Origin of the sequence: Pseudomonas sp. FJ2-5-13, from assembly GCF_029201605.1 — a bacterium.
Taxonomy (GTDB): domain Bacteria; phylum Pseudomonadota; class Gammaproteobacteria; order Pseudomonadales; family Pseudomonadaceae; genus Aquipseudomonas; species Aquipseudomonas lactis.
The window spans coordinates 4,195,364-4,252,013 of record NZ_CP104045.1 but is presented as its reverse complement, the minus strand read 5'-3'; the positions used below and the strand labels follow the sequence as shown (position 1 = coordinate 4,252,013).

Here is a 56,650-nt window from a genome sequence, read left to right as displayed (position 1 = left end):
GCCTGCAACACCGTGAGGTTAGGGTCATGAATCGCTATGTTTGTGTGTTGGCATTGAGTGGGATCGCCGTGCTTGCGGGCTGTGTCGCGCCCTCGCCAAAGCCCAATGACCCGTACTATGCGCCGGTGTTGCCACGCACGCCGCTGCCGGCGGCGGCCAACAATGGCTCGATCTACCAGGCCGGGTTCGAGCAGAACCTGTACAGCGACCGCAAGGCGTTCCGGGTCGGTGACATCATCACCATCACCCTGAACGAGAAGACCCAGGCCAGCAAGAACGCCAACTCGCAGATCGGCAAGAACAGCAAGACCAGCATCGGCCTGACCTCGCTGTTCGGCGGTGGCCTGAACACCAATAACCCGCTGGGCAGCGGTGACCTGAGCCTGGACGCCGGCTACAGCGGCGACCGTGCCACCAACGGCAAGAGCGCAGCAGGGCAGGGCAACAGCCTGACCGGTTCGATCACCGTGACCGTCGCCGACGTATTGCCCAACGGCATCATTGCCGTGCGCGGTGAAAAGTGGATGACCCTCAACACCGGCGACGAGCTGGTGCGCATCGCCGGCATGGTCCGCGCCGATGACATCTCCACCGACAACACCGTGCCGTCGACGCGCATTGCCGATGCACGCATTACCTACTCGGGCACCGGTTCGTTTGCCGATGCGAGCCAGCCGGGCTGGTTCGACCGCTTCTTCCTCAGCCCGCTGTTCCCTTTCTAGGTGGCCATTTTGAAGTTCAAACAGCTGATGGCGATGGCGCTTTTGCTGGCCTTGAGTGCTGTGGCCCAGGCCGAGCGCCTGAAGGACATCGCCAGTATTTCCGGCGTGCGCTCCAACCAGTTGATCGGCTATGGCCTGGTGGTGGGGCTCAACGGCACGGGTGACCAGACCACCCAGACGCCGTTCACCCTGCAAACCTTCAACAACATGCTCTCGCAGTTCGGCATCAAGGTGCCGCCAGGCTCGGGCAACGTGCAGTTGAAGAACGTCGCAGCAGTGTCGATCAGCGCCGATCTGCCCGCGTTCGCCAAGCCGGGGCAGGTGGTGGACATCACCGTGTCGTCCATGGGTAACTCCAAGAGCCTGCGCGGCGGCACCTTGCTGATGACGCCGCTCAAAGGTATCGACGGCAACGTCTACGCCATCGCCCAAGGCAACCTGGTGGTCGGCGGTTTTGACGCCGAAGGCCGCGACGGCTCGAAGATCACCGTCAACGTGCCGTCGGCCGGGCGTATCCCCGGTGGCGCCACGGTTGAACGCACCGTGCCGAGTGGTTTCAATCAGGGCAACAGCCTGACCCTGAACCTCAACCGCTCCGACTTCACCACCGCCAAGCGCGTGGTCGACAAGATCAATGACATGCTCGGCCCTGGCGTGGCCCAGGCCATCGATGGCGGCTCGATTCGTGTCACTGCTCCGCTGGACCCAAGCCAGCGGGTTGACTACCTGTCGATCCTGGAAAACCTTGAAGTGGACCCCGGCCAGGCCGTGGCCAAAGTCATCATCAACTCGCGCACCGGCACCATCGTGATCGGCCAGAACGTCAAGGTCTCGCCGGCGGCGGTGACCCACGGCAGCCTGACGGTGACCATCACCGAAGACCCGATCGTCAGCCAGCCGGGGCCGTTGTCCGGTGGCCAGACTGCCGTGGTCCCGCGTTCGCGCGTCAATGCCCAGCAAGAAGCCAAACCGATGTTCAAGTTCGGCCCCGGCACCACCCTGGACGAGATTGTCCGTGCGGTGAACCAGGTGGGCGCCGCGCCCGGCGACTTGATGGCGATCCTCGAAGCTTTGAAGCAGGCCGGCGCGTTGCAAGCCGACCTGATCGTGATCTGAGGCCATGGCCATGGATATGCGCAAGAGCGGCATCAGCAGCACGGCGGACTCGGGGTCTTACTCCGACCTGAACCGGCTTAACCAGCTCAAGGTGGGTGACGACAAAAACAGCGAAGGCAACCTGCGCAAAGTGGCGCAGGAATTCGAGTCGCTGTTTTTGAACGAGATGCTCAAGTCCATGCGTTCGGCCACCGAGGCCCTGGGCAAGGACAACCCGCTGAACACCCCGGCCGCCAAGCAGTACCAGGAAATGTACGACCAGCAACTGGCGGTGTCGATGTCCCGCGAAGGCGGCGGTATCGGCCTGGCCGATGTGCTGATGCGCCAGATGCAGAAGAACAAACCGGTGGAGGCCCAGGCCGCCACCTTGCAAGGCCCGGCGGCGGATGCGCCGGTGAAGAAAGTCGATGTGCCGACCGAGATTGCCGCCGGTACCCAGGCTGAAGGCCCGTTGGGCCGCTCCAATGGCCAGCGGCCTTTGTGGGCATATCGCGTGGCTGTGCCTGAGGGGGCCAGTACCCATGCCAACGACATGGAGCTGATGAACCAGCGCCGTATCGCCTTGCCCAGCAAGTTGGCCGACCGCCTGCTGGCGGGCATCGTGCCGAACGCTCCGGTTGAAGCCAAAGCCGCGCCCCTGCGTAACAGCGCTGCCGACGACACGGTCATCAACAGCAGTGCGCGTAGCTTTGCCGTGCCGAGCGGGCGCATGCAAGTGTATGGCCGCGCCATTGCCCAGCCACCGCTGGCACCAGCGAAGAAAGCCTTCAGCTCCCAGGATGAGTTTGTCGCCACCATGCTGCCGATGGCCAAGGCCGCCGCCGCACGTATCGGTATCGACCCCAAGTACCTGGTGGCCCAGGCCGCACTGGAAACCGGCTGGGGCAAATCGGTGATGCGCGCCGAGGACGGCAGCAGCAGCCACAACCTGTTCGGCATCAAGGCCGGCCAGAGCTGGCAGGGCGGTCAGGCCCGGGCGATCACCAGCGAGTTTCGCGATGGTGCGATGGTCAAGGAAACGGCGCAGTTCCGTTCCTACAGCTCCTACCAGGACAGCTTCCACGACCTCGTGACCCTGCTGCAAAGCCATGATCGCTATAAAGAAGTTGTGAAATCAGCCGACAACCCGGAACAGTTTGTACGCGAGTTGCAAAAAGCCGGTTATGCAACCGACCCGGATTACGCCAGCAAGATTTCGCAGATCGCAAAAAACATGAACAGTTACCAGAACTACGCTGCCGCTGGCGCAACCACACATTTATAAGGTCTGAACCATGAGTTTGCTCAGTATCGGGATGTCAGGGCTCAATGCCGCTCAAGGATCGTTGTCGGTCTTGAGTAATAACATCGCCAACGTGAATACCCCGGGGTACTCGCGTCAGCAGACCACGCAAAATACCAACGCGTCGAACCCGTTCGGCGGCGTGTACATCGGCAGCGGCACCACCCTGGCCGATGTGCGCCGGGTGTACAACGAGTACCTGGACACCGCTTACCAGAACAGCACGGCGCTCAATAACGATGCCAAGGCATACCTGGACCAGGTCGGTGCCGTCGACAAAGTGCTGTCGGACAAAACCACCGGTCTGTCCTCGGTGCTCAGTTCGTTCTTCGCCACCCTGCAAACCGCCGCGTCCAACCCCAGCGACCTGTCGGCCCGCCAACTGCTGGTGACCAACGCCCAGACCCTGAGCAGCCGTTTCAACGCGATCTCCACGCAGTTGACTCAGCAGAAAGAGACGATCAACAACCAACTGAGCAGCATGAGTGACCAGGTCAACCAATTGACCGCCTCGATTGCCTCCCTCAACCAGCAGATCTCCCAGGCCCAAGGCAGCTCCAACAGCGCCCCGGCCAACCTGCTGGACTCGCGTAACGAGGCAGTACGCTCGCTCAATGAGTTGATTGGTGTCACGGCCACCGAGAAAAACGGCCAGTTCAGTGTGACCACCGGCAGCGGCCAGTCCCTGGTGGAGGGCGGGATCTCCAACAAGATTTCCGCCGCGCCAAGCAAAACCGATAACAGCCAGTACACCATCCAGCTGGACATGAACGGCACCACCCTGGACCTGGGCTCGGTGATCAGCGGCGGCAGCATCGGCGGCCTGTTGCGCTATCGCAGCGATGCCTTGATGCCGGCCATCAATGAACTGGGCCGTATCGCCATCGCCACGGCAGACACGCTCAACAACCAACTGGGCCAGGGCCTGGACCTCAACGGTGACTTTGGTGTTTCGCTGTTCAAAGACATCAACAGCGCCGCCGCCATTGCCTCGCGCAGCCAGGGTGCCTGGGGCAACAGCGCCGGCGCGGGCAACCTGAACGTGACGATCAAGGACAGCAGTCAGTTGTCCACGTTTGACTACACCGTGACCTTCAACGACAAGACCGATCCTAACAAGATCACGGTGTTGCGTTCGGACGGCAAGGCCATGGGCACCTTTGACATGAGCGCTACACCGCCGCCGACCCTGGATGGTTTCACCCTGGCGCTGGACGGCAAGGGCACCATGGCGTTTGGCGACAGCTTCAAGGTCAGCCCCACCGCCACGGGCGCCAGCGGTATTGGTGTGGCGCTCACCGATGCGAACAAACTGGCGTTCGCCGGCGCGTTGGCAGGTACCAGCAGCACGACCAACAGCGGCACGGGTACCTTCACCCAGCCGGCCTTGACGGTGCCTCTGGATATCCATGGCGGCACCGACACCGCGCAGCTGCGCGCCGGTATTGAAAACTCGATGCCGGTGAAGATGGTGTTCGGCAAGCCCGCCGCCGACGGTACGCAGTCCTATACCATCAACGATTCCAAGGGCAATCCGATTGGCACTGGCTCGATCATTCCGGGGCAGGGCAACAAGATCACCGTGGACGTGCCGATGCGCGACGCCAGCGGTGCCGCCATTCCCGGCAAGAGCTTCAAGTTCGACACCACCGTCAACGGCTCGCCGGCAGACGGCGACAGCACCACCTTTGCCTTCAACAGTGGCGGCAAGTCCGACGGCCGCAACGCCCAGGAACTGCTGAACCTGCAAACCAAGGCCACCGTCGGCATGGGCGATGGCAACGCGGGCACCAGCCTGGTGGGCGCCAACAGCAAGCTGGTCTCGACCGTAGGTGCCAAGGCCAGCCAGGCCGGGGTCGACACCGCCGCCACCGGCGCGTTGCTCAGCGCCAACAAGGAAGCACGCAACTCGGTATCCGGGGTCAACCTGGATGATGAAGCGGGCGACATGATCAAGTTCCAGCAGTACTACACCGCGTCGTCGCAGATCATCAAGGCTGCGCAGGAAACCTTCACCACACTGATGAATGCTCTTTAAGGGAGGCTGGGACGATGCGTATTTCTACACAGCAGTATTTTGAGACCAGCTCTGCCAAGTACCAGAGCAACTATTCCAGCGTGGTCAAGGCCCAGGACCAGGCCAGCTCCGGCGTGCGCGTGCAAACCGCCGCGGATGATCCGGTGGCGGCGGCGCGGTTGTTGATGCTGCAGCAGCAGAAAGACATGCTGGCGCAGTTCAATGGCAACATCGACACCCTGAAAAACTCGCTGACCACCCAGGACGGCGTGCTGGAAAATATCAATATCGCGATTCAACGAGCCAGTGAGTTGGCGCTCAAGGCGGGTAACGTCGGCATCAGCGACGCTGACCGCAAGTCGACGGCCGCCGAGATTGGCGCCATTGAAGACCAGGTTTTGGGCCTGCTCAATACCAAGGACGCCAGCGGCAATTACTTGTTCTCCGGCAGCAAGACCGACACGCCGCCCTACGCCCGCAACAATGACGGCACCTACAGCTACCAGGGCGATGACACGCCGCTGAGCTTGAAGATCGCAGAGAACCTGTCGGTTGCCATGGGCAATACCGCCAAGAGCATGCTTGAAAGCTCGGCGAATACGGGCCGTACGCAAACCGCGCCAATCCTCGTGCCGCCAGCGGTCGACGATGGCAAGGTCACCGTCTCTGCCGGGCTGATCGCGGCCAACAGCAGCTATAACAGCAGTTTTTCCGATGGTCAGCCGTATAAGCTGACCTTCACCAGCAGCACCCAATACGTCGTCACGGACAATGCCGGCAAGGACATCACCTCGGAGATTCCGGGCAACGGCACTTTCGATGCCACCAAGGAAGGCGGTTCGACTATCAGCCTGCGCGGGGTCAAGTTCGACATCGGCTTGAACCTGGGCAAAGACGCACTGGGCAAAGACATACTGCCTGGCGCGCCGTCGGACGCCATCGTCAAGGACCGCGAGTTCAGCCTGTCGGTCAAACCAGACACCTTCAGCGTTTCGCGCACCCCGAGCAACCCGTCCACCGCGCAACTGAGCGGCGGTACGGTGAGCGATCCGGCGGCTTACGCCAGCACCTTTCCCAATTCGGGCGTGATCGTGAAGTTCGGTGCCGCTGGCGCCTATGACCTGTATGCGCAGCCGTATACCGCAGACAGTAAATCCATCGCCAGTGGCACCCTGGCGGCCGGCGCAACCACCATCACGGCGGCAGGGGTGACCTTTGATGTCACCACCGCACCGGCGCCGGCCGCCGGCGACCAGTTTGCGATCAGTGCCACCAGCAACAAGAACGAGAACGTCCTCGATACCCTGAGCCATCTGCGCAAAATTCTGGAGACGCCATCAGACGGCAACCCGGCGGCGCAGAAGGAACTCAAGGATGTGGTGGCCAAGTCGATTGGCAACTTGACCAATGCCTACGGGCAGATCGACCAGGCGCGTGGCTCCCTGGGCGCGCGTCTCAATGGCCTGGACATTCAGTCCAAGGAAAACGTCAGCCTGGACCTGGCCAATACCACCACCATGAATGCCCTGGGCAATGTCGACTTCGCCGAAGCCGCCGTCAACCTGAGCTTGCAGCAAACCATGTTGCAGGCTTCCCAACTGGCCTTCGTGAAAATCTCGCAGTTGAGCCTGTTCAACAAGATGTAAACGGCGTTCAGTCAAGCGGCCCGCTCTGGAAACAGGGCGGGCCGTTGTCGTTTCTGGGGCTTAATTGTTGAAACGTTTTGCATAAACCACGCAAAATTGAGTGACCTGTGAGTCATAAAGCGCATCTTCACTGTATCGTGTGAAAAGGATAAGTCGTCACAGGGCCTTCATCGGGCGGCTTTCAGCGAGATTTTCATGGGGTTATCCCCTTTATTGTCAGCACTCCCGGCGTAGCCCGAGGGGTGTTCTCCAGCTATTTAGTATTGGGAAGCCACAATGATTGGCATAAAAAGCATCGCCAGTTACGTGCCGGCAGACGGGATCGATAACTACGCCCAGGGTGCCAAATTCGCCAAGGATGAAGAGTTCATCATCGGCAAGATCGGTTCGGCGTTCCTGCCGCGCAAGGAAGCTGCACAGGAAACGTCCGACCTGTGCGTCGAAGCCGTCAACGCATTGTTCGCCAATAACCCGGATTTGAAGCGCGAGTCCATCGACGCGCTGATCGTCGTTACCCAGAACGGCGATGAAGAGGGCTTGCCCCACACCGCCGCCATCGTGCAGGACAAACTGGGCCTGCCGACTCACGTGGCCGCCTTCGATATCTCCCTGGGCTGCTCCGGCTACGTCTACGGCATTTACGCGATGAAAGGCTTCATGGAAGCCGCCGGCCTGAAAAACGGCCTGCTGATCACCGCCGACCCGTATTCCAAGATCGTCGACCCGGAAGACCGCAACACCACCATGCTATTCGGCGACGCCGCCACCGCCACCTGGATGGGCGAAGATGCACCGTGGTTGCTGGGCAAATCCAAGTTCGGCACCGACGGTTCCGGCGCGCCGCACTTGAAGGTCAGCGATGGTGTGTTCTTCATGAACGGCCGCCAGGTGTTCAACTTCGCCTTGCTAAAGGTGCCGGCGCACTTGCACGAGCTGCTCAATGAGTCGGACCTCAAGGCCGATGATATCGATGCGTTCTGCATCCACCAGGGCAGCGCGGCCATCGTCGACGCCGTGGCGCGCCGCTTTGAAGAAGCGCCGGTGGACAAGTTCATCAAGGACATGGTCGAGACCGGCAATACCGTGTCGTCGAGCATCCCGCTGCTGTTGGAAAAGCACGTGATGGACGCCACCTGGAAGCGCGTGGCAATCAGCGGCTTTGGTGTGGGCCTGTCGTGGGGTTCGGCGATTCTTTATCGCCCGTGATGCTTTAGCCGCTGCACAAAAAAACGCCGATGATCCCACAATCATCGGCGTTTTTTTTCGCCCCCCCTGTAGGAGCGAGCTTGCTCGCGAAGAACGTTAACGATAACGCGGGCATTCAGAATGCACGCGGCGTTCTCAGGTTCTTCGCGAGCAAGCTCGCTCCTACAAGGGCGAAGTTTTGACGCCAGTAACCCGTGATTACGGGCGTTTCACGTCTCTATAAGGCCTTGAAATACAAGGGCTGGCACAGGGCTACTAAAAAAAATCAAAAAAATCCTCAAGCAACCGGCTACCACGACGATAACTATTACGTAGGTTCTCTAGGCCACACCCGGCGGTCGCCAGGGCCGGAAGCCGCAGTATCCAAACCACGAGGATTTCGTCATGGCATTATCAGTAAACACCAACATCACCTCCCTGGGTGTCCAGAAGAACCTGAACAAAGCTTCCGACGCTCTGAGCCAGTCGATGAACCGTCTGTCCTCCGGCCTGAAAATCAACAGCGCCAAAGACGACGCTGCCGGCATGCAGATCGCCAACCGTCTGAACAACCAGGTCAAAGGCCTGAACGTTGCCATCGCCAACGCCAACAACGGCGTGTCGATTGCCCAGACCGCTGAAGGCGCGATGCAAGAATCCACCAACACCCTGCAGCGTCTGCGTGAACTCGCCCTGCAAGCGGCCAACGGTGATAAAAGCGACGCTGACCGTGTTTCCCTGCAGCAAGAATTCACCGCTAAAGTGGGCGAGCTGAACCGTATCGCCAGCACCACCACCTTCGGTGGTCGTAACCTGCTCGACGGCTCGTTCAACAACGTAGCGTTCCAGATCGGCGCCAACGCCAACGAGACTATCTCGTTCGGTATGACTGATATCAGCTCCACCGCGCTGAAGGGTAACTACAAAGAAGCTGCTGTAGATGGTGCCGCGATGAAAGGCCTGGCAGCCACTGCTACTGGTTCGGTGCTGGGGGACAAGGCTTCTAAAACTGGTACAGCAGCTACAGCAATTGTTGCAGGCGACGCATTCACCATCAATGGTGTGACTATCAACCTGACCGCTGCAGCTGCAGGCGCAGCTGGTGGTACCTCTGCAGTTGCAGATATCAACGCTAAGACCGCTGAAACTGGTGTTACTGCAAGTACGGATGCTGCCGGTGTTGTGACGCTGTCTTCCAAGAGCGATATCACTTTGGCGCTTGCTGGCGGTACTGCCACTGACGGTCTCGCCAAACTTGGCCTTGGTGCTCCTAGCACTACCGCAGCTGTAGCAACTACTGGCGCAAGCGCCATGGGTGCGGCAGGTGCAGTGTCTGTTAACGGCAATGCCGTTACTTGGACTAACACTGACACTCTGACCAGCGTATTGACCAAGCTGACTACCGCTGCCGGCGGTGCTGCTAACGGTGCTTCCGCTACTTTCGCTGACGGTCGTGTCAAGCTGACCTCGGGTGACGGCGCAGATATCAAGCTGGCCAACACCACCAGCGGTTCTCTGTCGCAGTTGGGCCTTTCGGCTGGTACTACCCAAGCCAAACTGACCGCTGATACTTCGATCGACGTGAACGGCGTTGAAGTCAAATTCAAGAAGGGCGACACCTCTGACGCCATTGTTGCTTCGATCAACAGCGCCAGCACCGGTGTTCAAGCCAGCAAAAATGCTGACGGTACCCTGAACCTGTTTGCTGACAAAGACATCACCATCAAGGACGGCAGCGCCGGTACTGGCCTGGCTGCATTGGGTCTGACCGCTGTAGCTGCGGCCGGCACTAAGTCCGCCGTCACCATGGAAACCAGCGTTTCCGACCTGAGCATCCTGACTGCCGCTTCTTCGCAGCAGGCCATCCAGGCTCTGGACGACGCCATGCAGCAGATCGACAGCCAGCGTTCGCAGCTGGGTGCCGTACAAAACCGCTTCGCCAGCACCGTGGCCAACCTGCAGAGCATTTCGCAGAACTCCTCCGCTGCCAAAGGCCGCGTAGAAGACGCTGACTTCGCTTCTGAAGCCGCTGAGCTGACCAAGCAACAAACCCTGCAACAGGCTTCCACTGCGATCCTGTCCCAGGCCAACCAACTGCCATCGTCTGTTCTGAAGCTGCTTCAGTAATAGCGCTAGCGGTTAAATAACGGGAGGGTGCGTTTAACAACGTGCCCTTCCGTTTTTTCAGTTTGGAGGTGGTGACATGGACATGAGCATCAAGCTGACCTCGTCTTACCCCGCAGGCACGGCCCCGGCCAACCTTGGCGCAGTGGTGACCCAGGCCAAGCCTGTGGCCAGCAATGAGCCGATCAAAAGTGAAGAGCCGCAGCGCGTTGCGCTGGAAAAGGCTGTGACCGATATGCGTGAGTTTGTGCAGGCTTCACAGCGCAACCTGGATTTTTCCATCGATGACTCTACCGGCAAGGTAGTGGTCAAGGTGATCGCCACTGACAGTGGTGAAGTGATTCGACAGATACCATCGGAGACCGCGCTGAAATTGGCGCAGAACCTGAGCGATGCCGGCAGCCTGTTGTTTGATAGCAAGGCTTGAGTTGGCACGAAACATGTTTCTGATTGCGGTCTAGGCGTATAAGCGCCAAAAAACGGCCGCTGCAGGACAAGGAGAATGGCAAATGGCTAGTTCAACGATTTCCGGCCCAGGTTCGGGCTACGACACCCAAGCAATCGTCAAGGCGCTGGTCGGTGCCGAGCAGGCGCCCAAGCAGGCTCAGATCACCAACGAGCAGAAGAAAGCCACCGTGCAGTTGTCTGCCGTGGGCTCGGTCAAGACGGCGTTGGAAGCCTACCAGGCGGCGATCACCAAGTTGAACAATGCCTCGGCCTTCAACGGGCTGGCGGCGACTTCTTCGGAAGAGAAAAACGCCAAGGTCACCCTGACTGACGGTGCATCCAGCGGCAAGTACCGCTTGGAAATTGCCAACCTGGCCACTGCTTCGAAAGTCACTACGGCAGTCAATGCCGAAGGCGCATCGGGCAAGGCCAACAGCACCGACGAAGACCAGACGCTGACCATCAACCAGTCGGGCAAAAGCTACGACGTGGTCATCCCCGGCGGCGCAACCCTGCAACAGGTGCGCGAGTCGATCAACACCCAGCTCTCGTCCCAAGGCATCAGTGCCAACGTACTGAGTGACTCCAATGGCGCGCGGCTGGTACTGACTTCGACCACCATGGGCGAGGGCACCGACATCACCCTCAGCGGTGATTCGCAGCTGGCTGTCGGCTACGACAAAGGCAAGGCGCCGACCAACGCCAAGTACTCCATTGATGGCATTGAAATGTCATCGAACAGCAACAAGATCACCTCGGCGATCAGTGGGGTGACCCTGGACCTGTTGGACACGGTAGACATCACCAAGCCGACCACCATCACCGTGGCCAGCAACACCGACACCCTGAAAACCTCGGTGCAGTCCTTCGTCAGCGCGTACAACACGCTGATGACGGCGATCAACACTCAAACCAAGGTCACCGCAACCGGTGATGCCTCCACCACCACCGCAGGTGCGTTGACCGGCGATGCGTCGATGCGTCAATTGGTGAACAGCCTGCGTTCCGAGTTGGTCAACGGCTCCGGCGCGGGCACCATGACCAGCCTGGCGCAGATGGGCATCACCACCGACCAGAAAACCGGCCTGCTGAGCCTGGATGACAAAACCTGGGACAAGGCCGTGGTCAAGGGCGCTGGCGACATTGCCAAGCTGTTCACCGGCGACACGGGCTTGATCACCCGCATGAACAAGGCGACCAACAGCTACGTCGGCACCACCGGCACCCTGGCGACCCGGGCCACCGATCTCAATAACAAGTTGACCGACTTGAACAAAGAGACCGACGACCTGACGCGGCGCATGGATGCCTTGCAGAAGTCCCTGACCGCCAAGTACACGGCGATGGACACCATGATCGCGCAGATCAACGCCAGCAGCTCCAGCATCCTGACCACCCTCAACTCGCTGAACAATCCTAAGTCGAACTGATGAGCGGTGCGCGCCAGAGCCCTGTCCAGGGGCTCTCGCGCAGGGTGCTGGATTAAAGTTTTTATCGCCGTGGTCGAAAAACTGGTTAAGCAAACCTATTCGATTGTCGCCAGTAACGAGGTAGCAACATGAACCCGATGAGAGCCCTTCGCCAGTATCAGAAGGTCAATGCCCACGCTCAGGTCTCCGAAGCCAGCCCGCACCGCCTGGTGCAGATGCTGATGGAAGGTGGTCTGGACCGCATGGCCCAGGCCAAGGGTGCGTTGAGCCGCGGGGACATCGCGCAAAAGGGCCTGATGCTGGGCAAGGCGATCGAAATCATTTCGGGCCTGCGCGATGGTCTGGAGCCGGAGAAAGCCGAAGATCCGGCCGCGATCCAGCGTCTGGATGCCTTGTATAACTACATGGGCAATCGCCTGGTCGAGGCCAACCGAGTCAATGACGTCGAGATGATCGACGAAGTCGCCCGTCTGCTGATCACCGTCAAGACCGGCTGGGATGCCATCGCTCCACAATAAGGCCGATTGCCTTGAGGTACACATCATGAGCCACGCACTGCAACGCATCGACGAAACCCGCGAAGCCCTGATCGGCGCGCTGGCTGAGCGCAACTGGGAAGCTGTCGGCGAGTTGGACCTGGGGTGCCGGGCGGTGATTGATGAGGTGCTCAGCGAGGCGCCGGTAGATGAGGATGCACTGCGCGAAAAGCTGGAAAGCCTGCTGGTGGTGTATCGGCAGTTGCTGGAGGTGACGACCGGCGAGCGCCAGGCGATTTTCGAAGAGATGTCGCAGATCAACCAAGCGAAAAATGCGTCAAAGGTTTACCATCTGTTCGGTTGAACGGGCGCAGTTAATCCGAACGGCGCGTCATATATTTGACTGTGCCAACATTTTTGACTTAACTAGTGCTGTTTTCAGATTTCAGACGTCTAGAAGGTAAGAAATCTTACAGACGTCTTGATTGCCCTCATTCCGGGGCAGGAAGTTTTACTAGGGAAGTTGCTATTGCATGTGGCGTGAAACCAAAATTCTGCTGATCGATGACGATAGCGTCCGCCGCCGCGATTTAGCGGTGATTTTAAATTTTCTCGGTGAAGAAAATTTACCCTGCGGCAGCCACGATTGGCAGCAGGCGGTCAGCTCGTTGTCGTCGAGCCGTGAAGTCATTTGCGTATTGATCGGGACGGTAAACGCTCCTGGCGCAGTTCTGGGCCTGTTAAAGACACTGTCTACCTGGGATGAGTTCCTTCCGGTGTTGCTAATGGGCGATATTTCTTCCGTGGACCTGCCGGAAGACCAGCGCCGCCGCGTGCTTTCCAATCTGGAAATGCCGCCCAGCTACAGCAAATTGCTCGATTCCCTGCACCGCGCCCAGGTCTATCGCGAGATGTACGACCAGGCCCGCGAGCGCGGCCGTCACCGTGAACCCAACTTGTTTCGCAGCCTCGTCGGCACCAGCCGTGCCATCCAGCACGTGCGCCAGATGATGCAGCAAGTGGCCGACACCGACGCCAGCGTGCTGATCCTCGGCGAGTCGGGCACCGGCAAGGAAGTGGTCGCGCGCAACCTGCACTATCACTCCAAGCGCCGCGACGGGCCCTTCGTGCCGGTCAACTGCGGGGCGATCCCGGCAGAGCTGCTGGAAAGCGAATTGTTCGGCCACGAGAAGGGCGCCTTTACCGGGGCGATCACCAGCCGTGCCGGGCGCTTTGAGCTGGCCAATGGCGGCACCCTGTTCCTCGACGAAATCGGCGACATGCCGCTGCCGATGCAGGTCAAGTTGCTGCGCGTGTTGCAGGAGCGCACCTTCGAGCGCGTGGGCAGCAACAAGACCCAGAGCGTGGACGTGCGCATCATTGCCGCCACCCACAAGAACCTCGAAAGCATGATCGAGGTCGGCAGCTTCCGCGAAGACCTGTACTACCGCCTCAACGTATTCCCTATCGAGATGGCCCCGCTGCGCGAGCGCGTCGAAGACATCCCGTTGCTGATGAACGAACTGATCTCGCGCATGGAGCACGAAAAGCGCGGCTCCATTCGCTTCAACTCCGCGGCGATCATGTCCCTGTGCCGCCACGGCTGGCCGGGCAACGTCCGCGAGCTGGCCAACCTGGTGGAGCGCATGGCGATCATGCACCCGTACGGGGTGATCGGCGTGGTCGAGTTGCCGAAGAAATTCCGCTACGTCGACGACGAAGACGAGCAGATGGACAGCCTGCGCAGCGACATGGAAGAGCGCGTGGCGATCAACGGGCATACCCCGGACTTCGGCGCCACCGCGACGTTGCCGCCCGAAGGCCTGGACCTCAAGGACTACCTCGGCAACCTGGAACAAGGGTTGATCCAGCAGGCCCTGGACGATGCCCATGGCATCGTGGCCCGCGCCGCCGAGCGCCTGCGCATCCGTCGTACCACCCTGGTGGAGAAGATGCGCAAGTACGGTATGAGCCGCAAAGAAGGTGATGAACAGGCGGATGATTGACGCCTGTTTTTCAACTACCTGATTTATAGCTAGATTTTTTTCGGCACGGGTATTGCTACAGCCCTCGCAACGTTCCGTTTAACTGACGGTCAGCCAAGCGAGAGAGCATGATGCCCCACGCCGCCCAACTATCTTCGGCCCCTGCTATCCAGGGGCTGGTTTCGCCTGTAGAACCGCCGACCCGCCAGGGCCTGGAGCACGCGTTCTCGCAGTTCAACCAGATGTCGAGCCAGCTGACCGACTCCTACAGCCTGCTTGAGGCCCGGGTTTCCGAGCTTAAAGGCGAACTGGCGGTGGTCAGCGCCCAGCGCATGCAAGAGCTAGCCGAGAAAGAACGCCTGGCCAACCGCCTGCAAAACCTGCTGGACCTGTTGCCCGGTGGCGTAATCGTCATCGACGACCAGGGCCGCGTGCGCGAAGCCAACCCGGCCGCCTGCGACCTGCTCGGCCTGCCGCTGGAAGGCGAGCTGTGGCGTGAAGTCATCACCCGCTGTTTTGCCCCCCGTGAAGACGACGGCCACGAAGTCTCCCTCAAGGACGGGCGCCGGCTGTCCATCGCCACCCGTTCCCTGGACGCTGAGCCTGGCCAGCTTGTGCTGCTCAATGACCTGACAGAAACCCGGCACCTGCAAGATCAGTTGGCCCGCCATGAACGGTTGTCGTCCCTGGGCCGGATGGTCGCTTCCTTGGCGCATCAGATTCGTACGCCATTGTCGGCGGCATTGATCTACGCCAGTCATTTGACTGACGAGCAATTACCCGCGGCCACCCACCAACGCTTTGCCGGACGCCTCAAGGAGCGCCTGCATGAGTTGGAACACCAAGTGCGCGACATGCTGGTGTTTGCCCGCGGCGAACTGCCGCTGACCGATCGCGTTACCCCTGCCGGCTTGATGCAGTCCCTGCAAGCGGCAGCGGCGACCCATGTGCAGGAGGCCAACCTGCGTTGGCAGTGCGACAGCCACCAGGGCGAATTGCTGTGCAACCGCGACACCCTGGTGGGCGCGCTGCTCAACCTGATCGAAAACGCCACCCAGGCCAGTGGCCCAGGTGCGCGATTGAAGGTGCACTTGTACACCCGCGAGCAAACCCTGCGCCTGTGCGTCAGCGACAGCGGCAGCGGTATCGCCCCGCAAGTGCTGCAACGCCTGGGCGAGCCGTTTTTTACCACCAAAACCAACGGCACTGGCCTGGGCCTGACCGTGGTCAAGGCAGTGGCCCGTGCCCATCAGGGACAATTGCAGCTGCGTTCCCGCCTGGGGCGTGGCACCTGTGCATTGATGACCTTGCCGCTGTTTTCCAGCGCGGCAAGCGCGGAGTAAGAGGATGATGGCTATCAAGGTTTTATTGGTGGAAGACGATCGCGCCCTGCGTGAAGCATTGGCAGACACGCTGCTGTTGGCGGGCCATGACTACCGTGCGGTCGGCTCTGCCGAGGAAGCCTTGGAGGCGGTCGAACAGGAAACCTTCAGCCTGGTGGTCAGCGACGTCAATATGCCCGGCATGGACGGCCACCAGTTGCTCGGCCTGCTGCGCGTGCGCCAGCCGCAACTGCCAGTGCTGCTGATGACCGCCCATGGCGCGGTGGAGCGGGCGGTGGATGCCATGCGTCAAGGCGCGGCGGATTACCTGGTCAAGCCGTTCGAGCCCAAGGCGTTGATCGAACTGGTCGCCCGGCATGCCCTGGGCGTGATGCCCGCCGCCGACGGCGATGGCCCGATTGCCTTTGAGCCGGCCAGCGCGCAATTGCTGGAACTGGCGGCGCGGGTGGCGCGCAGTGATTCCACCGTGCTGATTTCCGGCGAGTCCGGCACCGGTAAAGAAGTGCTGGCGCGGTATATCCACCAGCAATCGGGCCGTGCCAAGCAACCGTTCATTGCGATCAACTGCGCGGCGATCCCCGACAACATGCTCGAAGCCACCTTGTTTGGCCATGAAAAGGGCTCGTTCACCGGCGCCATCGCGGCCCAGGCCGGCAAGTTCGAACAGGCCGACGGTGGCACCATCCTGCTCGACGAAATCTCGGAAATGCCCCTGGGCCTGCAAGCCAAGTTGCTGCGCGTACTGCAGGAGCGGGAAGTGGAGCGCGTGGGCGCACGCAAGCCGATCCAGCTGGATATCCGCGTGGTCGCCACCACCAACCGCGACCTGGCGGGCGAAGTGGCGGCGGGGCGCTTCCGTGAAGACCTGTTCTACCGGCTGTCGGTGTTCCCGCTGGCCTGGCGCCCACTGCGCGAGCGCCCGGCGGATATCATCCCCTTGGCCGAGCGCCTGCTGAACAACCACGTCAAAAAAATGAAGCATGCCCAGGCGCGTTTATCACCCGAGGCCCAGGCGTGCCTGGTCAGTTATCCATGGCCGGGCAACGTGCGCGAGCTGGACAATGCGATCCAGCGTGCGTTGATTTTGCAGCAGGGCGGTTTGATCCAGCCGCAAGACTTTTGCCTGGCCATGGGCAATGGCGCTGCGCCGTTGCCGAGCCTGGCCCCGGCTCCCGTGGTCGCCGAGGCAGAATCGGCCGGCGCCCTGGGCGATGACCTGCGCCGCCGTGAATTCCAGATGATCATCGACACCCTGCGCGCCGAACGCGGCCGCCGCAAAGAAGCGGCCGAGCGCCTGGGCATCAGCCCGCGCACCTTGCGCTACAAGCTGGCGCAGATGCGCGATGCCGGGATGGACGTGGAAGCCTATCTTTTCGCCACCTGACCTCGCGCCAATCCCGTCTGTAGGAGCGAGCTTGCTCGCGAAGAACCCATAGGCGCCGCGGGCATCCTGGAAGCACGCGTTATCGTTGACGTTTTTCGCGAGCAAGCTCGCTCCTACAAAAAAACGTGCGGGAAGAAGGGCGCAAAAAACTTGCGGTAACAAGTTCGACAAGCTTTGTCGCCTTTTCTTACGAGTTGCTCCAGAGCTGGCACCCTTGTTGCTACCACCCCTAGTAACCGCTGCGTAGTGTCAAAAAATTGCAGGTCGTCGGAGAGAGAAGGTCATGAGCCAGGGTATTGAGTTCAATCGGTTGATGTTGGATATGCGCGCCATGCAAATGGATGCCATGGCTCAACCGAAATCCGTCGCGCCAGCGCCGGAATTGGGCCAAAGCAATTTTGCCGACATGCTCGGTCAGGCAATCAATAAAGTCAGCGATACCCAGCAGGCGTCCAGCCAGTTGGCGACGGCCTTCGAGATCGGTAAAAGCGGCGTGGACCTCACCGATGTGATGGTCGCCTCGCAGAAGGCCAGCGTGTCCTTCCAAGCCTTGACCCAAGTGCGTAACAAGCTGGTTCAGGCGTATCAAGACATCATGCAGATGCCGGTTTAAGGACGAGATTTAAGTCATGGCTGAAGCACTCTCCGACAACCTCCCCGCCAAGGCCGACGGCAAGCCGCCGTTGTTTGGCCTGTCGTTCCTGGAAAACCTCTCGGAAATGACCATGCTGCGTCAGGTGGGCCTGATGGTGGGCCTGGCAGCCAGCGTGGCGATTGGTTTTGCCGTGGTGCTGTGGTCGCAGCAACCCGATTACCGCCCCCTGTACGGCAGCCTGTCGGGCATGGATTCCAAGCAAATCATGGAAACCCTCGCCGCCGCCGACATCGCCTACACCGTGGAGCCCAACTCCGGCGCCTTGCTGGTCAAGGCCGATGACGTGGCCCGCGCACGGATGAAACTGGCCGCCGCTGGCGTGGCGCCGTCCGACAGCAATATCGGTTTTGAAATCCTCGACAAAGACCAGGGCCTGGGCACCAGCCAGTTCATGGAAGCCACCCGTTATCGTCGTGGTCTGGAAGGCGAACTGGCGCGCACCATTTCCAGCCTGAATAACGTCAAGGCTGCCCGTGTGCACCTGGCGATTCCGAAAAGCTCGGTGTTCGTGCGTGACGAGCGCAAGCCCAGCGCCTCGGTGTTGGTTGAACTGTTTTCTGGCCGGTCCCTGGAGCCTGGCCAGGTACTGGCGATCGTTAACCTGGTGGCCACCAGTGTTCCCGAATTGAGCAAGTCGCAAATCACCGTGGTGGACCAGAAGGGCAACCTGCTGTCCGACATGGCCGAAAACTCTGCGCTGACCCAGGCCGGCAAGCAATTTGACTACAGCCGCCGCATGGAAAGCATGCTCACCCAGCGCGTGCATAACATCCTGCAACCGGTACTGGGCAACGACCGCTACAAGGCTGAAGTGTCGGCCGACGTGGATTTCAGCGCCGTCGAATCCACTTCCGAGCAGTTCAACCCCGACCAACCGGCCCTGCGCAGCGAGCAGTCCACCAGCGAACAACGCACTGCCAGCAATGGCCCCCAAGGTGTGCCGGGCGCCCTGAGCAACCAGCCACCTGCGCCGGCCTCGGCACCGCAGACCACCGGTGGCGCCGCCGCTACCGCTGGCGCGATCCAGCCTGGCCAGCCGCTGCTGGACGCCAACGGCCAGCAGATCATGGACCCGGCCACCGGCCAGCCAATGCTTGCGCCGTACCCTGCGGACAAGCGTAACCAGTCCACCAAGAACTTCGAGCTCGACCGTTCCATCAGCCACACCAAGCAGCAACAGGGCAAGATCAATCGTCTGTCGGTGTCGGTGGTGGTCGATGACCAGGTCAAGGTCAACCCAGCGGACGGCGCGGTGACCCGTGCGCCGTGGACAGCTGACGAACTGGCGCGCTTCACCCGCCTGGTGCAAGACGCCGTTGGCTTCGATGCCAGCCGTGGCGACAGTGTCAGCGTGATTAACATGCCGTTCTCCGCCGAGCGCGGTGAGGTCATCGCTGACCCGGCGTTCTACACCCAGCCGTGGTTCTGGGACATCGTCAAGCAAGTGCTCGGGGTGTTGTTCATCCTGGTGCTGGTGTTCGGCGTATTGCGCCCGGTGCTCAACAACATCACCGGCGGCAGCAAGAAGCAACTGGCGCTGGCCGGTGGCGACGTCGAGTTGGGTGGCATGGGCGGCCTGGACGGCGAACTGGCCAACGACCGCGTCAGCCTCGGCGGCCCGCAAAGCATCCTGTTGCCAAGCCCGAGCGAAGGCTATGACGCTCAGTTGAACGCAATCAAGAGTCTGGTGGCAGAAGACCCGGGCCGTGTGGCTCAGGTCGTGAAAGAGTGGATTAACGCAGATGAATGATCGAGCCGCTGTGGCCAAGCTGTCCCGGGTCGACAAAGCCGCCGTGCTGCTGCTGTCCCTGGGTGAAACCGACGCTGCCCAAGTGCTGCGCCACATGGGCCCTAAAGAGGTCCAGCGAGTGGGCGTGGCCATGGCGCAGATGCGCAATGTGCACCGCGAGCAAGTCGAGCAGGTGATGAGCGAGTTCGTCGAGATCGTCGGCGACCAGACCAGCCTGGGCGTCGGCTCCGACAGCTACATTCGCAAGATGCTCACCTCGGCCCTGGGCGAAGACAAGGCCAACGGCCTGATCGACCGCATCCTGCTGGGTGGCAACACCAGCGGCCTGGACAGCCTCAAATGGATGGAACCGCGCGCGGTGGCAGACGTGATCCGCTACGAGCACCCGCAGATCCAGGCGATCGTGGTGGCCTATCTAGACCCGGACCAGGCCGGCGAAGTGCTCGGCCACTTCGACCATAAAGTGCGCCTGGACATCATCCTGCGGGTGTCGTCGCTCAACACCGTGCAACCGGCGGCGCTCAAAGAACTCAACACCATTCTGGAGAAGCAGTTCTCCGGCAACTCCAACGCCTCGCGCACCACCCTGGGTGGCATCAAGCGCGCAGCCGACATCATGAACTTCCTCGACAGCTCGGTGGAAGGCCAGTTGATGGACTCGATCCGCGAGATCGACGACACCCTGTCCGGCCAGATCGAAGACCTGATGTTCGTGTTCAACAACCTGGCCGATGTCGACGACCGTGGCATCCAGGCGCTGCTGCGCGAAGTGTCCTCGGACGTGCTGGTGCTGGCCCTCAAGGGCTCGGACGAAAACGTCAAAGAGAAGATCTTCAAAAACATGTCCAAGCGTGCGTCCGAATTGCTTCGCGACGACCTGGAAGCCAAGGGCCCGGTGCGCGTCAGCGACGTGGAAACCGCGCAGAAGGAAATCCTCACCATTGCCCGCCGTATGGCCGAAGCCGGAGAAATCGTTCTCGGCGGGAAGGGCGGCGAAGAAATGATCTAAGGCGCCTTGCATGTCGAATAAAGATGAGGCGCCCAGCGATCTGATTCGCGCGCGGGATGTCGGCGGTTTCGACATCTGGTCGCTGCCCAGCTTCGACCCCCATGTGCCGGAGCCCGAGCCTGAACCGGTGGAGGAACCACCGGCGGAAATGGAAGAAGTGCCGCTGGATGAAGTCCAGCCACTGACCCTCGAAGAGTTGGAAACCATCCGCCAGGAGGCCTACAACGAAGGCTTTGCCGCGGGGGAAAAAGACGGCTTTCGCAGCACCACCCTCAAGGTTCGCCAGGAAGCCGAGGCGGCGCTGGCCACCAAGCTGGGTAGTCTGGAGCGCCTGATGGGCAACCTGTTCGACCCTATCGCCGAACAGGACTCACAGCTGGAAAAATCCATGGTCGGCCTGGTGCAGCACATCGCGCGCCAAGTGATCCAGCGCGAACTGGTGCTCGACTCCAGCCAGATCGAAGCGGTGATGCGTGAAGCCCTCAAGCTGCTGCCCCTGGGCGTCGGCAATGTGCGGCTGTACATCAACCCCCAGGATTTCGAACAGGTCAAAGCCCTGCGCGAGCGCCATGAAGAAACCTGGCGCATCGTCGAAGACGCTTCGTTGCAGCCCGGCGGTTGCCGCGTCGAGACCGAGCACAGCCGCATCGATGCGACGGTGGAAACCCGCATCAGCCAGATCATGGCCAAGTTGTTCGATCAACTGCATGAACAGGCCCTGCACCCCGCCGAGCCGGACCTGAGCGTTGACCTGGACGCCACCGATGCGCCTTGATCGCACCAGCTTCGCCAAGCGCCTGGGCAGCTACGCCGAGGCCACCGAATTGCCCGGCCAGCCGATCCTCGAAGGGCGCCTGTTGCGCATGGTCGGCCTGACCCTCGAAGCCGAGGGCCTGCGCGCCGCCATGGGCAGCCGCTGTCTGGTGATCAACGACAACAGCTACCACCCGGTGCAAGTCGAAGCCGAGGTGATGGGCTTTTCGGGCAGCAAGATTTTCCTGATGCCGGTCGGCAGCCTCGCCGGCATTGCCCCCGGCGCCCGCGTGGTGCCGCTGGCCGACACTGGCCGCCTGCCCATGGGCATGAGCATGCTGGGCCGCGTACTCGATGGCGCCGGCCGTGCGCTGGACGGCAAGGGCGGCATGAAGGCCGAAGACTGGGTGCCGATGGACGGCCCCACCATCAACCCCCTCAAGCGCAACCCCATCAGCGTGCCGCTCGACGTGGGTATTCGCAGCATCAACGGTTTATTGACGGTCGGTCGCGGCCAGCGCCTGGGCCTGTTCGCCGGTACCGGCGTGGGTAAGTCGGTGTTGCTGGGCATGATGACGCGCTTTACCGAGGCCGACATCATCGTGGTGGGGCTGATCGGCGAGCGGGGCCGTGAAGTGAAGGAGTTCATCGAGCACAGCCTCGGTGAAGAAGGGCTCAAGCGTTCCGTTGTCGTCGCTTCTCCGGCAGACGATGCACCGCTGATGCGCCTGCGCGCGGCGATGTACTGCACGCGCATCGCCGAATATTTTCGCGACAAGGGCAAGAACGTCCTGTTGCTGATGGACTCGCTCACGCGTTTCGCCCAGGCCCAGCGCGAGATCGCCCTGGCCATCGGCGAGCCGCCCGCGACCAAGGGTTACCCGCCATCGGTATTTGCCAAGCTGCCCAAGCTGGTGGAGCGTGCCGGTAATGCCGAAGCGGGCGGCGGCTCGATCACCGCGTTTTACACGGTGTTGTCCGAAGGCGACGACCAACAGGACCCGATTGCCGACTCGGCGCGGGGCGTGCTCGACGGCCACATCGTGCTGTCGCGGCGTTTGGCCGAAGAGGGGCATTACCCGGCCATCGATATCGAAGCGTCCATCAGCCGGGTGATGCCGGCGGTGGTCACGCCCGAGCATATGGCCCGTGCCCAGCAGTTCAAGCAGCTGTGGTCGCGCTACCAGCAAAGCCGTGACCTGATCAGCGTCGGCGCCTATGTGGCCGGTGGCGACCGCGACACCGACCTGGCCATCGCCTTGCAGCCGCAACTGGTGACCTACCTGCGCCAAGGCCTCAACGACAAGATCACCATGGGCGAGAGCCAGTCGCACTTGCAGTCCATCTTCGCCCCGGCGCCGGGCGGCTAAGCCATGGCCAACAGCCGCGCCGCCCGCCTGGCCCCGGTGGTGGACATGGCCGAAAAGGCCGAGAAAGCTGCCGTACAGCGCCTTGGCTACTTCCAGGGCCAGGTGCGTTTGGCCCAAAGCAAGCTCGGCGACCTGGAGCGTTTTCGGGGCGAGTACCAGCAACAGTGGATCGAGCGCGGCAGCCAGGGTGTGTCCGGCCAGTGGCTCATGGGATACCAGGGCTTTCTCAACCAGCTTGAAACCGCCGTAGGCCAACAACGCCAAAGCCTGGCCTGGCACGAGGCCAACCTCGACAAAGCCCGCGAAGCTTGGCAACAGGCGTTTGCCCGGGTCGAGGGGTTGCGCAAACTGGTGCAGCGCTACATCGACGAAGCGCGAGCCATCGAAGACAAGCGCGAGCAAAAACTGCTCGATGAACTCTCCCAACGCCTTCCCCGCCCAGAACAGTTCTAAGTGTGGGCGCTGGCTTGCCTGCGATGGGCATAGGTATCTACACGACTCTGTAGCGCTCAACCGTAACCACGATGCGAAGCGAGCCGCTCTTGATCTTGATCTGCTTTTGATCTTGATCTCAGGCGCCCCGTCAAACCACGCTGGCCGTAATTCGACAGTGATTTGGGGGGTAAACCGGCAGGGATGCCGGTTTAGCCGCCCCGCGCCATGGATGGCGCGTGGCGGCGGCCCCCCAAATCACTGGCGGATTACGGGCACACCGAGCCCAAGCGAGGTGCCGAGTGGTGGGGCAAGAGCCTTTTGCTTACTTTTGGGCTCTTTTCAAAAGTGAGCCGCCGTCAGGGCGGAACCCTAAGTGGCCGTTACCTAAATAACCGATATGTACCCGGTCCAACTGTGTTGACTGCCAGGCCGTCTTCGCAGGCAAGCCAGCTCCCACATTTGGACAGCGGCGCGTCAGGTAGATAGGCGTCGGCTATCCGGTCGTCCCGGGAGCAAGCTCCCTCGCCACAGGGTCAGCGTCGTACCGAAGTTGATTGCGGTGCATCAGTCACTTACAACCCGGCAGACCCACCGCTATCGCAGGCAAGCCACACAGTTGATCCACTGTGTTGCTCAGATGCTCTTCAGCTGCTACACCTTGTGTCTAGTGCAATGACAAGGAAGCAGTCACATGTCAGTCGAGTCAGAAGTATCCCTGGATGGGAAGAAGTTGACGATCGCAATCAAGGGCCGGTTCGATTTCGGCAGCCACCAGACCTTTCGGGAGGCCTACGAGCGTTTCTACAAGGTCCCCGAGATCTATATCGTCGATCTCAAGGAGGCCACCTACATGGACAGTTCAGCCCTCGGCATGCTGCTGTTGCTACGGGATCATGCCGGCGGTGATGACGCCGAGGTCCGCGTGACGAACAGCAACTCCGACGTGCGCAAGATCCTCGCCATCTCCAACTTCGACAAGCTGTTCGACATCAGTTGAGCGCCCTGGCCCCGGTCCTGGAGGCGCTGACCATCCTGATCGCCGAAGACAGCGCCGCCGACCGCCTGTTGCTGGCGAGCATCATCCGTCGCCAGGGCCATCAGGTGCTCACGGTGAGCAATGGCGCCGAAGCGATTGAGGTGTTTGCCCGCGAGCGCCCGCAACTGGTGTTGATGGACGCGCTGATGCCGGTGATGGACGGCTTTGAAGCCGCGCGGCAGATCAAGCAGTTGGCGGGGGAGGCGCTGGTGCCGATCATCTTCCTCACCTCGCTGCGCGAAAGCGAAGCCCTGGCCCAGTGCCTGGACGCCGGCGGCGATGACTTTTTGCCTAAGCCCTATAACCCTTTGATCCTGGCGGCGAAGATCAACGCCATGGACCGCCTGCGCCGCCTACAGGCCACGGTTTTGCAACAGCGTGACCTGATCGCCAAACACCACGAACACCTGATGCATGAACAGCGGGCGGCCAAGGCAGTGTTCGACAAGGTTGCCCATTCGGGTTGTATCAACGCCGCGCCCAACATCCGCTACCTGCAATCGCCTTATGCGTTGTTCAACGGTGACTTGTTGCTGGCGGCCTACACGCCGTCCGGCGATATGCACGTGCTGCTCGGGGATTTCACCGGCCATGGCCTGCCGGCCGCCATCGGTGCCATGCCCCTGGCCGAAGTGTTCTACGGCATGACCGCCAAGGGCTACGGCCTCACGCAGACCCTGCGGGAAATGAACGCCAAGCTCAAGCGCATCCTGCCCGTGGACATGTTCTGCTGCGCCACCTTGCTGTGCCTGAGCGCCCAGCGGCGGGCGGTGGAGGTGTGGAACGGCGGCATGCCCGAAGGCTATGTGCATGAAGTCGCCACCGGCAGGCGCACGCCGTTGATGTCGCGGCACCTGCCCTTGGGGGTGTTGTCGGCAGAGGCGTTCGATGACAGCACCGAAGTCTGGCCCATGGCGTTGGGCGACCGGGTGTTTTTGCTCTCCGACGGCGTGCTGGACACCGCTGACGCCAACGATCAACTGTTCGGCGCCGAGCGCTTGCAGCAGGTGTTCGCCGCCAACCGCGAGCCTGACCGCCTGTTCGAGGACATCGAGCAGGCGCTGGCGGCCTTTCGCGGCCAGGCGCGCGATGACGTCAGCATGGTCGAGATCACCTTGCAGGCGGGCCAACCCTTGCGGGCGGCCGAACCGATGTATGCCGACAGCGGCCAGTCGTGCCCACTGGATTGGTCGGTGAGTTTCGAATTTCGCGCCCAGACCCTCAGAACCTACAACCCGTTGCCGTACCTGCTGCAACTGCTATTGGAGATCCACGGCCTGCGTGAGCAGAGCGGGGCGCTTTACAGCGTGATGGCCGAGTTGTATTCCAACGCGCTGGAGCATGGCGTGCTGGGCCTGGACTCACGGCTCAAGCGCGATGCCCAGGGGTTTGCGCAGTATTATCATCAGCGCCATGAGCGGCTGGCGCAGTTGGACAGCGGTTACGTGCGCGTGCATGTGCAGGTGGTACCCACCGACAAGGGCGGTAAACTGACCTTGCGTCTGGAAGACAGCGGGCAGGGTTTTGATGTGGAGCAGGAGCTGGCACGCCCCGTGGATATCGACCGTCTGTCTGGTCGGGGCTTGAGCCTGGTGCGTCAACTGAGCAGCGCTGTAGGCTGGTCCGATGGCGGGCGCAGTGTCTGCGTGGAGTTTTGTTGGGAGGCTCTGGCATAATCCGCCGATTCTTGATCAAGGAGCGAGCAAGTGGCTGAGATTCATTTGGACCCCGACGTGTTGTCAGACTTGCAGGAAGTGATGGAGAGCGAGTACCCGACGTTGCTCGACACCTTTATCGAAGACTCGCAAGAGCGCGTCGCAGCACTGCGCAAGGCTGGGGGCGACGCCAAAACGTTGGGACGGATTGCCCACAGTTTCAAAGGCAGCAGCGGCAATCTAGGGGCGGTGCGTTTGGCCCAATTGTGTGAGTTGCTGGAGGCCGAGGCCGTCGAGGCGGCCTCGGATCTAGGCGCGCTGGTTGATCAGATTGATCATGAGTTTGCGCTGGTCAAGCCACTGTATGAATGTAGGAGCGAGCTTGCTCGCGAAAAACGTCAACGATAACGCGTGCTTCCTGGATGAATGCGGCGCCTGTGAGTTTTTTGCGAGCAAGCTCGCTCCTACATTGAATCGGATATGTCCAGGCATTTTGTAAACCTGGCCCGACTCTTGCTCTACCTCCACAGACTGCATCCCCGACCCCATGCAGTGGAGACCCTTACTTATGCCAGTCGCCCCTAATTCGCTCCTTCAGGCTGCCACCGCAGCCAAGCCTCAAGCGCCGGCCGCCACGCCTGCGGTAGCGCCTGCGGCCCCGCGGGAAAAGGGCCCTGGCTTCGCTCAAGTGTTTGCCAAGCAAGCTGCCAAGCCGCAGGCCAAGAGCGACGACGCGCCAGCCAAACCCGTGCGCGACAAAGCGGCTGACGCCAGCGATAAACCTGCCGCCAGCGCGCCAGCGGTTGCCGATAGCGGCAATCCCTTGCCTGCCAAGCCGGCCAAGAGCGACGACAGCGCAGACAGTGAAGGCGAGCCACCGGCCGACCCGTCCCTGGCGCAGCAACCGGTGGCCGATCCGGCGCTGGTCGCCGCCGTGACGCCGGTGGCGGTCCCTGTGCCCGTACAAGCGTCTGCCGTCGCTGCCGAAGATGACCAGGCCCTGCCGCTCATTACCGTGACCGAGGAGCCCAAGCAGCCGGCCTTCGACCCCGAGGCCGACCCGCTGGATTCGATGCCGGCCGTGCGCCTGGCGATGGAGCAGGGCGGTCACGTCTCGGCCAGCAGCCAGGCGCCGCAGAAAGCCGCGCCCACCACTCAGGACCAACCGACCGCCGCGCAGAACTTTGCCGCTGGCCTGGCCAGCATGGTTGACCAGCAAGCCACCAAGGACAGCACCGACCAAGGGGGTGACAAGGCCTTCGGTGCGCTGATCGATGACGGCCTCAAGGACCTCAAGAACGCCAGCAGCGACACCCGTGTGGATGACTTCGCCAACCGCCTGGCCGCGCTGACCCAGGCGGCCACGCCGAAAACCGCGAATGCCTTGCCGCCCGTCACCAATGCGCCCCTGGCCATGCACCAGAGCGGCTGGACCGAAGAGGTGGTCAACCGCGTGATGTACCTGTCCAGCGCCAACCTCAAGTCGGCCGAGATTCAGTTGCAGCCCGCTGAGCTGGGGCGCCTGGACATCAAGGTCAACATGACGGCGGACCAGCAGGCCCAAGTCAACTTCATGAGCGGCCATGCGGTGGTGCGTGAAGCGCTGGAGAGCCAGTCTGGCCGTTTGCGCGAAATGTTTGCCCAGCAGGGCATGGGGCAGGTGGATGTGAATGTCTCCGACCAATCGCGGGGGCAGGACCAGCAGCAACAGCAGAGCCAGGCGCGGGGCATCAGTGGCAGCGGCAGGCGTGCTGACAGCGGCGACGCCGGTGGCCCTGTGGACGTGGCCGAAGTGGCAGCGCCCGTGAGCCAGAGCGTGATCGGCTCCAGCGCCGTCGACTACTACGCCTGACTTGAGGCCTGTACAGGTCTGAATGTGGGAGCGGGCTTGCTCGCGAATGCAGAGTGTCAGTCAGTATCTGTGTGACTGATACACCGCATTCGCGAGCAAGCCCGCTCCCACATTTGTTTTGTGGTGTTCGCTCTTCCCTCATTACCAGCCAACTCTGGCATAACACTTGCTCTTGCCTTGCCATAGATCTACGAATCCCCGAATAGTGACGGATTATTGGCATGGCGAAGAGCGACGACGCAGCAACTCCCCCCGCAGGCAAAGGCAAGCTCAAGCTGATCCTGTTGATTGTGCTGGGCCTGCTCCTGGCCATCGGCGCCTCGGTGGGCGGCACCTGGTACATCATGCACAGCAGTGCGAGCAAACCGGCGCCCGCCGCCGAAGCTGCCGCCAACGTCAAGCAACCGGCAATCTTCGAGCAGATGCTTCCGGCCTTTGTCGCCAACTACAACCAGAATGGTCGTCAACGCTACTTGCAGGTGAGCATCACCTTGCTGGCGCGCAACCAGGCGGACCTCGATGCCCTCAAGGTGCATATGCCGGTGATCCGCAACAACCTGGTGATGCTGTTCTCCGGGCAGAGCTTCGACAGCCTGGCCACGCCCGTCGGCCAGGAAATGCTGCGCCAGAAGGTCACTGCCAGCGTGCAGGAAGTGGCCCAGAAAGAACTCGGCAAAGTCGTGGTCGAGCAGGCGCTCTTCACTAACTTCGTATTGCAGTAGGATCACGACATGGCCGTGCAAGACCTGCTGTCCCAGGATGAAATCGATGCGCTGTTGCATGGCGTGGACGATGGTCTGGTACAGACCGAAATGGCTGCCGAACCCGGCAGCGTCAAAAGTTATGACCTGACCAGCCAGGATCGCATCGTGCGGGGACGCATGCCGACCCTGGAGATGATCAACGAACGCTTTGCCCGCTACACCCGCATCAGCATGTTCAACATGCTGCGCCGCTCGGCGGACGTGGCCGTGGGCGGTGTGCAGGTGATGAAGTTCGGTGAATACGTGCACTCGCTGTACGTGCCCACCAGCCTCAACCTGGTCAAGATCAAGCCATTGCGCGGCACCGCGCTGTTCATCCTCGACGCCAAACTGGTGTTCAAGCTGGTGGACAACTTCTTCGGTGGCGACGGCCGTCACGCCAAGATCGAAGGGCGTGAATTCACCCCTACCGAACTGCGCGTGGTACGCATGGTGCTGGAGCAGGCCTTTATCGACTTGAAGGAAGCCTGGCAGGCGATCATGGAAGTCAATTTCGAGTACATCAACTCGGAAGTGAACCCGGCCATGGCCAACATCGTCGGCCCCAGCGAAGCCATTGTGGTGTCGACCTTCCACATCGAACTCGATGGCGGCGGCGGCGACCTGCACGTGACCATGCCGTACTCGATGATCGAACCGGTGCGCGAAATGCTCGACGCCGGCTTCCAGTCCGACCTCGACGACCAGGACGAACGCTGGGTCAAGGCCCTGCGCGAAGACCTGCTGGACGTCGACGTGCCGCTGAGCGCCACCGTGGCCCGCCGCCAGTTACGCCTGCGGGATATTTTGCACATGGCGCCTGGGGACATCATCCCCGTCGACTTGCCCGAAGAGTTGATCATGCGCGCCAACGGCGTGCCGTCATTCAAGGTCAAGCTCGGTTCCCACAAGGGCAACCTGGCGCTGCAAGTGGTTGAGCCGATCAACCGCCGCTGATTCAACCCTAATTCATGATTGTTTGCTGCGCCGAGGACATGTAATGGCTACCGAACACGAAAACACTTCCGCCGAAGACCAGGCCCTGGCTGACGAGTGGGCTGCGGCCCTGGAAGAAACCGGCGATGTAGGCCAGGACGACATCGACGCGCTGCTGGCCGCCGACGCCGCCACCGCGCCGGCCGGCAACCGCCTGGCCATGGAAGAATTCGGCAGCGTGCCGAAGAACAACGACCCGGTGAGCCTCGACGGCCCGAACCTGGATGTGATCCTCGACATCCCGGTGTCGATTTCCATGGAAGTGGGAAGCACCGAAATCAACATCCGCAACCTGTTGCAGCTCAACCAGGGTTCGGTGATCGAGCTGGACCGCCTGGCCGGCGAACCGTTGGACGTGCTGGTCAACGGCACCCTGATTGCCCATGGTGAGGTGGTGGTGGTCAACGAGAAGTTCGGCATCCGCCTGACCGACGTGATCAGCCCGAGCGAACGCATCAAGAAGTTGCGCTGAGATGAAGTACGCGATGGCGGGACTGTTGCTGGCGCTGCCATTGAGCGCCCTGGCGGCGGAGCCGGTGGCGCAGGCAGTCACCGCACCTGCGGTCGGCAGCGTCGGCGGGCAGTTGACGCAACTGGTGCTTGGCCTGTTGCTGGTGATCGGCCTGATCTTCGTGCTGGCCTGGCTGATGCGCCGCGTGCAGCGCATCGGCCCGGGCAACGGCCAGGTGATCGAGCTGGTGGGCTCGCGCGCCCTCGGCCCACGTGATCGGCTGGTGCTGGTGCAGGTGGGCGAGGAGCAGATCCTGCTCGGCATCACCCCTGGCCGCATCACCCCGCTGCATGTACTCAAGACCCCGGTGGATGCGGTCAAGACCGAAGCCGCCACGCCAGAATTCGCCCAGCGCCTGATGGAGTTGCTGGGCAAGGATCAGAAGGATAAGAAGTAATGCGCGTTTTGTTGACGCTCATGCTGTTGCTGGTCGCACCGATGGCCCTGGGCGCCGACCCGTTGTCGATCCCGGCGATCACCCTGGGCACCAACGCGGCGGGCGCGCAGGAATATTCGGTCAGCCTGCAGATCCTGCTGATCATGACGGCGCTGAGTTTTATCCCGGCGTTCGTCATGCTGATGACCAGCTTTACGCGGATCATCATCGTCTTCTCGATCCTGCGCCAGGCCCTGGGCCTGCAGCAGACGCCGTCGAACCAGATCCTCACCGGCATGGCGTTGTTTTTGACGCTGTTCATCATGGCGCCGGTGTTCGACAAGGTGAACCAGCAAGCCCTGCAACCTTATCTGGCGGAAAAGCTCACGGCCCAGGATGCGATCGACAAGGCCCAGGGCCCGATCAAGGACTTCATGCTGTCGCAAACTCGCTCCAGCGACCTTGAGCTGTTCATGCGCCTGTCCAAGCGCACCGACATCGCCACCCCGGACCAGGCACCGCTGACCATCCTGGTGCCGGCGTTTGTCACTTCTGAATTGAAGACCGCGTTCCAGATCGGCTTCATGATCTTCATCCCGTTCCTGATCATCGACCTGGTGGTGGCGAGCGTGCTGATGGCCATGGGTATGATGATGCTGTCGCCTTTGATCATCTCGTTGCCGTTCAAGATCATGCTGTTTGTGCTGGTGGACGGCTGGGCGCTGATTATCGGCACCCTGGCCGGCAGTTTCGGAGGGGTATAGCGCCATGACCCCAGAAGTCGCCGTCGACCTGTTCCGTGAAGCGCTGTGGCTGACCACCCTGATGGTCGCCGTGCTGGTGGTGCCGAGCCTGTTGGTCGGCCTGCTGGTGGCGATGTTCCAGGCCGCCACCCAGATCAACGAACAGACCTTGAGCTTCCTGCCGCGCCTGCTGGTAATGCTGGTGACCCTGATTGTCGCCGGCCCGTGGCTGGTGCAAACCTTCATGGAATACATCCTGCAGTTGTACGGCAGTATTCCGCAGTTGATCGGCTGAGCCGATGCCATCCTTGCTGGCCTTGACCGACACCCAGATCAGTACCTGGGTGGCCTCGTTCATCCTGCCGCTGTTTCGCGTCACGGCCATGCTGATGGCCATGCCGGTGTTCGGCACCACCCTGGTACCGCGTCGCGTGCGCCTGTATTTCGCGGTGGCGATCACCGTGGTGATCGTGCCTGGCCTGCCGCCGATGCCGCCGGTGAACGCCCTCGACCTGAGCGCCTTGCTGCTGATCGCCGAACAGATTCTGATCGGCGCCATGCTGGGGTTTTCCCTCACGTTGTTCTTCCAGGCGTTTGTGATCGCCGGGCAAATCATCTCGATCCAGATGGGCATGGGCTTTGCGTCCATGGTCGACCCCACCAACGGGGTGTCGGCGGCGGTGATCGGGCAGTTTCTGACCATGCTGGTGACCTTGCTGTTTCTGGCCATGAACGGTCACCTGGTGGCGTTCGAAGTGCTGACTGAAAGCTTCACCACCTTGCCGGTGGGCTCGGGGTTGGTGGTCAACCATTTCTGGGAGCTGGTGGGGCGCCTCGGTTGGGTGTTGGGCGCCGCCCTGTTGCTGGTGCTGCCGGCGATCACGGCGCTGCTGGTGGTCAATATCGCGTTTGGCGTGATGACCCGTGCGGCGCCGCAACTGAACATCTTCTCGATTGGTTTCCCCTTGACCCTGGTGCTGGGCATGGGGATTTTCTGGGTCGGCCTGGCTGACATTCTCAATCAGTATCAACCGCTGGCGAGCGAAGCCTTGCAGTTCTTACGTGATCTGGCACGGGCGCGCTGAGCCATGGCCGAGAGCGAGAGTGGTCAGGACAAAACAGAAGACCCCACGGAGAAACGTAAAAAGGACTCCAGGGAAAAGGGCGAGATCGCCCGCTCCAAAGAGCTCAACACCTTCGCCACCATGATCGCCGGCGCAGGTGCCTTGCTGATCTACGGCGGTGGCCTGGCGCTGGACCTGCTGGAGATGATGAAGCACAACTTCAGCCTGCCGCGCGAAGTGTTGCTCAACCCCGATGCCATGGCCCAGTACCTGCTGCACTCGGGCAAAATCGCGCTGCTGGCGGTGCAGCCGATCCTGATCACCTTGTTGCTCGCCGCGCTGATCGGCCCGGTGGCCCTCGGCGGCTGGCTGTTTGCCGCGGGCAGCATGGCGCCCAAGTTCAGCCGTATGAACCCGGGTGCAGGGCTCAAGCGCATGTTTTCGGTCAAGGCCCTGGTGGAATTGCTCAAGGCCCTGGCCAAGTTTTTCTTGATTCTGTTCGTGGCCTTGGCGGTGTTGTCGTCCGACATCGACGATTTGCTGCGCATCGCTCATGAGCCGCTGGAGTCCGCGATCATCCACAGCGTGCAGGTGGTGGGCTGGAGCGCGCTGTGGATGGCGGCCGGGCTGATCCTGATCGCCGCTGTGGATGCGCCGATTCAACTGTGGGAAAGCCACAAGAAACTGCTGATGACCAAGCAGGAAGTGCGCGACGAGCACAAGGACCAGGAAGGCCGCCCCGAGGTCAAGCAACGCATCCGCCAACTGCAGCGGGAAATGTCTCAGCGCAAGATGATGGCCTCGGTGCCCGACGCCGACGTGATCATCACCAACCCGACCCACTACGCCGTGGCCCTCAAGTACGACCCCGAGAAGGGCGGCGCGCCGATGCTGCTGGCCAAGGGCAGCGATTTTACCGCGTTGAAAATCCGCGAAATCGCGGTGGCCAACGACATTCTGTTATTGGAGTCGCCGGCATTGGCGCGCTCGATTTTCTACTCCACCGACCTGGACCAGGAAATTCCGGCCGGCTTGTACCTGGCTGTTGCCCAGGTGTTGGCCTACGTTTACCAGATCCGCCAATACCGCGCGGGCAAGGGCAAGCGGCCTGATCCGCTCAAAGACCTGCCGATCCCGCCGGACCTGCGCCGCGATTCCTAGTAGGAGCGAGCTTGCTCGCGAAAAACTCACCGTCGCCGCGTTCATCCTGATTCCCCGCGTTATCTTTACCACCTTCGCGAGCAAGCTCGCTCCTACAACCTGTCAACTTTGACAGTAGCCAATACGCCGCCTTCACTGTTTGATACAGCGATGAGACGTGCAGCCCTGCACGACTCGGGAGGCGGTGATGGATAGGGGTACGGTCAGGTGGTTTGATGCGGTCAAAGGCATCGGCTTTATTGCCCGGGATCGTGACGGCAACCCGGTTGCCGTCCAATCGGCAGGCACGCAATGCAGTGACTTGCCACCCAATCCTCCCAAGCTGCGAAAACCCCGCAAACGCAAGAAATCATCGGATGCATGAATCGCTTGCTGTTCCACCGCTACCACCCATCGGCAGCTCGCGTCTACCTGTCAACTCTGACAGTAGCCAAAGCACGTTCCCCGTTGTTTTATGACTGAACCAGACACTGCACGTATGTAGTTAGCGAAAGGCAGGGAGAGCGGATTGAGCGAGGTCAAAGGGACTGTCAATCCTACGACTGGATCAGGGGCGATTGGCTGGTCGAATTGGATGAGGGGACAGAAGAGGTATTTATCAATCGCAAGGATTGGCGTTGGATGGCGCTGTCGGTGGGGATGCAACTGAGCTTTCAAATGGTCCATCGGCCCAAGGGCATCTATGCGGTGCCCGTCAGGGGGCATGATCGAGGTGGATTGGGTTCTGAGGAAGGGTAAGGAGAGCGGCAATGGCAACGGGTACGGTGAAGTGGTTTAGCACGGAGAAGGGGTTTGGTTTTATTACCCCGGAGGATGGAGGGGCGGAAGTGTTCGCCCATTACTCGGCAATTGCGTCGAGTGGGTTTCGATCTTTGGAAGAGAACCAAAAAGTAGAGTATGACCTCACACAAGGTCCAAAAGGCCCACAAGCTGAGAATATACGGCCAGTTTAAAAACTGAATCACATGTGGGAGCTGGCTTGCCCGCATTATCCGCTGCTTGCGTTTGATCGTTCCCAGGCTCCCGCGTGGGAAGGCATCGCGTGACCCTTGCGCAGAGCTCAAGTTGTACGCCTGGCTCGAGACGCGGAGCGTCCCAGGCGGCATTCCAACGCGGGGCGTGGGAACGATCGAGGGGGCCGCGTTATTGAAGAGGTATTTATCAATCGCAAGGATTGGCGCAAGACGGCGCTGGCGGTGGGGAGGCGTCTGAGGTTTCAAATGGTCCATCGGCCCAAGGGCATCTATGCGTTGCCCGTCAGGGTGCATCAGCGGGGTGGATTGGGTTCTGAGTAAGGGTAAGGAGAGCGGCAATGGCAACGGGTACTGTGGAGTGGTTTAACGAGGCGAAGGGGTTTGGTTTTATTAAGCCCGACGATGGAAGTGAGCACATTTTTGCCCATTTTTCGGAAATTCAATCGGACGGGTTCAAAAGCCTGAATGAAGGTCAGAAAGTAGAATACGAAGTTAAGTCAGGGACAAAGGGCCCGCAGGCCGTGAATATACGTGCTGTTTGATCGTTCCCACGCTCCCGTGTGGGAACGATCGAGGAGACTGCGTTATCCGCTGCTTGCGGTGTCCAGCATTCCGCCGTCACCGTGCAGGCGATCAGTCAATAACTGCGCCAGTTCGATCAACTGCGCAACGCCGAGCGACTCCTCTCGTTTCGAACCTTCCAGGTCAAAGGCCAGGTCACAGCTCAAGGCATTGGCCGAAGCGAGCGTTTCGCTGAGGTTGACCAGCAGGTCTTCGCTGCTGATGCCGTCGGCTACGGTAAACAGCCAGGTGGGGGAATTTGGGGCGGGTTTGATCACTGTGAAGCTCCTTTTACAGAAAGGGAGAGGGTGCTTTTGCTCCTAGGTAATCCGGGTCGCGACGCCCGACCGCTGCATTGCAGCGGTGTACGGAGACTAGGGAGCGAGTTTCCTAGAGGCAACCCCAAACCCATGTCGGAAATTTCCTCATCAGTACCGGGTACACACAAATCCAACTGTGGGAGCGGGCTTGCTCGCGAAAGCGGTGGGTCAGTCGGCTTATGTGCCACTGACACTCCGCATTCGCGAGCAAGCCCGCTCCCACCGTTTGAAGTGATTTACACCCGTTGGCCTGGCGGGTTTGTGGGGTTCTGCGGGCCCAAAACCAAAGTTGGAAGGCTTCTTGCAACCCCGCCTCCAAGTCGCCCTCCAGCGTCAAAACTTTGCTTCAAGGACCCGAGGAATACCGGTGGTAGATCGCTCTCAAATGCTCAACACGGCCCGTGGCACCCTGACTGACCTGTCGCGGGGCAATCTGGGTGTGCCGTTGTTGTTGCTGGTGATGCTGGCAATGATGATGTTGCCGATGCCGCCGTTCCTGCTCGATGTGTTCTTTACCTTCAACATTGCCCTGTCCGTCGTAGTCCTGCTGGTGTGCGTGTACGCCCTGCGGCCGCTGGATTTTGCGGTATTCCCGACGATTCTGCTGGTGGCAACCCTGTTGCGCCTGGCATTGAACGTGGCCTCCACGCGGGTGGTGATGCTCCACGGCCAGGACGGCCACGCCGCCGCCGGTAAGGTGATCCAGGCGTTCGGTGAGGTGGTGATCGGCGGTAACTACGTGGTCGGTATCGTGGTGTTCGCGATCCTGATGATCATCAACTTCGTGGTGGTGACCAAGGGCGCCGGGCGGATTTCCGAGGTGAGCGCGCGTTTTACCCTCGACGCCATGCCCGGCAAGCAGATGGCCATCGACGCCGATCTCAACGCCGGCCTGATCGACCAGGGCCAGGCCAAGGCCCGCCGGGCCGAAGTTGCCCAGGAAGCTGAGTTCTACGGTTCCATGGACGGTGCCAGCAAGTTTGTGCGCGGTGACGCCATCGCCGGCCTGTTGATTCTGTTCATCAACCTGATCGGCGGCGTGGCCGTCGGTATGTTCCAGCACGGCATGACATTCGGCGATGCTGGCAAGGTGTACGCCTTGCTGACCATCGGTGACGGTTTAGTGGCGCAATTGCCATCACTGTTGTTATCCACAGCGGCGGCCATCATGGTCACCCGTGCTTCGGGCTCCGAAGACATGGGCAAGCAGATCAGCCGGCAGATGTTCGCTTCGCCCAAGGCCCTTGCCGTGGCGGCGGGCATCATGGCAATCATGGGTATCGTGCCGGGCATGCCGCACTTCTCGTTCCTGAGCATGGCGGCCCTGGCGGGTGGCGCGGCGTACCTGTTCTGGAAGAAGCAGAACCAGGTCAAGGTCCAGGCCGAGCAGGAGATCGCCCGTCAACAGGATCTGCTGCCATCCCCGGCCCGTGCCCAGGAAACCAAGGAGCTGGGCTGGGACGACGTCACGCCCATCGACATGATCGGCCTGGAAGTCGGCTACCGCCTGATCCCGCTGGTGGACCGCAACCAGGGTGGGCAACTGCTGGCGCGGATCAAGGGCGTGCGCAAGAAGCTGTCCCAGGACCTGGGCTTTTTGATGCCCACCGTGCATATTCGCGACAACCTCGACCTGGCCCCCAGCGCCTATCGCCTGACGCTGATGGGGGTGATTTTGGCCGAAGCCGAGATCTACCCGGACCGCGAACTGGCGATCAACCCAGGACAGGTGTTCGGTACGCTCAACGGCATAACCGCCAAAGATCCGGCTTTCGGCCTGGAAGCGGTGTGGATCGAAGTGAGCCAGCGCAGCCAGGCGCAGTCCCTGGGTTACACCGTAGTGGATGCCAGCACCGTGGTCGCCACGCACCTCAACCAGATTCTCTACAAGCACTCCCACGAGCTGATCGGCCACGAGGAAGTCCAGCAATTGATGGGCTTGCTGGCCAAATCGTCGCCAAAACTGGCCGAAGAACTGGTGCCGGGCGTGCTGTCGCTGTCGCAGTTGCTCAAGGTGTTGCAAGCGCTGTTGGCCGAACAGGTGCCTGTGCGCGACATTCGCAGCATTGCCGAGGCCATCGCCAACAATGCCGCCAAGAGTCAAGATACTGCCGCTCTGGTGGCGGCGGTGCGTGTCGGCGTGTCCCGCGCAATCGTGCAAAGCATTGTAGGCACTGAGTCCGAGCTGCCTGTGATCACCCTGGAACCCAGGTTGGAACAAATATTGCTCAATAGTATTCAGAAGGCAGGGCAAGGCCAGGAAGAGGGCGTTTTACTGGAGCCAAGCATGGCTGAAAAGCTGCAGCGTTCGTTGATCGACGCCGCACAGCGCCAGGAAATGCAAGGCAACCCGGTGATCCTGCTGGTGGCCGGCCCGGTTCGCGCGATGTTGTCGCGGTTTGGACGCCTGGCTGTACCGAATTTGCACGTGTTGGCTTACCAGGAAATTCCTGACAATAAGCAAGTGACTATCGTCGCGACAGTTGGGCCCAATGGCTGAGGTAGTGGGTTATGCAAGTTAAGCGTTTTTTCGCCGCCGATATGCGTCAGGCCATGAAATTGGTCCGCGATGAGCTGGGCGCCGATGCCGCGATTATCGGTAACCGTCGGATTGCCGGCGGTGTCGAGCTGACGGCTGCCCTGGATTACACACCCCAGGCGCTGGCCCCGCGCGTGCCGAACATGGAACTCGAAGACGAGCTGCGCAAGACCGCCTCGCGTATTGTGTCGGCCCAGGCTGAACTGAGCATGCGTGGCGACAGCGATGCCAGCACCAATCGCCAGTTGTTCGCCGGCCTGCCGCTGACCGCTGCCGAGCCGCTGGTTGAACCCACCTTTGTCGAACCGCCGCGTCCTGCAGCGCCTGCCCCGGCTGCCGCAGTTGACCAGCGCGTGATCGACTCGATGCGTTTTGAACTCAATGGCCTGCGTGAATTGCTCGAAGTGCAGCTCGGCTCGCTGGCCTGGACCCAACTGCAAGGCAGCAAGCCGCAGCAAGCCAACCTGTGGCGTCGCCTGCAGCGTATCGGCCTGTCCGGCCCGTTGTCCCGCGACCTGCTGGCCTTGACCGCCGAAGTCGAAGAGCCCCGCCAAGCCTGGCGCATGTTGCTGGCGCACTTGGCGCGCATGATCGCCACGCCGGAAATCGAACCCCTGGAAGAGGGCGGTGTGATCGCCATGGTCGGCCCCGCCGGCATGGGCAAAACCACCACCCTGGCCAAGCTGGCCGCCCGTTATGTGCTCAAGTACGGCGCGCAGAATATCGCGCTGGTGAGCATGGACAGTTACCGCATTGGCGCCCAGGAGCAGCTCAAGACTCTGGGCCGCATCCTCAACGTGCCGGTGACCCATGTCGACCCGGGTCAGTCCCTGGCCAATGCCCTCGAGCCGTTGCTGCGCAAGCGCGTGGTGCTGATCGACACCGCAGGCCTACAGGCCAGCGACCCGGCGCTGCGCATGCAGCTCGAAAGCCTGGCCGGGCGTGGCATCAAGTCGAAAAATTACCTGGTGCTTGCAACCACCAGCCAGAAACAGGTTCTTACCGCTGCTTATCACAGTTACAAGCGTTGCGGCCTGGCCGGCTGCATCCTCACCAAGCTCGACGAAACCGCGAGCCTGGGCGAGGTATTGAGCCTGGCCATCAGCCATGAATTACCGGTTGCCTACCTCACCGACGGGCCGCGGATCCCGGATGATCTGCATCTGCCGCGCCGTCATCAGTTGGTCAGCCGTGCCGTGAGTGTGCAAATGCAAGACGAGCCTAGCGAGGAAGCGATGGCCGATATGTTCGCCGACCTTTACCACCACCCGGCTAAACGGGTGGGTTGAGGCAGGATGAACACCGTGAAATGTACCTACATCGATGGTCTGCAAGCGATTCACGCGGCCAAGCCATGTAGCCTGCGTCTAAGCAAGACAAGGTAAAGAAATAAAATGGGCAGCATGCATCCCGTACAGGTGATCGCGGTGACCGGCGGCAAAGGTGGCGTCGGGAAAACTAACGTGTCAGTGAATTTGTCCCTGGCGCTGGCAGAGCTTGGCCGTCGCGTCATGCTGCTGGATGCTGACCTGGGCTTGGCGAACGTGGACGTTCTGCTGGGGCTGACACCCAAACATACCCTGGCCGATGTGATCGAGGGCCGCTGTGAGCTGCGCGATGTGCTGCTCCAGGGCCCCGGAGGCATCCGTATTGTGCCGGCGGCCTCGGGCACCCAGAGCATGGTGCACCTGAGCCCCGCGCAGCATGCCGGGTTGATCCAGGCGTTCAGCGACATCGGCGACAACCTCGACGTACTGGTGATCGACACCGCCGCCGGCATCGGCGAATCCGTGGTCAGCTTTGTGCGCGCCGCGCAAGAAGTGCTGCTGGTGGTGTGCGACGAACCCACCTCGATCACCGATGCCTACGCGCTGATCAAACTGCTTAACCGTGACTACGGCATGAACCGCTTTCGCGTGCTGGCCAACATGGCCCAGAGCCCGCAGGAAGGGCGCAACCTGTTCGCCAAGTTGACCAAGGTCACGGATCGCTTCCTCGATGTGGCTTTACAATACGTCGGCGCAGTTCCCTATGACGAGTGTGTGCGCAAGGCCGTGCAAAAGCAGCGTGCGGTCTATGAAGCGTTCCCTCGTTCGAAATGCGCACTGGCGTTCAAGGCCATTGCCCAGAAGGTCGATACCTGGCCGTTGCCCGCCAACCCGCGGGGGCATCTGGAGTTTTTCGTCGAGCGTTTGGTGCATCAGACGAGCGCAGGACCGGTGCTATGACATCCAGCGGCTACAACCTTTACAAAAAGTCGGCACGTGACAGCCAGGGCGAATTGATCGAGCGCTATGCGCCGCTGGTCAAGCGCATTGCCTATCACCTGTTGGCGCGCTTGCCCGCGAGTGTGCAGGTTGAAGACTTGATCCAGGCCGGCATGATCGGCCTGCTCGAAGTCTCGACCAAATACGACGCCAGCAAGGGTGCCAGTTTCGAAACGTATGCGGGTATCCGTATCCGTGGCGCGATGCTCGATGAAGTGCGTAAAGGCGATTGGGCGCCGCGTTCGGTACACCGCAATACGCGCATGGTCAGTGATGCAATTCGTGCAATTGAAGCAAAAACCGGTCGTGACGCTAAAGATCATGAAGTTGCGGCCGAACTCCAATTGAGTCTCGACGATTACTACGGGATTTTGAACGATACCTTGGGCAGCCGCCTGTTCAGTTTCGACGACCTTTTACAGGACGGCGAACACGAAGGGCTGCACGAGGACGGCGCGAGCGCGCATACGGAGCCGTCGCGCGACCTGGAAGACGAACGTTTCCAGGGCGCGTTGGCCGATGCAATCGCCAACTTGCCGGAGCGTGAGCGGCTGGTGCTGGCGCTGTACTACGACGAAGAGCTGAACCTCAAGGAAATCGGTGAGGTCCTGGGGGTCAGCGAATCGCGTGTCAGCCAGTTGCATAGCCAGTGCGCAGCCCGCTTGCGGGGGCGATTGGCCGAGTGGCGCGCGCGCTGACAGGCAGTGTGGGGACACTGCAGACGCTACCGTGAAACCGCAGGGTTTTGCGGGTGAGTACCGTGGTGCCCTGGGCAGTCCTTTTTGTGTAACGCCTGTTGATTGAAATGGCGCGTCCAGGTGCTGGGCGCGTTTAAGACTGCTTGGAGGTCGAATTGGACAAGAACATGAAAATCCTCATCGTTGATGACTTCTCAACGATGCGGCGGATCATTAAAAACCTGTTGCGTGACCTTGGGTTCACCAACACGGTCGAGGCGGATGACGGCCTGACGGCCATTCCGATTCTCAACAGCGGGAGCATCGACTTTCTGGTGACCGACTGGAACATGCCGGGCATGACTGGTATCGATCTGCTGCGCCACGTGCGCGCCGATGAAAAACTGCGCAGCTTGCCTGTGCTGATGGTGACCGCCGAAGCCAAGCGTGAACAGATCATCGAAGCCGCCCAGGCCGGGGTCAACGGTTACGTGGTCAAGCCATTCACGGCACTGGCCTTGAAAGAGAAGATCGAGAAAATCTTCGAACGCATCCACGGCTAATGCCATCGCGGGGGAGCTATGGAGCATAACGAAACGTCACAGGGCGACTTTGAGTCGACCCTGAAAAAACATGCTCACCAGTTGGTCGACAGCCTGGAAAAAGGCCAGTTCGCCGATGCGGTGCAGTTGATCCATGAGCTTAACCAGACCCGTGACCGCGGCCTGTACCAGGAAGTGGGCAAGCTCACACGCGAGCTGCACAGCGCAATCGTCAATTTCCAGATTGACCCGCGCATGCCCCAGGCCGAAGAAATTTCCCAGATCACTGATGCCACTGAGCGCCTGTCCTATGTGGTCAGGCTGACCGAGGCGGCGGCCAACCGCACCATGGACCTGGTGGAAAACGCCACGCCCCTGGTCAATGGCATGGCCACCGAAGCCCAGGCCTTGAGCCAGGACTGGGGCCGCTTCATGCGCCGCGAAGTCGGTGCTGAAGAGTTTCGTGAATTGGCGCGTCGCGTCGACGGGTTCCTGTCGCGCAGCGAACAGGAAAACCGCACGGTGGCCAGCAACCTCAACGACATCCTGCTGGCCCAGGATTACCAGGACCTTACCGGCCAGGTGATCAAGCGCGTGACCCAGTTGGTCACCGAAGTGGAAAGCAACTTGCTCAAATTGGTGCTGATGGCCGGCCAGGTCGATCGTTTTGCCGGCATCGAACATGACCGCGAAGCGATCCTCTCGGAAAAAGATCCACAAAAACATCTCGCCAAGGGTGAAGGTCCGCAGATTCATGCCGATAAACGTGAAGACGTTGTGTCAGGTCAGGATGACGTAGATGACCTGTTATCCAGTTTAGGCTTCTAAGGAGCACCCACATGAGCTTCGGCGCCGATGAAGAAATCCTTCAGGATTTCCTTGTAGAGGCCGGCGAAATTCTAGAGCAACTGTCCGAACAACTGGTCGAGCTGGAAAGCCGACCGGATGATGCGAACCTGCTCAATGCAATTTTTCGCGGTTTTCACACTGTAAAAGGGGGCGCCGGCTTCCTCCAGCTCCATGAGCTGGTGGAGTGCTGTCACATCGCCGAGAACGTTTTCGACATCCTGCGCAAGGGTGAGCGTCACGTCGACTCGGAACTGATGGACGTAATTCTCGAAGCACTGGATGCGGTCAACGGCATGTTCAGCCAGGTGCGTGAACGTGCACCGATCACTGCCGCCACGCCGGAACTGCTGGCCGCCCTGGCGCGCCTGGCCGAACCTGCCGACACCGCGGCTGCGCCGGTGGTCGAGGCCGCGCCGGAGCCGGTGGCGCAAGCCGAGCCGGACGTGACCGACAGCGAGTTCGAACAACTGCTCAACTCCCTCAGCGCGGTCAAGGCCGAAGCTGAAGTGCCGGTGCAGCCTGCTGCGACGCCGAGCAGTGAAGACATTACCGACGCTGAGTTCGAGTCGTTGCTCGACCAGTTGCACGGCAAAGGCCAGTTCGCGGCGGATGCCGTGGCACCGCCTGCCGCAGCGCCAGCAGCACCCGTTGCCAACGCCAGCACCGACATTACCGATGACGAATTCGAGGCACTGCTCGACCAACTGCATGGCAAAGGCACCTTTGTGGCCGAAGCCCTGCCCGAGGTTGCCGCCACGGCCGCCGCTGCGCCAGCGGCCAGTGCCGCACCGGCCGGCGACGGGCTGATCTCCGATCACGAATTCGAAGCGCTGCTCGACGAGTTGCACGGCAAAGGCAAGTTCAGCGAAGTGGCCCCGGCCGCTGCCGCCCAGGTTGCAGCGCCAGCCGCTGCCACTGCGGCACCGGTTGCTGCCAAACCTGCGCCGGCAGCCAAGCCAGCACCTGCCGCCGCCCCGGCCCCTGCGCGTGCAGCGGCGCCGGCAGCAGCGGAGAAGCCCGCCAGCGAAGCCGAAACCACCGTGCGCGTGGATACCGCGCGCCTGGACGACATCATGAACATGGTGGGCGAACTGGTGCTGGTGCGTAACCGCCTGGTGCGCCTGGGCCTGAACAGCGGCGACGAAGCCATGCAGAAGGCCGTGTCGAACCTCGACGTGGTCACCGCCGACCTGCAAACCGCAGTGATGAAAACGCGGATGCAGCCGATCAAGAAAGTCTTCGGCCGTTTCCCGCGCCTGGTTCGCGACCTGGCGCGCCAGCTCAAGAAAGAAATCAACCTGGAACTGGTGGGCGAAGAAACCGACCTCGACAAAAACCTTGTCGAGGCCCTGGCCGACCCGCTGGTCCACTTGGTGCGCAACGCGGTCGACCACGGCGTAGAAACCCCGGAAGAACGCGAAGCCGCCGGCAAGTCCCGCAACGGCAAAGTGATTTTGGCGGCGGAGCAAGAGGGCGACCACATCCTGCTGTCGATCACCGATGACGGCAAAGGCATGGACCCGACCATCTTGCGCAATATCGCGGTCAAGCGCGGCGTGATGGACAAGGACGCCGCCGACCGCCTGACCGACACCGAGTGCTACAACCTGATCTTCGCCCCGGGCTTTTCGACCAAGACCGAGATCTCCGACGTGTCCGGGCGTGGCGTGGGCATGGACGTGGTGAAGACCAAGATCAGCCAGCTCAACGGCTCGATCAATATCTACTCGACCAAGGGCCAGGGCTCCAAGATCGTCATCAAGGTGCCGTTGACCCTGGCGATCATGCCGACCCTGATGGTGATGCTGGGCAACCAGGCCTTCGCCTTCCCGCTGGTCAACGTCAACGAGATCTTCCACCTCGACCTGTCGCGCACCAACGTGGTGGACGGCCAGGAAGTGGTGATCGTGCGCGACAAAGCGTTGCCGCTGTTCTACCTCAAGCGTTGGCTGGTGGCTTCGGCTGCCCATGAAGAACAGCGCGAGGGCCATGTGGTGATTCTGTCCGTGGGCACTCAGCGCATCGGCTTTGTGGTCGACCAGCTGGTGGGCCAGGAAGAAGTGGTGATCAAGCCTTTGGGCAAGATGCTGCAGGGCACCCCAGGCATGTCGGGCGCAACCATTACCGGTGACGGTCGCATCGCACTGATTCTCGATGTTCCGAGCATGCTCAAGCGTTACGCCGCACGGCGTATTTGATTCTGGTGGGGCAGGGCGGTCATGCCCGCCCCGCCTAACGGAGTGTTTATGGCAGTCAAGGTCCTGGTGGTGGACGATTCGGGTTTCTTCCGCCGCCGCGTCTCGGAAATTCTTTCCGCTGATCCAACGATCCAGGTGGTCGGCACGGCCACTAACGGCAAAGAGGCGATCGATCAAGCCATTGCCTTGAAGCCAGACGTGATCACCATGGACTACGAGATGCCGATGATGGATGGCATCACGGCCGTGCGCCACATCATGCAACGCTGCCCCACACCGGTATTGATGTTTTCCTCGCTGACTCACGAAGGCGCGCGGGTGACCCTCGACGCCTTGGATGCCGGCGCGGTGGATTTTTTGCCGAAGAATTTCGAAGACATCTCGCGCAACCCCGACAAGGTCAAGCAGATGCTGTGCGAGAAGGTGCACAGCATTTCCCGCAGTAACCGTCGCAGCCTGTTCAGCGCCCCTGCGCCAGCCCCCACGCCTGCGCCCGCAGCGGCGCCGACGTCGTCGTTTGCGCGCCCGGCCCCTGCGCCCGTGGCCCGGCCTGCGGTAGCGCCGGTACGTGCCGCCGCAGCGCCGAGTGCCCATTCGCCCGCGCCCAAGCGCAAGGCTTACAAGCTGGTCGCCATCGGTACCTCCACTGGCGGCCCGGTGGCCTTGCAGCGGGTGTTGACCCAACTGCCGGCCAACTTCCCGGCGCCGATTGTGCTGGTGCAGCACATGCCGGCGGCGTTCACCAAAGCCTTCGCCGAGCGCCTGGACAAGCTGTGCCGCATCACCGTCAAGGAAGCCGAGGATGGCGACATCCTGCGTCCTGGCCTGGCACTGCTGGCGCCGGGCGGCAAGCAGATGATGGTGGACGGGCGTGGCGCGATCAAAATCCTGCCGGGCGATGAGCGCCTGAACTACAAGCCGTGCGTGGACATCACCTTCGGTTCTGCAGCCAAGTCCTATGGCGACAAAGTTCTGGCGGTGGTGCTCACCGGCATGGGCGCCGATGGCCGTGAAGGTGCGCGCCTGCTCAAACAGGGCGGCAGCGCCATCTGGGCCCAGGATGAAGCCAGTTGCGTGATCTATGGCATGCCCATGGCCATCGTCAAGGCCGACCTGGCCGATGCGGTCTACAGCCTGGACGACATCGGCAAGCACCTGGTGGAGGCCTGCCTCTGATGGATGTGTTGAGCCTGATCGGCATCACCATGGCGTTTGTCGCCATCATTGGTGGCAACTACCTGGAAGGCGGCCACCTCGGCGCCTTGGCCAACGGCCCGGCAGCGCTGATCGTGATCGGTGGCACCGTGGGCGCGGCGTTGTTGCAGTCGCCCCTGAGCTCGTTCAAGCGTGCCATGCAGATTCTGGTGTGGATCATTTTTCCGCCACGGGTTGACCTGGCGGGCGGCATCGATCGCGTGGTCAATTGGAGCCTCACCGCTCGCAAGGAAGGCCTGCTGGGCCTGGAAGGCGTGGCCGATGCCGAGCCCGACAGCTATGCGCGCAAGGGCCTGCAACTGTTGGTCGATGGCGCCGAACCGGAAGCGATCCGCAGCATCCTCGAAGTGGATTTCTACACCCAGGAAAGCCGTGACATCAATGCGGCCAAAGTCTTTGAAAGCATGGGCGGCTACGCGCCGACCATCGGCATTATCGGTGCGGTGATGGGGCTGATCCACGTGATGGGCAACCTGGCCGACCCCTCGCAACTGGGCAGCGGCATTGCCGTGGCCTTTGTCGCCACCATCTACGGCGTGGCCAGTGCCAACCTGGTGTTGCTGCCGGTGGCCAGCAAGCTCAAGTCGATTGCCATGCGCCAGTCGCGTTATCGCGAAATGCTGCTTGAAGGCATCCTGTCGATTGCCGAAGGCGAAAACCCGCGCTCCATCGAATTGAAGCTTCAGGGCTTCATGGATTGATGGGGAGGAACTGCCTGTGAGCCGTCGCCGTCGCGAGCCCGAGGAACACGTCAACCACGAACGCTGGTTGGTGTCCTACGCGGACTTCATCACCTTGCTGTTCGCGTTTTTTGTGGTGATGTACTCGATCTCGTCGATCAACGAAGGTAAGTACAAGATCATTTCCCAGGCGCTGGTGGGTGTATTCAACGATGCCGAGCGGTCGCTCAAGCCGATCCCCATCGGCGAAGAGCGGCCCAAGACCGTGACCCCGGCCAAGCCTCTGGTCAATGACAGTGATGAAACCGCCGCCGGCATCCAAGGCACCAGCGACCCGCTCAAAAGCATCGCCGACGATATCAGTGCTGCTTTTGGCGACCTGATCAGTTCCAACCAGATGACCGTGCGCGGCAACGAGCTGTGGGTGGAAATCGAGTTGAACTCCAGCCTGTTGTTCGCCAGTGCCGATGCGTTGCCCAGTGATCAGGCGTTCACCATCATCGACAAGGTCGCGGCGATCCTCAAACCCTTTGAAAACCCGATCCACGTGGAAGGCTTCACCGACAATTTCCCCATCAGCACTGCGCAATACCCGACCAACTGGGAGCTTTCCTCGGCCCGCGCGTCAAGCATCGTGCGCATGTTGGCCATGCAAGGTGTGAACCCCCAGCGCCTGGCGTCGGTGGGCTATGGTGAATTCCAGCCGGTGGCCAATAACGCCACGGTCGAAGGCCGCGCACGTAACCGTCGGGTGGTGCTGGTGGTCTCGCGCAACCTGGATGTGCGTCGCAGCCTGACCGGAACCGGCACCGCCAATGCCACCCCGGATGCGGCGTTGAAGCGTGCTGGCACACAAACTGCACCGCCCGTTGTCAAGCCGCCGGTCCGACCGAGTAACGTCAATTCTCCGTCGCCGGCTCAATAACCGTATGCAATGTCTCGGTCGCGCCTGTGCCCGCCGGGAGGAACCAACCGAATGAGAGTCTGGGCAGTTGCCAATCAAAAGGGTGGAGTCGGCAAGACCACCACTTCCATCGCCTTGGCCGGTTTGCTGGCCGAAGCGGGCAAGCGTGTGGTCGTGGTGGACCTGGACCCCCACGGCTCCATGACCAGCTATTTCGGCTACGACCCGGATGCGCTGGAACACAGCTGCTATGACCTGTTTTTGCACAAGGGCAGCGTGCCGGCGGATCTGCCTGGGCAACTGCTGTTGCCCACCAGCAACGAGAGTATTTCGCTGTTGCCGTCGAGCACCGCCCTGGCCACCCTGGAGCGTCAGTCGCCGGGCCAGAGTGGCCTGGGCCTGGTGATCGCCAAGACCCTGGCGCAGCTGTGGCAGGACTTCGACTACGCGATCATCGACAGCCCGCCGTTGCTCGGCGTGCTGATGGTCAACGCGTTGGCGGCCAGCCAGCAATTGGTGATCCCGGTCCAGACCGAGCACCTGGCGGTCAAGGGCCTGGAGCGCATGGTCAGCACCCTGGCGATGATCAACCGCTCGCGCAAGCAAGCGCTACCGTTCAGCATCGTGCCGACCTTGTTCGACCGTCGCACCCAGGCGTCCCTCGGCACCTTGCGCGTGTTGCGCGATGCCTACCCGGACACCATCTGGAACGGTTACATCCCGGTGGACACGCGCCTGCGTGACGCCAGCCGTGCCGGGCTCACACCGTCGCAGTTCGATGGCAAGAGCCGTGGCGTGCTGGCCTACCGTGCGTTGCTCAAGCACCTGCTGTCGCAACAGCTTGTGGCGCAGGTGGCGTGATGAACCGTCCTGTCCAATTCAAGACCCGCCCGCAACTGGCACTGGAATCCTACCTGGATGCCTTGCTGCAGGATGCGACGGCCGAAGAAATGCCCGAACCGATTCTGGTACTCGAGCCTGCTGTCGAGCCTGACAGCCCGTTGGATGAATTCCAGCAGGCGGTGATGGAGGAGCAGGCGCGTGACGCGCAGGGGGTGGAGGCGCCCGTCGTGGTGCCGAGCGCCCCGGCAGTGGTGGCGCCCCCGGTGGTCGAACCGCTGGTGGACGTGCACCTGCCGCCCAGCATCACGCCGCCACCGGTGACGGGCGACGGTCGCCCTTCGTGGGCCGCCGAGCCGTTTGAGTGCCTGCTGTTCGACGTCGCCGGGTTGACCCTGGCGGTGCCGCTGGTGTGCCTGGGTTCGATCTATTCCCTGGAAGGCCAGGAGCTGACGCCGTTGTTCGGGCAGCCAGAGTGGTTCCTCGGCATCCTGCCCAGCCAGGCCGGCAACCTCAAGGTGCTGGACACGGCGCGCTGGGTGATGCCCGACCGCTACCGCGATGATTTTCGCCAAGGCCTGCAATACGTGATCTCGGTGCAGGGTTACGAGTGGGGGCTGGCAGTGCATCAAGTCAGCCGCTCGTTGCGCCTGGACCCCAATGAAATCAAATGGCGCAGCCACCGTGGCCAGCGGCCGTGGTTGGCGGGCACCGTGATCGAACACATGTGCGCGTTGCTGGATGTCGCCGAACTGGCCGAGTTGATCGCCAGCGGTGCGGTGAAGGCAATGCCACAGAACAAACGCAGTTGATTGAACAATAAGGGCCGTGCGGTTGCGCGGCCTACGTGCACACACGCCGTCGATAGCGGCATTTGAAGGGGTCAGATGAATGAACAAGTCAGCGTCCGCACAAGGTTTGGATGATCCGATCCTGCAATGGGTGACCTTCAAGCTGGACAACGAAACCTACGGCATTAACGTGATGCGCGTGCAGGAAGTGCTGCGCTACACCGAAATCGCCCCGGTGCCAGGTGCGCCAAGCTACGTGCTGGGCATCATCAACCTGCGCGGCAACGTGGTGACGGTGATCGACACCCGCCAGCGGTTCGGCCTGGACACGGTTGAAGTCAGCGACAACACCCGTATCGTGATCATCGAAGCCGACAAGCAAGTGGTCGGCATCCTGGTCGACAGCGTGGCCGAGGTGGTTTACCTGCGCCAATCGGAAGTGGAAACCGCGCCGAACGTGGGTAACGAAGAGTCGGCCAAGTTCATCCAGGGCGTGTGCAACAAGAACGGCGAACTGCTGATTCTGGTTGAGCTGGACAAGATGATGAGCGAAGAAGAGTGGTCGGAACTGGAGAGCATCTGATTGTTCCTTGAGGCAGCGGTGATTGTCCTGGCCCTGTTGTGGGCCGGGACCGTGGCGTTTGTGTTGCGCTATGTGCGCCAGCAGCGGGAGTTGGCCTTGCAACAGGCCGAGCGCGATGCGGTGCGTGACCGGCGCATTCTGGAGCTGGTCAAGCGCGTTGATCATTTCCAGCAAAGTGCGGTGCGGGTGGGGGATGAGGTGCATGAACTGCGTGCGATTCTTGCGCCGTTGCCGGACAGGTTGGTGCAGTTGGAGCAGCGTGATCCGTCGAACCTGTCGTTTGCCCAGGCGGCCAAGCTGGTTGGCATGGGGGCGACGGTGGATGAGCTGACCCAGTCGTGTGGGTTGACTCAGGCTGAGGCGCAGTTGATGAGCAAGTTGCACAAGAGCTGATTGGGGCTGGGCTTGCTTGGTTCATGTGGGAGCTGGCTTGCCTGCGATGACGCCCTGACAGCCGACGCCTATCTACCTGACACCCAACGATCCAACTGTGGGAGCGGGCTTGCTCGCGAAGGCGGCCTGACAGGCGACACAGTTGGATTGTGTGCATATCCATTGCTGCGGTAACGGCCACTTAGGGTTCCGCTCTGACAGCGGGTCACTTTTGGAAAAGAGCCCCAAAAGTAACCAAAAGGGCTCTTGCCCCACCACTCGGCACCTCGCTTGGGCTCGGTGTGCCCGAACGCAGGCTTGAATCCGTGGGCCGCCGCCACGCGCCATCCATGGCGCGGGGCGGCTAACCCGGCGTCCTGCCGGGTTACCCACGAATTCAAGCCTGCGTTCGGCCAGCGTGGTTTAACGGGGCGCCTGAGATCAAGATCACAAGCAGATCAAGATCAAGAGCGGCTCGCTTCGCATCGTGGTTACCTTTGGGTGGCAGATTTGAGATGTTTGTCGATTGAACCGCCCCCATCGCAGGCAAGCCAGCTCCCACCTTTTGATCTGTGTACTTCAATCAATTTTCTTCAGCCCACAGACTTTTCCGGTGCCCCAAGGGTCAACATCCTTCATGCACCTTTGACCCAGGAGATTCACTCAAATGACCACCCCCAAAGCCCTGTTGATCCTCCATGGCAAACAAGCCCTCAACGAGGATGTGCGCGCTGCCGTGCTGGCGCGGCGGGAGCAGGGTGGGGAGTTGGCCGTGCGGGTGACGTGGGAGGGCGGTGATGCTCAGCGCCTGGTCAATGAAGCCTTGGCCGCGGGCTACACCCATATCATTGCCGGCGGTGGCGACGGCACCCTGCGCGATGTGGCTGAAGCCATGGCCCATGCCAACACTGACGCCAGCCTGGTGCTGATGCCTCTGGGCACCGCCAATGATTTCGCCAAAGCGGCAGATGTGCCGTTGGAGCCGGCTGGCGCCCTGGCTTTGCTGGACGTGCAGCCCAGGGCCATCGACCTTGGCCAGGTGGGTGGGCAAATCTTTCTGAATATGGCCACCGGAGGTTTTGGCAGTCAGGTCACGGCCAATACCTCTGAAGATTTGAAGAAGGTCCTGGGCGGTGCCGCTTACCTGTTTACCGGTTTAACCCGCTTCAGTGAATTGAAAGCCGCCTACGGTGAATTGGAAGGCCCGGATTTCCACTGGAAAGGCGAGTTGCTCGCGCTGGGCATCGGCAACGGTCGCCAGGCCGGTGGCGGGCATGTGTTGTGCCCTGGTGCATTGGCTGATGACGGGCTGCTGGATGTCAGCATCCTGCCGGCGCCGCAGGAAGTGGTCGGCACGTTGCGTGAGTTGATGAATAACGGCTGGGGCCTGGACACCATGTTCGTGCGCGCACGCCTGCCGTGGGTGAAGATCAAGGTCGCGCAGGGCTTGTACATTAACCTCGACGGTGAGCCGCTGGAAGGCGACGACCTGCATTTCGAGGCGCTGCCCAAGGCGCTGCGCGTGCACTTGCCGCTGGGGTCGCCGTTAGTCGTCCAGGCTGATGATCTGCTCGCGCACGGCAAATAACACCAGGCCCGCCACGTCAAAAATCTGCAAGCGCTTCATGATCTGTGAGCGGTGGGCTTCGACGGTCTTGATGCTCAGGCCCAGGCCGTGGGCAATTTCCCGGGTGGATTTGCCGCGCACGATCAAGCGCAGGATCTCCAGTTGCCGCGCCGTCAGGTTGTGGCTGTGGGCAACAGGCGTGCTGGGGCCCTGGCTGCGGACCAGCGCCTGATTGATCACCGTGTGGGCAATGGCGGGGCTCAGGTAGCGTTCGTTGTTACGCAGCGCTTGCAGGGCGTGTTCCAGTTCGTTGGCGGTGGTGTCCTTGAGCAGGTAGCCGTGGGCGCCAGACTCCAGGGCGCGCATGATCATCTCGGGGTCGGTGTGCATCGACAGGATCAGCACTTTGCACTTGGGGTAGGCGCGCTTGAGTTGCTGCAAGGCATCCAGGCCGCCGGTGTGTTTCATCGACAGGTCCAGCAGCACAATGTCGGGCTGCAGGGCGCTGAATGCCTCAAGCAGTTGCGCGCCATCGCTGGCCTCGCCCACCACGGCGTAGCCGGGGATATCCAGGATCAGTGCGCGCACGCCGGCGCGGATCAAGGCATGGTCATCGACCAGAAGCAAATTGCAGGTCACTGGAGAACCTTATGGGCACTGGCCCGTTCGAGGGCACGGGGTGCCCAGGGGAAAAGTGCGTGGATGCGTGCGCCTTTGCCCGGCTGGCTGCTGACGGACAAGGTGCCGCCCAACTGAAGGGCCCGTTCGCACATGCCGGCCATGCCCCGTTGGCCTGCCTTGGCGGGGTCGGCGGCAGGTTCGAAGCCTTGGCCGTCATCGCAGATCATCAGCGACAGCCCTTCAGGCAAGCGTTGCAGGCGCACCAGCAGGTTGTGCGCGTTGGCATGGCGCAGCATGTTGGTGACCGCTTCCTGGGTGATGCGAAAGGCCGCCACGGCCATTTCTTCAGGAATGCCGGTGAGCCGTTGCTGGCACTCCAGGCTCCAGCACACCTGGGTATTTTCCAGGGTCTTGAGCAGGTGCGCGCGCAGGCTCGCTTCCAGCCCCAGGCTTGCCAGTTGGCGCGGGTTGAGGATGGCGGACACGTCGCGCACCTTTGCCAGGGTTTCATTGAGGGTGTTGCACAGCACCGAGCAATGGCTTTGCAGGTCGTCGGGCAGGCGACGCTGCAGCCATTCGCTTTGCAGCTTGGCGGCGGTCAGCAATTGGCCGATGTCATCGTGCAGCTCGCGGCTGAGGCGGTGGCGTTCGTTTTCCTGGACTTGCAGCAAGCGGTCGGCCAGTTCCTGGGGCTGAAACTTGATGGCGTTGCGCGAGCGCCACTGGTGCAGGGCTACCACCGCCAACGTGGCCAGGTTGAGCAGCACAATCAGTAACGGCAACGGCGCGCCTTGCAGGTAAACCCATAGGCTGACCAGCAATGAACACAGGCACAGGGCAAGGATGAGGCTGCGCGCATGGCAGTGGGACACGAACCTTGCGATGAGTGACTTGAGGCTGGCGTACATAGCGGATGGAGCCAATGAGGGTTCACTGCGCGAAGACCGGTCACGGCGGTTGACTGGGCTCTGTCGAGCCTGCGGTGCCGGATCGTGGTTATCCATAATGAAGTTGCTTCATTTCGAGCGGGGCATGGTACCACCCCTGTTACCGTTGGTCGCCTGGCATATTCCTCGGTCGATATATTAACCACGGAAATGCCCTGGCAGCCCGGCCAGCGCTATTGCGTTGTATTAGTTAGCCTGGTTTGTACAACTTTTAAGGTGCTGGCTAATTGATATTTCTTCAGGCTCTGAAAGCGCTTTCATAGTTGACGTAAAGGGTCGTTTTTAGATAACTCTGATATTAAATACGACCTTTTTTGCTTTAAGACCTCTGTTGTAAACGCGACTGGTGGCCGTAGTCTTTTTGCGGGATCTGCGAAGTCACCGTGGCAATCAACGAAGTTTGCTCACTGTCATCCAGGCCCAGTTCCCCGGTACGGATGTCAATCAGTTCCAGTTGCCAGGCCAGCAACGTCAGGCAGTCGTGCAACGCATCCAGGGCTTGGTCATGCAGTTGCACCGGGCTCACGGCATTGGCGATCAGGTATTGAATATGCCGAGAGAATTCGCTGATCGCCTGCAGGGCCAGGCCGTCAGCCTTTTCAGCCAGTTTGGCCAGGCTGGTTTTCATGCAGTCGATGGCGTCGCTGTCATTGCGGATCAAATGCAGGTGGTTCAGGCATTCCTCGGACTTGGCCAGCAGCATTTCGGCTTCCAGCAAAAACTCGGGAAGTGCGGTTTGCCATTCGTTCGCGCTATTCATCATGCAAGTCTCCACAACTTAAGGTCGGGTGATGAGATGTCGCACCGGGTGAATGGCTTAAAACTAGCGCTGAAATACGACTGGGGCGTGTAGGCTGCTTCCGATAATCCAGTAGGACGGTTATTGAAAAGCTCACGAATGCCGCCTTTAGCCGCTGTTATGCGAGATGACGCAACTTCAGTTGCCGATACGTGAGTGCCTGAAAGGCCCGTAGACCAAGGGCTTGGGTTGGCAAACAAAAGCCTGACTCCATTCATGCAATGAGAATGGCGTCACATTAATGGCTATTAGATATCGCGAATATCAGGTTGGGCCCGATTGCGCATAGGGGAATCCCTTACAAGGCGGAACCGCGCCCCGATTCGAGTGTCGTGCGGGGTCGGTGTAAGCGTTCTGAAGGGTGAATGCAGTAAAGCATGATGTCAGTGTGACATCAATGTGTTTGCGTGGCATTTTAACAGGGTCAAGGTTTGGCGCTTGCCGCCGATAACCGCCTATACGAACCGCACACCCCTTCAGCGCACACCTGCGTGTACACCAGGAGCTTTCAATGGCCGGCATTCTCGACACGGTAGATCAACGCACGCAATTGGTGGGTGAGAATCGCCTGGAAATTCTCATGTTCCGCCTCTTCGGACGGCAATTGTTCGCGATCAACGTGTTCAAGGTGCAGGAAGTGCTGCAACTGCCCAAACTGACCCTGATGCCCCAGCGCCATCCCTTTGTTTGCGGCGTGGTCAACCTGCGTGGCCAGACCCTGCCGGTGATCGACCTGTCCCAGGCGATCGGCATGCGGCCTTTGGTGCCTGGCCCTAACAGCACCATTATCGTCACCGAGTACAACCGCTCGGTGCAGGCGTTCCTGGTGGGCGGCGTGGACCGCATCGTCAACATGAACTGGGAAGCCATCCTGCCGCCGCCGACCAGCGCCGGTCGCCAGCACTACCTCACGGCCATCAGCAAGGTCGATGAGCAACTGGTGGAAATCATCGACGTGGAAAAAGTCCTCGCCGAGATCGTGCCCTACAACGCCAAGGTCTCCCGGGACAAACTTGAAGACCCGGTGCTGGAGCGTGCCCGTGGTCGCGAAGTACTGCTGGTGGATGATTCCAACGTGGCCTTGTCGCAGTTGCGTGACACCCTGGGCCAGTTGGGCGTGAAGATGCACATTGCCAGCGACGGCCTCAAGGCTCTGAACATGCTCAAGGCCTGGGCCGACAGCGGCCAGGTGATGACCGACAAACTGCTGATGATCTTCACCGACGCCGAAATGCCCGAGATGGATGGCTACCGTCTCACCACCGAGATCCGCAACGACCCGCGCCTGCGTGGCCTCTATGTGGTGATGCACACGTCGCTGTCGGGCAGCTTCAACGACTCGATGGTCAAGAAGGTCGGCTGCGACAATTTCCTCTCCAAATTCCAGCCGGACAAGCTGGTGGACGTGGTGCGTCAGCGTCTGATGTTGGACGAAATGCCCGCCTGACTTTAGGATGACACTTTGTTTCCTAGGAAGGCAGGCCCATGCTGCGTCTCAGCGCGTTGTACCGTTACCCCTTGAAGTCCGGCAAGGCCCAAGCCTTGCAGCAGATTGGCCTGGATACACTCGGGTTGGACGGGGATCGACGCTGGATGCTGGTGGATGAAGCCAGCGGGCGGTTCCTGACGCAACGGGCGGTGGCGAAGATGAGCCAGCTCTCGGCGTTGTGGAACAGCAGCGGGGGCTTGACCCTGAGTTCGCCGGGCTACGCGCCGTTGGACGTGGCATTGCCGGGCAGCGCCAGCGAACTGCGCGGTGTGACCATCTGGCGTGACACCCTGCGCGTGCCGGATGCTGGCGATGAGGCTGCGGCCTGGGTCAGCGAGTTCATCGGCAAGCCGACGCGCCTGGTGCAACTGCCCCTGGAACGTGCGCGCACCACCGAAGCCGGGTATGGCAAGGATGACGACAAGGTCGGCTTCGCTGACGGCTACCCGTTGCTGTTGATCGGCCAGGGCTCCCTCGACGACCTGTGTACGAAGATCGGCCGCCCGATGGAGATGCTGCGTTTTCGTCCCAACCTCGTCATCGAAGGCGCCGAGGCCTTCGCCGAAGATGGCTGGAAGCGCGTGCGCATCGGCGACGTTGAATTTCGGGTGGTCAAGCCGTGCTCGCGGTGCATCCTCACCACCATCGACCCCCAGACCGGCGAACGCAGCCCCGACCGCGAGCCCTTCGCCACGCTGGAAACCTACCGCAAGACCGAAAAGGGCGCGATGTTCGGCCAGAACCTGGTCAACGATGGCGTTGGTCGCCTGGAAGTCGGCATGTCGGTAACGGTGCTGGAATAAAAAAAGCCCGTCTCGTGGGAGACGGGCTTTTTGTGTGTGGCGGGTATTGCTTAGCCGCGGTATTCACACAGGTAGGCAGTGTCCACCGCAACCTTCAACTGGAACTTGCTGTTGGCCGGGACGTGGAACTGGCTGCCGGCGGCGAAGGTTTCCCAGTCGCTGCTCTCAGGCAGCTTCACGGTCAGGGCGCCGGACACCACGTGCATGATTTCGCGTTGGGCGGTGCCGAATTCGTATTCACCCGGAGCCATCACGCCGATGGTCGCTGGCCCTTCTGCGGTGCCGAAAGCGATCGACTTGACGGTGCCGTCGAAGTACTCGTTGACTTTGAACATGGGTGAATCCTCGGAAAAAGGTCAAGGCTTACGCCAACCACTGTAGGAGCGAGCTTGCTCGCGAAAAACCTGAGAACACCGCGTTTAACCCGAGGCGCTGCGTTTTCGTTGGCGATCTTCGCGAGCAAGCTCGCTCCTACAGGGCAGCAGGAAAATGGTTGGCCAGTATGCCCAAGGCTGCAAGCGCTGCCTAGACTGGCAAAATCAAGGGCAGCAGGCGCGCGGTATTGCGTGCATCCTCCAGGGCGCGATGCTGCTGGCCATTGAATTGCATCCCGGCCAATTGCAGCGCCCCATTGAGCCCCAGCGGTTTTTCCAGACGCCGGGCCTTGGCAAAGCGTTGCTTGAGGTTCACATGCGGGGTGTCGCCCAGGGCGCTGGCGAGACCATGGCGCTGCCACTCCAGCTCAAGCTGCACGCGGTCATAATCCCCCCAACTGGCCCAGCCTTCCAGGCGTGGCTGATGTTGGCCCAGCCAGCGCTCGAACAGCGGCCATACCTCGGTGATCGG

57 protein-coding genes and 1 pseudogene (1 of these 58 only partly in view) are annotated in these 56,650 nt (G+C 61.1%); 51 read left to right on the top strand and 7 right to left on the bottom strand.

Annotation, left to right across the window (positions count from 1 at the left end; translation table 11 throughout):
• The first annotated feature begins 26 nt into the window (after nucleotides 1–26).
• From flgH to N2A98_RS18535, 34 genes are all read left to right on the top strand, one after another.
• The gene (flgH, locus tag N2A98_RS18700; RefSeq protein WP_032895934.1) at nucleotides 27–722 is read left to right on the top strand and encodes a flagellar basal body L-ring protein FlgH; all 696 of its coding nucleotides are present in this window, start codon (nucleotides 27–29) and stop codon (nucleotides 720–722) included.
• A gap of 6 nt (nucleotides 723–728) precedes the next feature.
• On the top strand, nucleotides 729–1,838 hold the full coding sequence (locus N2A98_RS18695) for a flagellar basal body P-ring protein FlgI (protein ID WP_161794338.1): 1,110 nt from the start codon (nucleotides 729–731) through the stop codon (nucleotides 1,836–1,838).
• 4 nt (nucleotides 1,839–1,842) lie between these two features.
• Entirely contained in the window at nucleotides 1,843–3,102 is a 1,260-nt protein-coding gene (flgJ, locus tag N2A98_RS18690; protein WP_038451059.1) for a flagellar assembly peptidoglycan hydrolase FlgJ, read from the top strand.
• Between the two features lie 10 nt (nucleotides 3,103–3,112).
• The gene (gene flgK, locus N2A98_RS18685) at nucleotides 3,113–5,158 is read left to right on the top strand and encodes a flagellar hook-associated protein FlgK (RefSeq protein WP_275622486.1); all 2,046 of its coding nucleotides are present in this window, start codon (nucleotides 3,113–3,115) and stop codon (nucleotides 5,156–5,158) included.
• 14 nt (nucleotides 5,159–5,172) lie between these two features.
• Nucleotides 5,173–6,783, top strand: a complete 1,611-nt coding sequence (locus N2A98_RS18680) for a flagellar hook-associated protein 3 (protein ID WP_153475575.1) — start codon at nucleotides 5,173–5,175, stop codon at nucleotides 6,781–6,783.
• 276 nt (nucleotides 6,784–7,059) lie between these two features.
• Entirely contained in the window at nucleotides 7,060–7,989 is a 930-nt protein-coding gene (locus tag N2A98_RS18675; protein ID WP_003192977.1) for a ketoacyl-ACP synthase III, read from the top strand.
• Between the two features lie 384 nt (nucleotides 7,990–8,373).
• Nucleotides 8,374–10,095, top strand: coding sequence for a flagellin (locus tag N2A98_RS18670; protein ID WP_078803572.1), 1,722 nt, complete (start codon nucleotides 8,374–8,376; stop codon nucleotides 10,093–10,095).
• Between the two features lie 76 nt (nucleotides 10,096–10,171).
• The gene (locus N2A98_RS18665; protein ID WP_032880057.1) at nucleotides 10,172–10,519 is read left to right on the top strand and encodes a flagellar protein FlaG; all 348 of its coding nucleotides are present in this window, start codon (nucleotides 10,172–10,174) and stop codon (nucleotides 10,517–10,519) included.
• Nucleotides 10,520–10,601: 82 nt separating this feature from the next.
• Nucleotides 10,602–11,969, top strand: a complete 1,368-nt coding sequence (gene fliD, locus N2A98_RS18660) for a flagellar filament capping protein FliD (protein ID WP_275622485.1) — start codon at nucleotides 10,602–10,604, stop codon at nucleotides 11,967–11,969.
• 128 nt (nucleotides 11,970–12,097) lie between these two features.
• A complete protein-coding gene (gene fliS, locus N2A98_RS18655) occupies nucleotides 12,098–12,487 on the top strand; it encodes a flagellar export chaperone FliS (RefSeq protein WP_014719355.1) in 390 nt (129 codons plus the stop codon).
• 25 nt (nucleotides 12,488–12,512) lie between these two features.
• Nucleotides 12,513–12,809 (top strand): hypothetical protein, encoded by a 297-nt coding sequence (locus N2A98_RS18650; RefSeq protein WP_003192968.1) that lies wholly within the window; start codon nucleotides 12,513–12,515, stop codon nucleotides 12,807–12,809.
• A 169-nt stretch (nucleotides 12,810–12,978) separates the two neighbouring features.
• Complete coding sequence (locus N2A98_RS18645; RefSeq protein WP_044274982.1) at nucleotides 12,979–14,451, top strand: sigma-54 dependent transcriptional regulator; 1,473 nt, start codon at nucleotides 12,979–12,981, stop codon at nucleotides 14,449–14,451.
• A 110-nt stretch (nucleotides 14,452–14,561) separates the two neighbouring features.
• Complete coding sequence (locus tag N2A98_RS18640) at nucleotides 14,562–15,773, top strand: ATP-binding protein (RefSeq protein WP_032895943.1); 1,212 nt, start codon at nucleotides 14,562–14,564, stop codon at nucleotides 15,771–15,773.
• Between the two features lie 7 nt (nucleotides 15,774–15,780).
• Entirely contained in the window at nucleotides 15,781–17,157 is a 1,377-nt protein-coding gene (locus N2A98_RS18635) for a sigma-54 dependent transcriptional regulator (RefSeq protein WP_032897832.1), read from the top strand.
• A gap of 283 nt (nucleotides 17,158–17,440) precedes the next feature.
• Nucleotides 17,441–17,770 carry a flagellar hook-basal body complex protein FliE gene (gene fliE, locus N2A98_RS18630; RefSeq protein ID WP_003192959.1) on the top strand — a complete coding sequence of 110 codons (330 nt, stop codon included), beginning with the start codon at nucleotides 17,441–17,443 and terminating at the stop codon, nucleotides 17,768–17,770.
• A 16-nt stretch (nucleotides 17,771–17,786) separates the two neighbouring features.
• Nucleotides 17,787–19,562 (top strand): flagellar basal-body MS-ring/collar protein FliF, encoded by a 1,776-nt coding sequence (gene fliF, locus N2A98_RS18625; protein WP_044274981.1) that lies wholly within the window; start codon nucleotides 17,787–17,789, stop codon nucleotides 19,560–19,562.
• On the top strand, nucleotides 19,555–20,571 hold the full coding sequence (gene fliG / locus N2A98_RS18620; RefSeq protein ID WP_003192957.1) for a flagellar motor switch protein FliG: 1,017 nt from the start codon (nucleotides 19,555–19,557) through the stop codon (nucleotides 20,569–20,571). Before fliF ends, fliG begins: the two co-directional genes overlap by 8 nt.
• A 10-nt stretch (nucleotides 20,572–20,581) precedes the next feature.
• A complete protein-coding gene (gene fliH / locus N2A98_RS18615) occupies nucleotides 20,582–21,346 on the top strand; it encodes a flagellar assembly protein FliH (RefSeq protein ID WP_003192956.1) in 765 nt (254 codons plus the stop codon).
• Nucleotides 21,336–22,694 carry a flagellar protein export ATPase FliI gene (gene fliI, locus N2A98_RS18610; RefSeq protein ID WP_032895945.1) on the top strand — a complete coding sequence of 453 codons (1,359 nt, stop codon included), beginning with the start codon at nucleotides 21,336–21,338 and terminating at the stop codon, nucleotides 22,692–22,694. The genes fliH and fliI overlap by 11 nt, the downstream gene beginning before the upstream one ends.
• Before the next feature lie 3 nt (nucleotides 22,695–22,697).
• Complete coding sequence (fliJ, locus tag N2A98_RS18605) at nucleotides 22,698–23,147, top strand: flagellar export protein FliJ (protein WP_003192954.1); 450 nt, start codon at nucleotides 22,698–22,700, stop codon at nucleotides 23,145–23,147.
• A gap of 673 nt (nucleotides 23,148–23,820) precedes the next feature.
• On the top strand, nucleotides 23,821–24,126 hold the full coding sequence (locus tag N2A98_RS18600) for an STAS domain-containing protein (protein ID WP_047711501.1): 306 nt from the start codon (nucleotides 23,821–23,823) through the stop codon (nucleotides 24,124–24,126).
• Nucleotides 24,123–25,841, top strand: a complete 1,719-nt coding sequence (locus N2A98_RS18595) for a fused response regulator/phosphatase (RefSeq protein ID WP_032895948.1) — start codon at nucleotides 24,123–24,125, stop codon at nucleotides 25,839–25,841. Before N2A98_RS18600 ends, N2A98_RS18595 begins: the two co-directional genes overlap by 4 nt.
• 30 nt (nucleotides 25,842–25,871) lie before the next feature.
• Entirely contained in the window at nucleotides 25,872–26,228 is a 357-nt protein-coding gene (locus N2A98_RS18590; protein ID WP_003192950.1) for an Hpt domain-containing protein, read from the top strand.
• A 160-nt stretch (nucleotides 26,229–26,388) separates the two neighbouring features.
• Complete coding sequence (locus N2A98_RS18585) at nucleotides 26,389–27,672, top strand: flagellar hook-length control protein FliK (protein WP_275622484.1); 1,284 nt, start codon at nucleotides 26,389–26,391, stop codon at nucleotides 27,670–27,672.
• Between the two features lie 221 nt (nucleotides 27,673–27,893).
• On the top strand, nucleotides 27,894–28,394 hold the full coding sequence (gene fliL / locus N2A98_RS18580; protein ID WP_275622483.1) for a flagellar basal body-associated protein FliL: 501 nt from the start codon (nucleotides 27,894–27,896) through the stop codon (nucleotides 28,392–28,394).
• 9 nt (nucleotides 28,395–28,403) lie between these two features.
• Nucleotides 28,404–29,372, top strand: coding sequence for a flagellar motor switch protein FliM (gene fliM, locus N2A98_RS18575; protein ID WP_014719344.1), 969 nt, complete (start codon nucleotides 28,404–28,406; stop codon nucleotides 29,370–29,372).
• A 43-nt stretch (nucleotides 29,373–29,415) separates the two neighbouring features.
• On the top strand, nucleotides 29,416–29,883 hold the full coding sequence (fliN, locus tag N2A98_RS18570) for a flagellar motor switch protein FliN (protein WP_003192941.1): 468 nt from the start codon (nucleotides 29,416–29,418) through the stop codon (nucleotides 29,881–29,883).
• Between the two features lies 1 nt (nucleotide 29,884).
• Complete coding sequence (gene fliO / locus N2A98_RS18565; protein ID WP_044274977.1) at nucleotides 29,885–30,319, top strand: flagellar biosynthetic protein FliO; 435 nt, start codon at nucleotides 29,885–29,887, stop codon at nucleotides 30,317–30,319.
• The gene (gene fliP / locus N2A98_RS18560; RefSeq protein WP_275622482.1) at nucleotides 30,319–31,062 is read left to right on the top strand and encodes a flagellar type III secretion system pore protein FliP; all 744 of its coding nucleotides are present in this window, start codon (nucleotides 30,319–30,321) and stop codon (nucleotides 31,060–31,062) included. The genes fliO and fliP overlap by 1 nt, the downstream gene beginning before the upstream one ends.
• Nucleotides 31,063–31,066: 4 nt before the next feature.
• Nucleotides 31,067–31,336 (top strand): flagellar biosynthesis protein FliQ, encoded by a 270-nt coding sequence (gene fliQ / locus N2A98_RS18555; protein ID WP_003192936.1) that lies wholly within the window; start codon nucleotides 31,067–31,069, stop codon nucleotides 31,334–31,336.
• Nucleotides 31,337–31,340: 4 nt separating this feature from the next.
• Nucleotides 31,341–32,126: a flagellar biosynthetic protein FliR gene (fliR, locus tag N2A98_RS18550; RefSeq protein WP_044274976.1), complete on the top strand. Its 786-nt coding sequence runs from the start codon at nucleotides 31,341–31,343 to the stop codon at nucleotides 32,124–32,126.
• Between the two features lie 3 nt (nucleotides 32,127–32,129).
• Nucleotides 32,130–33,266 (top strand): flagellar biosynthesis protein FlhB, encoded by a 1,137-nt coding sequence (flhB, locus tag N2A98_RS18545; RefSeq protein WP_044274975.1) that lies wholly within the window; start codon nucleotides 32,130–32,132, stop codon nucleotides 33,264–33,266.
• A gap of 749 nt (nucleotides 33,267–34,015) precedes the next feature.
• Nucleotides 34,016–34,219 (top strand): cold-shock protein, encoded by a 204-nt coding sequence (locus tag N2A98_RS18540; protein ID WP_078466775.1) that lies wholly within the window; start codon nucleotides 34,016–34,018, stop codon nucleotides 34,217–34,219.
• A 359-nt stretch (nucleotides 34,220–34,578) separates the two neighbouring features.
• Nucleotides 34,579–34,782, top strand: coding sequence for a cold-shock protein (locus tag N2A98_RS18535; protein WP_044274970.1), 204 nt, complete (start codon nucleotides 34,579–34,581; stop codon nucleotides 34,780–34,782).
• Between the two features lie 42 nt (nucleotides 34,783–34,824).
• Here the strand turns inward: N2A98_RS18535 and N2A98_RS18530 are convergent, their stop codons facing one another.
• Nucleotides 34,825–35,079, bottom strand: coding sequence for a DUF6124 family protein (locus tag N2A98_RS18530; RefSeq protein WP_044274969.1), 255 nt, complete (start codon nucleotides 35,077–35,079; stop codon nucleotides 34,825–34,827).
• 427 nt (nucleotides 35,080–35,506) lie between these two features.
• Between N2A98_RS18530 and flhA the strand changes: the two genes are divergently transcribed.
• From flhA to yegS, 15 genes are all read left to right on the top strand, one after another.
• Entirely contained in the window at nucleotides 35,507–37,621 is a 2,115-nt protein-coding gene (gene flhA / locus N2A98_RS18525; RefSeq protein WP_044274967.1) for a flagellar biosynthesis protein FlhA, read from the top strand.
• An 11-nt stretch (nucleotides 37,622–37,632) separates the two neighbouring features.
• Nucleotides 37,633–38,949: a flagellar biosynthesis protein FlhF gene (flhF, locus tag N2A98_RS18520; protein ID WP_019818351.1), complete on the top strand. Its 1,317-nt coding sequence runs from the start codon at nucleotides 37,633–37,635 to the stop codon at nucleotides 38,947–38,949.
• 105 nt (nucleotides 38,950–39,054) lie between these two features.
• Nucleotides 39,055–39,888 (top strand): flagellar synthesis regulator FleN, encoded by an 834-nt coding sequence (gene fleN, locus N2A98_RS18515; RefSeq protein WP_003192912.1) that lies wholly within the window; start codon nucleotides 39,055–39,057, stop codon nucleotides 39,886–39,888.
• Nucleotides 39,885–40,625, top strand: a complete 741-nt coding sequence (gene fliA, locus N2A98_RS18510; RefSeq protein ID WP_003192909.1) for an RNA polymerase sigma factor FliA — start codon at nucleotides 39,885–39,887, stop codon at nucleotides 40,623–40,625. The genes fleN and fliA overlap by 4 nt, the downstream gene beginning before the upstream one ends.
• A gap of 167 nt (nucleotides 40,626–40,792) precedes the next feature.
• Entirely contained in the window at nucleotides 40,793–41,167 is a 375-nt protein-coding gene (locus N2A98_RS18505; RefSeq protein WP_003192908.1) for a chemotaxis response regulator CheY, read from the top strand.
• A gap of 18 nt (nucleotides 41,168–41,185) precedes the next feature.
• A complete protein-coding gene (locus N2A98_RS18500; protein ID WP_003192906.1) occupies nucleotides 41,186–41,974 on the top strand; it encodes a protein phosphatase CheZ in 789 nt (262 codons plus the stop codon).
• Between the two features lie 11 nt (nucleotides 41,975–41,985).
• Nucleotides 41,986–44,193 carry a chemotaxis protein CheA gene (locus N2A98_RS18495; protein ID WP_275622481.1) on the top strand — a complete coding sequence of 736 codons (2,208 nt, stop codon included), beginning with the start codon at nucleotides 41,986–41,988 and terminating at the stop codon, nucleotides 44,191–44,193.
• A 48-nt stretch (nucleotides 44,194–44,241) separates the two neighbouring features.
• Nucleotides 44,242–45,369 (top strand): chemotaxis response regulator protein-glutamate methylesterase, encoded by a 1,128-nt coding sequence (locus N2A98_RS18490; protein WP_044274964.1) that lies wholly within the window; start codon nucleotides 44,242–44,244, stop codon nucleotides 45,367–45,369.
• Nucleotides 45,369–46,109: a flagellar motor protein gene (locus tag N2A98_RS18485; RefSeq protein WP_003192902.1), complete on the top strand. Its 741-nt coding sequence runs from the start codon at nucleotides 45,369–45,371 to the stop codon at nucleotides 46,107–46,109. The genes N2A98_RS18490 and N2A98_RS18485 overlap by 1 nt, the downstream gene beginning before the upstream one ends.
• Nucleotides 46,110–46,125: 16 nt before the next feature.
• Nucleotides 46,126–47,013, top strand: a complete 888-nt coding sequence (gene motD, locus N2A98_RS18480) for a flagellar motor protein MotD (protein WP_032895965.1) — start codon at nucleotides 46,126–46,128, stop codon at nucleotides 47,011–47,013.
• Between the two features lie 51 nt (nucleotides 47,014–47,064).
• Nucleotides 47,065–47,853: a ParA family protein gene (locus N2A98_RS18475; protein ID WP_014719332.1), complete on the top strand. Its 789-nt coding sequence runs from the start codon at nucleotides 47,065–47,067 to the stop codon at nucleotides 47,851–47,853.
• Nucleotides 47,853–48,644 carry a CheW domain-containing protein gene (locus tag N2A98_RS18470; protein WP_047711493.1) on the top strand — a complete coding sequence of 264 codons (792 nt, stop codon included), beginning with the start codon at nucleotides 47,853–47,855 and terminating at the stop codon, nucleotides 48,642–48,644. Before N2A98_RS18475 ends, N2A98_RS18470 begins: the two co-directional genes overlap by 1 nt.
• A 79-nt stretch (nucleotides 48,645–48,723) precedes the next feature.
• Entirely contained in the window at nucleotides 48,724–49,206 is a 483-nt protein-coding gene (locus N2A98_RS18465) for a chemotaxis protein CheW (RefSeq protein WP_003192896.1), read from the top strand.
• Nucleotides 49,207–49,599, top strand: a complete 393-nt coding sequence (locus N2A98_RS18460; protein WP_047711492.1) for a DUF2802 domain-containing protein — start codon at nucleotides 49,207–49,209, stop codon at nucleotides 49,597–49,599.
• 646 nt (nucleotides 49,600–50,245) lie between these two features.
• A complete protein-coding gene (gene yegS, locus N2A98_RS18455; protein WP_275622480.1) occupies nucleotides 50,246–51,166 on the top strand; it encodes a lipid kinase YegS in 921 nt (306 codons plus the stop codon).
• Here the strand turns inward: yegS and N2A98_RS18450 are convergent.
• The 3 genes from N2A98_RS18450 to N2A98_RS18440 form a co-directional block, all read right to left on the bottom strand.
• Nucleotides 51,125–51,784 carry a response regulator transcription factor gene (locus tag N2A98_RS18450; RefSeq protein ID WP_044272473.1) on the bottom strand — a complete coding sequence of 220 codons (660 nt, stop codon included), beginning with the start codon at nucleotides 51,782–51,784 and terminating at the stop codon, nucleotides 51,125–51,127. The genes yegS and N2A98_RS18450 overlap by 42 nt on opposite strands.
• A complete protein-coding gene (locus tag N2A98_RS18445; RefSeq protein WP_047711491.1) occupies nucleotides 51,781–52,674 on the bottom strand; it encodes a sensor histidine kinase in 894 nt (297 codons plus the stop codon). Before N2A98_RS18445 ends, N2A98_RS18450 begins: the two co-directional genes overlap by 4 nt.
• Nucleotides 52,675–53,032: 358 nt before the next feature.
• The gene (locus N2A98_RS18440; RefSeq protein ID WP_171905497.1) at nucleotides 53,033–53,476 is read right to left on the bottom strand and encodes a hypothetical protein; all 444 of its coding nucleotides are present in this window, start codon (nucleotides 53,474–53,476) and stop codon (nucleotides 53,033–53,035) included.
• Between the two features lie 547 nt (nucleotides 53,477–54,023).
• On the opposite strand from N2A98_RS18440, the gene N2A98_RS18435 reads away from it, so the two are divergent.
• Complete coding sequence (locus N2A98_RS18435; protein ID WP_003192887.1) at nucleotides 54,024–54,959, top strand: chemotaxis protein CheV; 936 nt, start codon at nucleotides 54,024–54,026, stop codon at nucleotides 54,957–54,959.
• 38 nt (nucleotides 54,960–54,997) lie between these two features.
• Entirely contained in the window at nucleotides 54,998–55,804 is an 807-nt protein-coding gene (locus N2A98_RS18430; protein WP_275622479.1) for an MOSC domain-containing protein, read from the top strand.
• A 50-nt stretch (nucleotides 55,805–55,854) separates the two neighbouring features.
• On the opposite strand, the gene N2A98_RS18425 is transcribed toward N2A98_RS18430, so the two are convergent.
• The 3 genes and pseudogenes from N2A98_RS18425 to N2A98_RS18415 form a co-directional block, all read right to left on the bottom strand.
• Nucleotides 55,855–56,139, bottom strand: coding sequence for a pyrimidine/purine nucleoside phosphorylase (locus N2A98_RS18425; RefSeq protein ID WP_003192883.1), 285 nt, complete (start codon nucleotides 56,137–56,139; stop codon nucleotides 55,855–55,857).
• Nucleotides 56,140–56,177: 38 nt separating this feature from the next.
• Nucleotides 56,178–56,267, bottom strand: a pseudogene (locus N2A98_RS18420) (outer membrane lipoprotein carrier protein LolA); the annotation flags it as partial.
• Between the two features lie 62 nt (nucleotides 56,268–56,329).
• Nucleotides 56,330–56,650, bottom strand: the 3' portion of a protein-coding gene (locus N2A98_RS18415) for an exonuclease domain-containing protein (RefSeq protein WP_044272462.1). 222 nt of this gene lie beyond the right edge of the window; the window shows 321 of its 543 coding nt (coding positions 223–543); the start codon falls outside the window, past its right edge — the gene reads right to left on this strand; the stop codon is at nucleotides 56,330–56,332.

Bases quoted from the DNA above. Each gene is read 5' to 3' on its own strand.
- fliH (WP_003192956.1), top strand. From the start codon at position 20,582: ATGTCGAATAAAGATGAGGCGCCCAGCGATCTGATTCGCGCGCGGGAT.
- N2A98_RS18490 (WP_044274964.1), top strand. From the start codon at position 44,242: ATGGCAGTCAAGGTCCTGGTGGTGGACGATTCGGGTTTCTTCCGCCGC.
- fliQ (WP_003192936.1), top strand. From the start codon at position 31,067: ATGACCCCAGAAGTCGCCGTCGACCTGTTCCGTGAAGCGCTGTGGCTG.
- flgJ (WP_038451059.1), top strand. From the start codon at position 1,843: ATGGCCATGGATATGCGCAAGAGCGGCATCAGCAGCACGGCGGACTCG.
- N2A98_RS18500 (WP_003192906.1), top strand. From the start codon at position 41,186: ATGGAGCATAACGAAACGTCACAGGGCGACTTTGAGTCGACCCTGAAA.
- yegS (WP_275622480.1), top strand. From the start codon at position 50,246: ATGACCACCCCCAAAGCCCTGTTGATCCTCCATGGCAAACAAGCCCTC.
- N2A98_RS18540 (WP_078466775.1), top strand. From the start codon at position 34,016: ATGGCAACGGGTACGGTGAAGTGGTTTAGCACGGAGAAGGGGTTTGGT.
- N2A98_RS18585 (WP_275622484.1), top strand. From the start codon at position 26,389: ATGCCAGTCGCCCCTAATTCGCTCCTTCAGGCTGCCACCGCAGCCAAG.
- flhA (WP_044274967.1), top strand. From the start codon at position 35,507: ATGCTCAACACGGCCCGTGGCACCCTGACTGACCTGTCGCGGGGCAAT.
- fliL (WP_275622483.1), top strand. From the start codon at position 27,894: ATGGCGAAGAGCGACGACGCAGCAACTCCCCCCGCAGGCAAAGGCAAG.
- fliA (WP_003192909.1), top strand. From the start codon at position 39,885: ATGACATCCAGCGGCTACAACCTTTACAAAAAGTCGGCACGTGACAGC.
- N2A98_RS18465 (WP_003192896.1), top strand. From the start codon at position 48,724: ATGAACAAGTCAGCGTCCGCACAAGGTTTGGATGATCCGATCCTGCAA.
- N2A98_RS18670 (WP_078803572.1), top strand. From the start codon at position 8,374: ATGGCATTATCAGTAAACACCAACATCACCTCCCTGGGTGTCCAGAAG.
- N2A98_RS18440 (WP_171905497.1), bottom strand. From the start codon at position 53,476: ATGATGAATAGCGCGAACGAATGGCAAACCGCACTTCCCGAGTTTTTG.
- N2A98_RS18635 (WP_032897832.1), top strand. From the start codon at position 15,781: ATGGCTATCAAGGTTTTATTGGTGGAAGACGATCGCGCCCTGCGTGAA.
- flgH (WP_032895934.1), top strand. From the start codon at position 27: ATGAATCGCTATGTTTGTGTGTTGGCATTGAGTGGGATCGCCGTGCTT.
- N2A98_RS18665 (WP_032880057.1), top strand. From the start codon at position 10,172: ATGGACATGAGCATCAAGCTGACCTCGTCTTACCCCGCAGGCACGGCC.
- flhB (WP_044274975.1), top strand. From the start codon at position 32,130: ATGGCCGAGAGCGAGAGTGGTCAGGACAAAACAGAAGACCCCACGGAG.
- N2A98_RS18485 (WP_003192902.1), top strand. From the start codon at position 45,369: ATGGATGTGTTGAGCCTGATCGGCATCACCATGGCGTTTGTCGCCATC.
- N2A98_RS18645 (WP_044274982.1), top strand. From the start codon at position 12,979: ATGTGGCGTGAAACCAAAATTCTGCTGATCGATGACGATAGCGTCCGC.
- N2A98_RS18445 (WP_047711491.1), bottom strand. From the start codon at position 52,674: ATGTACGCCAGCCTCAAGTCACTCATCGCAAGGTTCGTGTCCCACTGC.
- N2A98_RS18650 (WP_003192968.1), top strand. From the start codon at position 12,513: ATGAGCCACGCACTGCAACGCATCGACGAAACCCGCGAAGCCCTGATC.
- flhF (WP_019818351.1), top strand. From the start codon at position 37,633: ATGCAAGTTAAGCGTTTTTTCGCCGCCGATATGCGTCAGGCCATGAAA.
- N2A98_RS18535 (WP_044274970.1), top strand. From the start codon at position 34,579: ATGGCAACGGGTACTGTGGAGTGGTTTAACGAGGCGAAGGGGTTTGGT.
- N2A98_RS18675 (WP_003192977.1), top strand. From the start codon at position 7,060: ATGATTGGCATAAAAAGCATCGCCAGTTACGTGCCGGCAGACGGGATC.
- N2A98_RS18640 (WP_032895943.1), top strand. From the start codon at position 14,562: ATGCCCCACGCCGCCCAACTATCTTCGGCCCCTGCTATCCAGGGGCTG.
- fliI (WP_032895945.1), top strand. From the start codon at position 21,336: ATGCGCCTTGATCGCACCAGCTTCGCCAAGCGCCTGGGCAGCTACGCC.
- fliR (WP_044274976.1), top strand. From the start codon at position 31,341: ATGCCATCCTTGCTGGCCTTGACCGACACCCAGATCAGTACCTGGGTG.
- N2A98_RS18430 (WP_275622479.1), top strand. From the start codon at position 54,998: ATGCTGCGTCTCAGCGCGTTGTACCGTTACCCCTTGAAGTCCGGCAAG.
- N2A98_RS18435 (WP_003192887.1), top strand. From the start codon at position 54,024: ATGGCCGGCATTCTCGACACGGTAGATCAACGCACGCAATTGGTGGGT.
- N2A98_RS18505 (WP_003192908.1), top strand. From the start codon at position 40,793: ATGAAAATCCTCATCGTTGATGACTTCTCAACGATGCGGCGGATCATT.
- fliN (WP_003192941.1), top strand. From the start codon at position 29,416: ATGGCTACCGAACACGAAAACACTTCCGCCGAAGACCAGGCCCTGGCT.
- fliP (WP_275622482.1), top strand. From the start codon at position 30,319: ATGCGCGTTTTGTTGACGCTCATGCTGTTGCTGGTCGCACCGATGGCC.
- fliD (WP_275622485.1), top strand. From the start codon at position 10,602: ATGGCTAGTTCAACGATTTCCGGCCCAGGTTCGGGCTACGACACCCAA.
- fliM (WP_014719344.1), top strand. From the start codon at position 28,404: ATGGCCGTGCAAGACCTGCTGTCCCAGGATGAAATCGATGCGCTGTTG.
- fliF (WP_044274981.1), top strand. From the start codon at position 17,787: ATGGCTGAAGCACTCTCCGACAACCTCCCCGCCAAGGCCGACGGCAAG.
- fliE (WP_003192959.1), top strand. From the start codon at position 17,441: ATGAGCCAGGGTATTGAGTTCAATCGGTTGATGTTGGATATGCGCGCC.
- N2A98_RS18600 (WP_047711501.1), top strand. From the start codon at position 23,821: ATGTCAGTCGAGTCAGAAGTATCCCTGGATGGGAAGAAGTTGACGATC.
- fliG (WP_003192957.1), top strand. From the start codon at position 19,555: ATGAATGATCGAGCCGCTGTGGCCAAGCTGTCCCGGGTCGACAAAGCC.
- fliS (WP_014719355.1), top strand. From the start codon at position 12,098: ATGAACCCGATGAGAGCCCTTCGCCAGTATCAGAAGGTCAATGCCCAC.
- N2A98_RS18475 (WP_014719332.1), top strand. From the start codon at position 47,065: ATGAGAGTCTGGGCAGTTGCCAATCAAAAGGGTGGAGTCGGCAAGACC.
- fliO (WP_044274977.1), top strand. From the start codon at position 29,885: ATGAAGTACGCGATGGCGGGACTGTTGCTGGCGCTGCCATTGAGCGCC.
- N2A98_RS18470 (WP_047711493.1), top strand. From the start codon at position 47,853: ATGAACCGTCCTGTCCAATTCAAGACCCGCCCGCAACTGGCACTGGAA.
- N2A98_RS18495 (WP_275622481.1), top strand. From the start codon at position 41,986: ATGAGCTTCGGCGCCGATGAAGAAATCCTTCAGGATTTCCTTGTAGAG.
- flgK (WP_275622486.1), top strand. From the start codon at position 3,113: ATGAGTTTGCTCAGTATCGGGATGTCAGGGCTCAATGCCGCTCAAGGA.
- fliJ (WP_003192954.1), top strand. From the start codon at position 22,698: ATGGCCAACAGCCGCGCCGCCCGCCTGGCCCCGGTGGTGGACATGGCC.
- N2A98_RS18425 (WP_003192883.1), bottom strand. From the start codon at position 56,139: ATGTTCAAAGTCAACGAGTACTTCGACGGCACCGTCAAGTCGATCGCT.
- fleN (WP_003192912.1), top strand. From the start codon at position 39,055: ATGGGCAGCATGCATCCCGTACAGGTGATCGCGGTGACCGGCGGCAAA.
- N2A98_RS18680 (WP_153475575.1), top strand. From the start codon at position 5,173: ATGCGTATTTCTACACAGCAGTATTTTGAGACCAGCTCTGCCAAGTAC.